Origin of the sequence: Frankia sp. KB5, from assembly GCF_002099325.1 — a bacterium.
GTDB lineage: Bacteria > Actinomycetota > Actinomycetes > Frankiales > Frankiaceae > Frankia > Frankia casuarinae.
Map to the genome: position 1 here is coordinate 1 of NZ_MRUJ01000003.1, position 48427 is coordinate 48427.

General features: G+C 72.4%; 39 protein-coding genes. 20 read left to right on the plus strand and 19 right to left on the minus strand.

All coding sequences use genetic code 11. The annotated features are described in order from the left end of the window. Positions 1-154: 154 nt before the first annotated feature. Both pgeF and ftsZ read right to left on the minus strand, forming a co-directional pair. Complete coding sequence (gene pgeF, locus KBI5_RS00600) at positions 155-838, minus strand: peptidoglycan editing factor PgeF (protein ID WP_085014026.1); 684 nt, start codon at positions 836-838, stop codon at positions 155-157. Between the two features lie 23 nt (positions 839-861). Continuing rightward, on the minus strand, positions 862-2352 hold the full coding sequence (gene ftsZ, locus KBI5_RS00605; protein ID WP_085014027.1) for a cell division protein FtsZ: 1491 nt from the start codon (positions 2350-2352) through the stop codon (positions 862-864). Between the two features lie 435 nt (positions 2353-2787). On the opposite strand from ftsZ, the gene murC reads away from it, so the two are divergent. Together murC and KBI5_RS00615 are read left to right on the plus strand one after the other, a co-directional pair. Next, complete coding sequence (murC, locus tag KBI5_RS00610) at positions 2788-4296, plus strand: UDP-N-acetylmuramate--L-alanine ligase (protein ID WP_011435859.1); 1509 nt, start codon at positions 2788-2790, stop codon at positions 4294-4296. Positions 4297-4629: 333 nt separating this feature from the next. Then, on the plus strand, positions 4630-5079 hold the full coding sequence (locus tag KBI5_RS00615) for a nitroreductase family deazaflavin-dependent oxidoreductase (RefSeq protein ID WP_011435858.1): 450 nt from the start codon (positions 4630-4632) through the stop codon (positions 5077-5079). Positions 5080-5136: 57 nt separating this feature from the next. On the opposite strand, the gene murG is transcribed toward KBI5_RS00615, so the two are convergent. The 10 genes from murG to mraZ form a co-directional block, all read right to left on the minus strand. Further along, positions 5137-6267, minus strand: coding sequence for an undecaprenyldiphospho-muramoylpentapeptide beta-N-acetylglucosaminyltransferase (murG, locus tag KBI5_RS00620; RefSeq protein ID WP_085014028.1), 1131 nt, complete (start codon positions 6265-6267; stop codon positions 5137-5139). A 3-nt stretch (positions 6268-6270) separates the two neighbouring features. Continuing rightward, positions 6271-7863 (minus strand): putative lipid II flippase FtsW, encoded by a 1593-nt coding sequence (gene ftsW, locus KBI5_RS00625; protein WP_011435856.1) that lies wholly within the window; start codon positions 7861-7863, stop codon positions 6271-6273. Positions 7864-7865: 2 nt separating this feature from the next. Beyond that, positions 7866-9281, minus strand: a complete 1416-nt coding sequence (gene murD / locus KBI5_RS00630) for a UDP-N-acetylmuramoyl-L-alanine--D-glutamate ligase (protein WP_085014040.1) — start codon at positions 9279-9281, stop codon at positions 7866-7868. Positions 9282-9285: 4 nt separating this feature from the next. Further along, on the minus strand, positions 9286-10353 hold the full coding sequence (mraY, locus tag KBI5_RS00635) for a phospho-N-acetylmuramoyl-pentapeptide-transferase (RefSeq protein WP_085014029.1): 1068 nt from the start codon (positions 10351-10353) through the stop codon (positions 9286-9288). A 49-nt stretch (positions 10354-10402) separates the two neighbouring features. Continuing rightward, positions 10403-11806, minus strand: a complete 1404-nt coding sequence (gene murF, locus KBI5_RS00640) for a UDP-N-acetylmuramoyl-tripeptide--D-alanyl-D-alanine ligase (RefSeq protein WP_011435853.1) — start codon at positions 11804-11806, stop codon at positions 10403-10405. Continuing rightward, positions 11803-13437: a UDP-N-acetylmuramoyl-L-alanyl-D-glutamate--2,6-diaminopimelate ligase gene (locus KBI5_RS00645; RefSeq protein ID WP_011435852.1), complete on the minus strand. Its 1635-nt coding sequence runs from the start codon at positions 13435-13437 to the stop codon at positions 11803-11805. The genes murF and KBI5_RS00645 overlap by 4 nt, the downstream gene beginning before the upstream one ends. A 73-nt stretch (positions 13438-13510) precedes the next feature. Then, complete coding sequence (locus KBI5_RS00650) at positions 13511-15523, minus strand: penicillin-binding protein 2 (protein ID WP_085014030.1); 2013 nt, start codon at positions 15521-15523, stop codon at positions 13511-13513. Next, complete coding sequence (locus KBI5_RS00655) at positions 15520-16185, minus strand: hypothetical protein (RefSeq protein WP_011435850.1); 666 nt, start codon at positions 16183-16185, stop codon at positions 15520-15522. Before KBI5_RS00655 ends, KBI5_RS00650 begins: the two co-directional genes overlap by 4 nt. Positions 16186-16286: 101 nt before the next feature. After that, a complete protein-coding gene (gene rsmH, locus KBI5_RS00660) occupies positions 16287-17273 on the minus strand; it encodes a 16S rRNA (cytosine(1402)-N(4))-methyltransferase RsmH (RefSeq protein ID WP_043590549.1) in 987 nt (328 codons plus the stop codon). Between the two features lie 223 nt (positions 17274-17496). Beyond that, complete coding sequence (gene mraZ, locus KBI5_RS00665) at positions 17497-17928, minus strand: division/cell wall cluster transcriptional repressor MraZ (protein ID WP_011435848.1); 432 nt, start codon at positions 17926-17928, stop codon at positions 17497-17499. A 460-nt stretch (positions 17929-18388) separates the two neighbouring features. Between mraZ and KBI5_RS00670 the strand changes: the two genes are divergently transcribed. Genes KBI5_RS00670 through KBI5_RS00680 form a run of 3 tightly spaced genes read left to right on the plus strand, consistent with a single transcriptional unit; the run spans position 18389 to position 23423 of the window. Then, positions 18389-19417 (plus strand): MoxR family ATPase, encoded by a 1029-nt coding sequence (locus KBI5_RS00670; RefSeq protein WP_011435847.1) that lies wholly within the window; start codon positions 18389-18391, stop codon positions 19415-19417. Between the two features lie 38 nt (positions 19418-19455). Beyond that, on the plus strand, positions 19456-20859 hold the full coding sequence (locus tag KBI5_RS28335) for a DUF58 domain-containing protein (RefSeq protein WP_085014041.1): 1404 nt from the start codon (positions 19456-19458) through the stop codon (positions 20857-20859). Further along, complete coding sequence (locus KBI5_RS00680) at positions 20856-23423, plus strand: DUF3488 and transglutaminase-like domain-containing protein (RefSeq protein WP_241882583.1); 2568 nt, start codon at positions 20856-20858, stop codon at positions 23421-23423. Before KBI5_RS28335 ends, KBI5_RS00680 begins: the two co-directional genes overlap by 4 nt. Here KBI5_RS00680 and KBI5_RS00685 read toward each other — a convergent pair. Together KBI5_RS00685 and KBI5_RS00690 are read right to left on the minus strand one after the other, a co-directional pair. After that, positions 23371-23781, minus strand: coding sequence for a DUF3040 domain-containing protein (locus KBI5_RS00685; protein WP_011435844.1), 411 nt, complete (start codon positions 23779-23781; stop codon positions 23371-23373). The two genes, KBI5_RS00680 and KBI5_RS00685, sit on opposite strands and share 53 nt — an antisense overlap. A gap of 167 nt (positions 23782-23948) precedes the next feature. Then, positions 23949-24761 carry a methyltransferase domain-containing protein gene (locus KBI5_RS00690; protein WP_011435843.1) on the minus strand — a complete coding sequence of 271 codons (813 nt, stop codon included), beginning with the start codon at positions 24759-24761 and terminating at the stop codon, positions 23949-23951. On the opposite strand from KBI5_RS00690, the gene KBI5_RS26050 reads away from it, so the two are divergent. Then, positions 24760-24999, plus strand: coding sequence for a hypothetical protein (locus KBI5_RS26050; RefSeq protein WP_035730597.1), 240 nt, complete (start codon positions 24760-24762; stop codon positions 24997-24999). The genes KBI5_RS00690 and KBI5_RS26050 overlap by 2 nt on opposite strands. Before the next feature lie 76 nt (positions 25000-25075). Here KBI5_RS26050 and KBI5_RS00700 read toward each other — a convergent pair whose 3' ends face one another. Together KBI5_RS00700 and KBI5_RS00705 are read right to left on the minus strand one after the other, a co-directional pair. Continuing rightward, entirely contained in the window at positions 25076-25576 is a 501-nt protein-coding gene (locus KBI5_RS00700) for an SAV_6107 family HEPN domain-containing protein (RefSeq protein ID WP_235608347.1), read from the minus strand. 215 nt (positions 25577-25791) lie between these two features. Continuing rightward, complete coding sequence (locus KBI5_RS00705) at positions 25792-26529, minus strand: hypothetical protein (RefSeq protein ID WP_085014031.1); 738 nt, start codon at positions 26527-26529, stop codon at positions 25792-25794. 336 nt (positions 26530-26865) lie between these two features. Here KBI5_RS00705 and KBI5_RS00710 point away from each other — a divergent pair, with 336 nt between their 5' ends. The 7 genes from KBI5_RS00710 to crtI (KBI5_RS00740) all read left to right on the plus strand — a co-directional run bounded on the left by KBI5_RS00710 (position 26866) and on the right by crtI (KBI5_RS00740) (position 38834). Continuing rightward, positions 26866-30825 carry a BTAD domain-containing putative transcriptional regulator gene (locus KBI5_RS00710; protein ID WP_085014032.1) on the plus strand — a complete coding sequence of 1320 codons (3960 nt, stop codon included), beginning with the start codon at positions 26866-26868 and terminating at the stop codon, positions 30823-30825. Next, the gene (locus tag KBI5_RS00715) at positions 30822-31565 is read left to right on the plus strand and encodes a spheroidene monooxygenase (protein WP_085014033.1); all 744 of its coding nucleotides are present in this window, start codon (positions 30822-30824) and stop codon (positions 31563-31565) included. Before KBI5_RS00710 ends, KBI5_RS00715 begins: the two co-directional genes overlap by 4 nt. 144 nt (positions 31566-31709) lie before the next feature. Next, positions 31710-34391, plus strand: a complete 2682-nt coding sequence (locus tag KBI5_RS00720; RefSeq protein ID WP_085014034.1) for an FAD-dependent oxidoreductase — start codon at positions 31710-31712, stop codon at positions 34389-34391. A 220-nt stretch (positions 34392-34611) separates the two neighbouring features. Then, the gene (locus KBI5_RS00725) at positions 34612-35190 is read left to right on the plus strand and encodes a GNAT family N-acetyltransferase (RefSeq protein WP_051623779.1); all 579 of its coding nucleotides are present in this window, start codon (positions 34612-34614) and stop codon (positions 35188-35190) included. Further along, positions 35187-36014, plus strand: a complete 828-nt coding sequence (gene cruF / locus KBI5_RS00730; RefSeq protein ID WP_011435836.1) for a bisanhydrobacterioruberin hydratase CruF — start codon at positions 35187-35189, stop codon at positions 36012-36014. The genes KBI5_RS00725 and cruF overlap by 4 nt, the downstream gene beginning before the upstream one ends. 107 nt (positions 36015-36121) lie before the next feature. Beyond that, entirely contained in the window at positions 36122-37198 is a 1077-nt protein-coding gene (locus KBI5_RS00735) for a glycosyltransferase family 2 protein (RefSeq protein WP_035730603.1), read from the plus strand. A 148-nt stretch (positions 37199-37346) separates the two neighbouring features. Further along, complete coding sequence (gene crtI / locus KBI5_RS00740; RefSeq protein ID WP_011435834.1) at positions 37347-38834, plus strand: phytoene desaturase family protein; 1488 nt, start codon at positions 37347-37349, stop codon at positions 38832-38834. Here crtI (KBI5_RS00740) and KBI5_RS00745 read toward each other — a convergent pair. Then, positions 38757-39515 (minus strand): CDP-alcohol phosphatidyltransferase family protein, encoded by a 759-nt coding sequence (locus tag KBI5_RS00745; RefSeq protein WP_023840954.1) that lies wholly within the window; start codon positions 39513-39515, stop codon positions 38757-38759. The two genes, crtI (KBI5_RS00740) and KBI5_RS00745, sit on opposite strands and share 78 nt — an antisense overlap. Before the next feature lie 289 nt (positions 39516-39804). Between KBI5_RS00745 and KBI5_RS00750 the strand changes: the two genes are divergently transcribed. After that, positions 39805-40053 carry a hypothetical protein gene (locus KBI5_RS00750; RefSeq protein ID WP_085014035.1) on the plus strand — a complete coding sequence of 83 codons (249 nt, stop codon included), beginning with the start codon at positions 39805-39807 and terminating at the stop codon, positions 40051-40053. Between the two features lie 104 nt (positions 40054-40157). Here KBI5_RS00750 and metF read toward each other — a convergent pair whose 3' ends face one another. Beyond that, positions 40158-41054, minus strand: a complete 897-nt coding sequence (metF, locus tag KBI5_RS00755) for a methylenetetrahydrofolate reductase [NAD(P)H] (RefSeq protein WP_085014036.1) — start codon at positions 41052-41054, stop codon at positions 40158-40160. A 244-nt stretch (positions 41055-41298) separates the two neighbouring features. After that, positions 41299-41991, minus strand: coding sequence for a hypothetical protein (locus KBI5_RS00760; RefSeq protein ID WP_241882584.1), 693 nt, complete (start codon positions 41989-41991; stop codon positions 41299-41301). 153 nt (positions 41992-42144) lie between these two features. Here KBI5_RS00760 and KBI5_RS00765 point away from each other — a divergent pair, with 153 nt between their 5' ends. The 6 genes from KBI5_RS00765 to KBI5_RS00790 form a co-directional block, all read left to right on the plus strand. After that, positions 42145-43233, plus strand: a complete 1089-nt coding sequence (locus KBI5_RS00765; protein ID WP_347272460.1) for a polyprenyl synthetase family protein — start codon at positions 42145-42147, stop codon at positions 43231-43233. Positions 43234-43300: 67 nt separating this feature from the next. Further along, entirely contained in the window at positions 43301-44812 is a 1512-nt protein-coding gene (gene crtI / locus KBI5_RS00770) for a phytoene desaturase family protein (RefSeq protein WP_011435829.1), read from the plus strand. A gap of 177 nt (positions 44813-44989) precedes the next feature. Then, positions 44990-46099 (plus strand): MoxR family ATPase, encoded by a 1110-nt coding sequence (locus KBI5_RS00775; RefSeq protein WP_011435828.1) that lies wholly within the window; start codon positions 44990-44992, stop codon positions 46097-46099. Beyond that, positions 46096-47148, plus strand: a complete 1053-nt coding sequence (locus tag KBI5_RS00780) for a DUF58 domain-containing protein (protein ID WP_085014038.1) — start codon at positions 46096-46098, stop codon at positions 47146-47148. The genes KBI5_RS00775 and KBI5_RS00780 overlap by 4 nt, the downstream gene beginning before the upstream one ends. Continuing rightward, entirely contained in the window at positions 47145-48104 is a 960-nt protein-coding gene (locus KBI5_RS00785) for a VWA domain-containing protein (protein ID WP_085014039.1), read from the plus strand. Before KBI5_RS00780 ends, KBI5_RS00785 begins: the two co-directional genes overlap by 4 nt. A 107-nt stretch (positions 48105-48211) precedes the next feature. Continuing rightward, the coding region (locus KBI5_RS00790) for a squalene/phytoene synthase family protein (protein WP_347272459.1) at positions 48212-48427 on the plus strand (216 nt) is incomplete at its 3' end.

Genomic DNA, 48427 nt, shown 5'->3' on the forward strand with positions numbered 1-48427 from the left:
GGCCGGTCCGGGGCAGGCCGGTCCGGGGCAGGCCGGTCCGGGGCAGGCCGGTCCGGGGCAGGCCGGTCCGGGGCAGGCCGGTCCGGGTCGAACGGTCCGTCGGACTCCCCCGAGCCGGATGCGCCATGCCTCGCGGGCATCTCGGGCCGGTGGATCATGGCGTCGGCCCGAGCCAGGCCAGACCGGCGAAGCGTCCCGTCCGACCCTMTCGACGGTAGGAGTAGAGCTCCGGATCCTCGGCGGTGCATCGAGCAGAAATTGTTATATCGGTCACACCGGCGGCGGCGAGTTGACGACGGATACCGGCACGCAGGTCGATCGCCGCGGTGCCGACGCGGGTGGTGGCCGCACTCCCCGGCACCTGGGTATCCACCTCGCAACGAAGATCCTCCGGCACCTCGTAACAGCCGGCACAGATACATGGACCGATGGTGACACGGAGCTCGTCCCGRGCGGCGCCGAGCCGCTCGAGGGCCCCAAGAGTGGCGTGTATCACGCCACTGGCCATCCCAACCCGGCCGGCGTGCGCCACTCCCACCACCGCGGGGGCCTCGAACAGCACCGGTGCGCAGTCGGCAACCATCACGGCGAGCACGAGGCCGGGGACATCGGTCACCAGCGCGTCCGCCTGTGGAGGCGGCCCGTGCCGACGCAACACGGCGACCTGCCTCCCATGCACCTGCCGCATGTACTGGACCGGCATCCGCAGCCGGTCGACGAGCCGGCGTCGGTTGACGGCGACGGCCTCGTCGGCATCCCCGACGTGGTCGCCCAGATTGAGTCCCTCGAACGGCGGGTCGCTGACCCCGCCCGAGCGCGAGGTGACGAGAACCGGCATGCCGGAAGTCTGCCTGGCACCGGCTACTTGAGGAAGTCCGGCACGTCCAACTCGTCGTCGTCGGCCACCGGCCGCACCGGCCGGCGAGGCGGGTAGGTCGGCCGGGGAGCAGTGCGCGGCGGCTCCGGGCGGTGCTGACCATAGGCCTGATCGACCGGCGGCTCCACCGGTTCACGGTTCGGCGGGGCGAGGCGAGACTCGATCGTCGGGATCACGGTCGATTCGGCCGTGGCGGCCGCAGCGGGTTCGTTCGAGGCCGGCGCCCCCGGCAGCGGTTCCGGGTGGTAATGACCGACGTTCGACGGCGCGATCGGCGGCGGGGGTGCCTGCAGGTAGCTCGGTGTGGGCGGCGGGACCGGCGCGACGGGCGGGGGCGCGGCGGGGGTGGCGGGGGCGGCGGGCGGCGTCCGAGACGGGACTGTGGAGATCGTCGGCAGCGGCGGCAGGATCGTTGTCGCGGGCGAGGTGGCCGGGGCGGCCACCGTCGGCGGCCCGGCAGCCGACCCGCCGGCCGGCCCCGGCGGGCGCCGCTGCCCCGCCGCGTTGAGGGTGCGGGTCCGCCGGTCCTGGACGGTGTCGAAGCCGGCGGCGATGACCGTCACCCGCACCTCGTCCCCGAGTGCGTCGTCGATGACCGCACCGAAGATGATGTTCGCTTCCGGGTGGGCCGCGTCGGCGACCAGCTCGGCGGCCGCGTTGATCTCGAACAGGCCGAGGTCCGACCCACCCGAGATGTTGAGCAGCACCCCCTGAGCCCCGTCCATGCTCGCCTCGAGCAGGGGGGACGCGATGGCCTGTTCGGCGGCGACGGTGGCCCGGTCGTCGCCGCGGGCCCGTCCGATGCCCATCAGGGCGCTGCCGGCATGGGACATGACCGTCTTGACGTCGGCGAAGTCCAGGTTGATCAGGCCGGGCGTGGTGATCAGGTCAGTGATGCCCTGGACACCGGAGAGCAACACCTGGTCGGCGCTGCGGAAGGCGTCGAGAACGCTGATGTCCCGGTCCGTCATCGCCAGCAGACGGTCGTTCGGGATGACGATGAGGGTGTCGACCTCATTACGCAAAGTGTCGATACCGGTGTCGGCCTGAGTGGCCCGGCGCCGACCCTCGAAGGTGAACGGCCGGGTGACCACACCGATGGTGAGTGCTCCGAGGGAGCGGGCGACGTTCGCGACGACCGGCGCACCGCCGGTACCCGTGCCACCACCCTCACCCGCGGTGACGAAGACCATGTCGGCCCCCTTGAGGACCTCCTCGATCTCCTCCCGGTGATCCTCGGCAGCCTGGCGGCCGACCTCGGGGTCGGCTCCGGCGCCGAGGCCTCGGGTGAGCTCACGGCCGACATCGAGTTTCACGTCGGYGTCGCTCATGAGCAGGGCCTGGGCATCGGTGTTGATGGCGATGAACTCGACGCCCTTGAGACCGACTTCGATCATCCGGTTGACGGCGTTGACGCCACCACCACCGATCCCGACGACCTTGATGACCGCGAGATAGTTCTGTGGGGCAGCCATGCGGTGTCGGTCCTCCAGCGGCGTCGGTGGTCGGACGGGGGTTACCCCGCCCCTGCGCCGCCGCGGGAAGGCGGAGCCGCGCGGCGAGCGAGGAAAGCAGTCGAAGTCTCAACCTTCACCGTCAGCTAGACGGTTACAGTTATGTCAACTTCCGACTGTGGATCGGACAGTAGGCACGGCTTCGGCGGTGGTCAAGGACGCTGTCGGCGCGTCACGACTTTCCCCGCATGGTGGCTTCGCCACAATGCGGGGACCCCCGCCCCGGAAGGAGTCTGTGGTAACCGTGACTCGCCTCCGGCGACCTTCCCGGCGCAGCCGACGGGGGCTTCGTCTCAATGTACGGACCCCGATCAATGTACGGATCCCGACGCCTGGCCGTGCCACGGATCAAGAGACCTCACCACCACCGGGGCCGATGATGGTGTACTGCCTCCCGTGACCGGTCAGCGCACCCAGCACGTCCATTTCCTCGGCATCGGAGGCAGCGGCCTGTCTCCGCTGGCCCAGATCCATCTCGCGGGCGGCGGGACGGTGAGCGGCAGTGACTCCGAAGACTCGCCCCGGGTGGCGACCCTACGCGCACGGGGGGTACCGATCCGGATCGGGGCCACGCCCGGTCCGGCCGCCTTCGCCGCCGAGCTCGCCGGTGCGGATGTCGTGGTCGCGTCCAGTGCGCTGCCCGACGACCATCCGGAGATCGTCGCCGCCCGCGCGCTCGGTCTGCCCGTGCGCCGCCGTTCGGAATGGCTACCGGAGCTCACCGCCGGCTACCGGCTGGTCGCCGTCGCCGGTTCGCACGGCAAGTCGACCACCTCGGCGATGCTCACCCTGGTCCTGCGCGCCGCCGGGCTGGATCCCACGGCGGTCATCGGCGCGGAGGTGTCACAGCTGGGAGGGAACGCGCTGGCCGGCTCCGGCGACGTCTTCGTCCTGGAGTCCGACGAGTACGGCGGCGCCTTCGCGGGCCTCGACCCGAGCATCGCCGTCATCACCAACGTCGAGTGGGAGCACCCTGACGTCTTCCCCGACGAGGCATCGGTCCGGACGGCCTTCGCCGCGTTCGCCCGACGGGTCCGGCCGGGTGGACGACTGGTCGTCTGCGGAGATCATCCCGGGGTGGTCGCCGTCCTCACCGAGCTGGGTCGCCAGCGGCCCGGCAATGACGTCGCGGTGAATGACGTCGCGGTGATCGACTACGGCTTCGGTGCCGAACGCCACTGGCGCGCCGTCGACGTCGTCACCACCGCGGGGGACGACATGACCAGGGCGACCGTCCTGCGGGCCGGTCAGGAGATCGGCGCGCTGACCCTGACGGTACCCGGCCGGCACTCGGTGCTGAACGCGCTCGCGGTCCTCGCCACCGCCACCGAGCTGGGAGTCGCTCCCGCCCAGACCCTCACCACCCTGACGACCTTCACCGGCGCGGCCCGACGGTTCGAGTTCGTGGGCTTCTGGAACGGCCCCGCCGACAGCACCGGCGTCGGACCCGCCGGAGGTCCGGGCAGCCTGGAGGTGATCGACGACTACGCGCATCATCCGACGGAGGTCCGTCTGACGCTCGCCGCGGCCCGTTCACGGGCTCGGGGACGGCAGATCTGGACGGTACTCCAGCCACATACGTTCAGTCGGTTCGCCGCGCTACTGGACGACTTCGCGGCCGCGTTCAGCGACGCCGACCGGGTGTACGTCACCGACATCTATGCCGCCCGCGAGACCGACGACCTCGGTCTGCATGCCGTCGACCTGGTCAAGCGGGTGAGCGAGCCGGCGGCAACATACTACGTGTCCTGGCCCGAACTCGTCGAACGACTCGCCACGGACGTCCGCGTCACCCTGAGCGACGAGGCGTCGCGGGGGATCCTGCTGCTCACGCTCGGAGCGGGAACGATCACCACGGTCGGTCCCCGGCTGCTGGCCGCCCTGGGCTTCTCGGCGGCCGGTTGACCGTTGCATGTGAGCGTCCAATGGCGCTCTCATGCCGCCTTACCTCGCCGCGACGGGTACTCCCCCACGGCCGTCCGAACGGCGGTGAGGTACCGCGGTGGGGTACCGTCGAAAACAAGAAGGGCTTCAATTCTCTCGTACAAAGAAGTGCCATCCGATGCCCGTGAGACGGCGCCTCCTCCCCGGCGTGAAAGCGGCACCGCGCCGCGGACCCGTAACGCCGACGCGACGTCCCGGGCGATGATCCTGCCGGCTGTTGCCCGGCGTCGATGGTTGACTGCCGCAACACGCCCCCGCCGGCATGGCCGGCGGCGACAGGTGAGGATCGAGACGATGGCCGACACGCAGGACCCGCGCAGACCTGGCTTCGACGTCAGGGCGGTCAATCAGACCGTGATCGCCGAGTACCGGGCGACTGGCGGCGTGTTGGAGAAGACGCTGCCCGGTTCCAGGCTGGTGCTCGTGACGACGACCGGGCGGCGCAGCGGGAAGGAGCACACCACCCCGCTGGGGTACGTCATGGACGGCGGTCCCGGCCGCATCGTCGTCTTCGCGTCCAACATGGCCGCCCCACGGCATCCGGACTGGTACCAGAACCTGACGGCCGAGCCGAAGGTCGTGGTGGAGCTCGGCACCGACCGGTTCGAGGCCGAGGCGTTGACCGCCACCGGGGACGAGCGGCAGCGGCTCTACGAGGCACTGGTCGAGACGATGCCGGGGATCCGCGGCCACCAGGAGCAGGTGGAACGGGAGATCCCGGTGGTCGTGCTGGTCACGCTGTGATAACCGGCCAGCGTTGGACACCCCCTGGCTGTCCAGCGGCCGGGGACGGCGGAGCGGTCAGGGAGCCGCGTGCCGCGGGCGGGATCGCCGCCGGGTGGCGGCGGCGTCCCGGATCATGGCGACGATCGCGGCGGCGGCCTGGGGATGGCCGCTGCCGGCGCAGGCGGCCGACATCTTCGCCAGCCGTTCGGCGGAGATGAGCACCGGCAGCGCGTTCTCGAGCAGCCAGGACGCGCTGAGCTCGGCGTCGTCGACGAGGAGACCACCGCCGGCCTCCACCGTCGGCAGCGCGTTGCGGCGCTGCTCACCGTTGCCGTGCGGCAGGGGGACGTACACCGCCGGGAGCCCCGCCGCGGCGAGTTCCGCGCATGTCATCGCGCCCGACCGGCACAGGGTCATGTCGGCCGCGGCGTAGGCCGAGGGGATGTGGTCGAGGTACGGCCGCAGCTCGTATGGCGTGGGCAGGTCGAGGGGCAGCGCCGCGGCGACCTCGTCGAAGTTCTTCGGTCCGGTCGCGTGCAGCACCTGGATCCCGGCGGCGGCAAGGGGATGCGCCGCCGCCGTCATCACCTGGTTGAGCGAGCGGGCGCCCTGCGAACCGCCGAAGACGAGCAGGGTCGGYCGGTGCGGGTCGAGCCCGTAGCGCGCCCGGGCGGCCCGCATCGCGGCCGGGGAACGGTCGAGGGTGAGGATCTCCCCCCGCAGCGGGATCCCGGTGAGCGTCGCGCCGCGCAGGGGCGTGCTCGGGTAGGACGTGGCGACGAACGGGGTGAGCCGGGCGCCGAGCCGGTTGGCCAGTCCCGGCAGCGGGTTCGCCTCGTGCACCACGATCGGGATGCCGCGGCGCCGGGCGGCGAGGTACGCGGGCGCGGACACGTATCCACCGAACCCCACGACCACGTCCGCCCGAACCAGGTCGAGGGTCTCCCCCGCCTGACAGATCGCGTCGAGGAACCGGGCGGGCAGCTTGAACACGGCCGGGGTGGGGCGGCGCGGCATCGGGACCTTCGGCACCGTCGCCAACTCATGGCCCCGGGCGGGCACCAGGCGCGCCTCCAGACCGGTCGCGGTGCCGARCAGGGTCAGCCGTACCCGGGAGTCGGTCGCCCGCAGCGCGTCCGCGACGGCGAGTGCGGGTTCCACGTGGCCGGCTGTCCCGCCGCCGGCGAGCACTACGCTTCGCAACATCGGTCAAGACGATGACACATCACGCCGTCTCCCGGGCAGCCCGGCCCCGGTCACCCGGGCCCGCACACGGGATGATATGCGCCCCGACGAACGCCCCGACCCAGACTCCGGCACCGGACCCACCGGACCCGACCGCGCGTCGTCGACCGGTACGAGGCCGAGGTCCGGTCGGTGGCCCCGGCGGCCGGGCGGCCGCCTCTCCTCCCGCGGTATCACCCCGGTGGCATCGGCGCGCCGCTCCCGGCCGCGGCGCCAGCGCTGGCGGCGCCGGCCGGACGCGGCGAGACGCGCGGCGTGGCGTTCCTCGGCCCGTCGGGACAAGAATTCGGCCGCGGCCGGCTCGGACCGGGCGAAGGAGAGCAGCATGCCGAGGGCCGCGAGGGTCGGCAGCAACGCGGAGCCACCGAACGACACCAGCGGAAGGGTGACGCCGGTAATCGGCAACAGACCCACGACGGCACCTATGTTGACCACCGCCTGGACGAGGATCCAGGCGGTGACCCCCGCTGCGGCGAGCCGGACGAACAGCTCGTCACAACGGTGCGCAATCCGCAGGCCCGCGTATCCCAGCACGCCGAACAGGCCCACCACCACCAGGCTGCCGACCAGCCCGAGTTCCTCGCCGATGATCGCGAGGATGAAGTCGGTGTGCACCGCGGGCAGTAACTGCGGCCACTTCTCCCGGGATGCGCCAAGGCCCTCCCCCCACCAGCCGCCGGTCGACAGGGCATAGATGCCCTGCACGGCCTGGAAGCCGTCGCCGTGCGCGTCGGCGAACGGATCGGTGAACGACAGCAGGCGCCGGACGCGGTAGGGCTCGACCACGGCGAGGACCGACGCCGCCGCGACCATCGATCCCAGGATCCCGGTGTAGAGGCGCATCGGGGTACCGATCACCCACAGCACGGTCAACGGCACGACGGTCACGCAGATCGCCCCGCCGAGATCCGGTTCCAGCAGCAGCAGCAGGTCGATGAACAGGAACACCGGGACCAGCGGAACGAGCAGGTGTTTGGGGTCGGACAGCAGCCGCCGTTTGCGGACAAGCAGATCCGAACACCACAGCGCAAGGGCGATCTTCGCCAACTCGCTGGGCTGGATCGTGATCGGCCCGACGACGATCCACTGGCGGGCGCCACCACGCACGCTGCCGATACCCGGGATGAGCACCGCCATCAGCATCAGCACGGTCCCGAGCAACAACGGGTAGGCAAAGGCGCGGAAGACCCGCACAGGCAGCCGGGAGGCGACGGCGACCACCGGCAGACCGATCGCGACCCAGATCACCTGCCGGATGAACAGCGTGTAGGAGGAGCCGAAGTCGGCGTAGGAGCGCACGCTCGACGCCGACAGGACCATGACCAGTCCGAGCACCAGCAGCAGAGCGGCCGAGGACAGCAGCAGGTAGTAGGACGCCAACGGCCGGTCGAGCAGCGGCAGCCGTGCTTCGGCCCCGTCCGCCGCGCCGGTTCCCCCGCCGGCGGAGTCGGGCTCGGCCGCGGAGCCGGTTCGCACGGCTTTGGGCCCTCGCGCCGCCCGCGCGGGCCGCGCCGACGTCCCGGTGGAYGGCGGCGACGACGCTCCCGACCCCGCCACGGTTACCCCTCTCGTGCGCGGACCGCCGCCGCGAACAGATCTCCGCGCGCCGCGTAGTCCCGGAACATGTCCATCGAGGCCGCGGCCGGCGCCAAGAGCACAGTGTCACCGGTGGTCGCGAACGCCGCCGCAGCCTTCACCGCATCGTCCATGCCGTCAGCCCGTTCCACGGGGACATCGGGGGCGTGTCGGGCGAGAGCGGCGGCGATCTCATCGGCGCAGCGCCCGATGAGGACCGCGGCGCGCAGCACCCGGCGCGCGTCGCGGACGAGATCGTCGAAGGCGAGGCCCTTGTTGAGGCCGCCCGCGATCCACACCACCGAGGGGTAGCCGGCCAGCGACGCGGCGGCGGCGTGTGGGTTCGTCGCCTTGCTGTCATCCACCCAGCGGACCCCGTCGATGACGGCCACCTCGGCGTTGCGGTGGGCGCCGGGCCGGAAAGCGACGAGCGCCGCGCCGATCGCGGCCGGGCCAACGCCCTCGGCGCGGGCAAGCGCGGCGGCGGCCAGCGCATTGGAGATCATGTGCGGACTTGTCAGCACGAGGTCACGGACGGCGACCAGCCGCCCGCCACCGAAGGCGTCGTCGACGAGGTGGCCGTCGACGACGGTCAGGCCGGGCCGCGGCCGGGCCGCCGGGTCGAGACCGAACAGGACCCGCCGCCCCGGAGCGGCGGCGAGCAGGTCCGCGCTGGTTGCGTCGTCGGCGTTGCCGATCGCGGTCGTCCCGGGACGACGCCAGATCCCCGCCTTCGCTGCCGCATAGGCCGCCGCGCCCCCGTGCCAGTCGAGATGGTCGGGGGCGACGTTGAGCACGGCCGCGGCGAGGGGGGCCATGGTGTGGGTGTAATGGAGCTGGAAGCTGGACAGTTCCACCGCGAGGGTCTCGTAGGGCGGCTCGGCGGCAACCGCGTCCACGATCGGGGTCCCGATGTTCCCGGCGGTGGTGGATCGCCGGCCACCGGCGGCGAGCATCGCGCCGAGCATCTCGGTGGTCGTCGTCTTGCCGTTCGTTCCCGTGACGGCGAGCCACCGGCTCCCACCCCGCCACCGCCAGGCGAGCTCCACCTCCCCCCAGACCGGGATCCCGGCGCCGGCCGCCCCGGTGATCAGCGGGGCCGTCGGCGGGACGCCGGGCGAGGTGACGACGAGGGCGCTGTCCCCGGGGCCGGCCGGCAGGCCGCCGAGGTTCACCTCGGCCCCGAGCGCCCGCAGCGTCGCGGCCGCACCCTGGTGACGTGGGGAGTCGCCGGCGTCGACGACCCGGACCCGCGCACCGCGGGCAAGCAGCGCCCGGGCCGCGGCGAGCCCGGAGACCCCGATCCCGACGACCAGCACGGGCAGGCCCGCCCAGGAGATCGAGGTCGTGAGGTTGCCTGGGCCCTGACCGTCGCSCGGGCCCTGACCGTCGCCCGTCATGGCGTCAGCCACCTCCGTGGGAGAGGAACTCCGCGTAGAACAGGCCCAGGCCGAAGGCCACCGCGAGTCCCGAGACGATCCAGAATCTGATGATCACCGTCGTCTCGGGCCATTCGGCGAGCTCGAAATGGTGATGGATCGGCGCCATGTTGAACACGCGTTTCTTCGTCGCCTTGAAGAACGCGACCTGGATCATCACGGACAGGGTCTCGATGACGAACAGGCCGCCGAGGACGACGAGAAGCAGCTCGGTCCGGCTGACGATCGCGATACTGGCGAAGGCACCGCCCAGCGCGAGCGACCCGGTGTCCCCCATGAAGATCTTCGCCGGGCTGGCGTTCCACCACAGGAACCCGAAACAGGCCCCCATCGCCGCCGCCGCGACCAGCGCGACGTCGAGGGGATCACGCAYGAGGTAACAGCCCGCCTCGGCCGCGTGCGGCTCGCACAGGTTGCCGAACTGCCAGAAGGAGATGATGACGTACGCGCCGAACACCATTGCCGAGGTGCCGGCCGCGAGGCCGTCGAGGCCGTCGGTGAGGTTCACCGCGTTAGAGGTCGCGGCGATGATGATCCAGGCCAGCAAGGGAAAGGCGATGATGCCGACGGAGAGACTCGTGTCCCGCACGATCGAGATGTACGTCGAGCCGGGGAGCAGCCCGGCGTCGTTCTTGAACCGGACGGCCAGCAGGCCGAAGACGATCGCGACCGCGGCCTGCCCGGTGAACTTCATCCGGGCGGTGAGCCCGAGGCTGCGCTGCTTGCGGATCTTGATGTAGTCGTCCAGAAAGCCGACCAGGCCAAGCCCGGTCATCACCATCAGCACAAGCAGACCCGACGCGGTGAACCCGATGCCGGTCACCAGGTGGGCCAGGAAGTACCCGGCCAGGGCAGCGACAATGATGACAGTGCCCCCCATCGTGGGGGTGCCCCGCTTGGTCAGGTGGCTGGACGGCCCGTCCTCGCGGATCTCCTGGCCATATCCCTGCCGGCGGAAGAGCCGGATCACCCAGGGTGTGCCCAGCAACGACACGACCAACGCGACCATGGCCGCGATAAGAACGCCTCTCACKCGTGCGTCACCCGCGCGGGTCCGCGTGTGTGAAGCCAGCCGTCCGCCGTCATGTCCCCTCGATCCCGGCGCCGAGGACGCCGAATCTGGTCACCAACGCCTCGGCGACGCGCTCCAGACCGAAGGACCGGCTGGCCTTGACCAGTACCACGTCATCCGGTCCGGCCTGCGCGGCCACCAGGGCCACCGCCTCCTCGGCGTCGGTCACCTCCACCGACTCCCCGTCCCAGGAGCCTTCCAGCGAGGCGCCCAGGTGGATATGGCGGGCCGCCGGACCCACCGCGATCAGTCGATCGACCCCGAGGCGGACCGCGAACCGGCCGAGCACGTCGTGCTCGGCGGCGGCGGCGTCACCGAGTTCCCCCATCGGACCGAGCACCGCGAACGCCCGGCCCTTCCCCCGCATGTCCACCAACGCCTTCAGCGCCGCCCGCATCGACTCCGGGTTCGCGTTGTAGGCGTCGTTGACGACCACCACCCCGGCCGCGGTGGAGGTCACCTCCATCCGCCACCGGCTGCGCGGGCGGGCGGCGGACAGCGCCGCGGCGACCCGGTCCGGGGACAGCCCCAGCCGGATCGCGACGGCCGCCGCGGCCAACGCGTTCGGCACCTGGTGCGCGCCGACGAGCCCGAGGGTCACCCGATGGTGCTCGCCGTGCGCCAGCAGGTCGAACGAGGCGCGGCCCAGCCGGTCGACATCGACGGCACCGGCCCGCACGTCGGCCCGTCCACCCTCCCCGAAAGTGATCACTTCGGCCGTCGTCCGAACCGCCATCGCCGCGACCAGCGGGTCATCGGCGTTGAGCACGACGGCCTCGCTCGCGGCCTCGGCAAGCTCGCCCTTGGCCGCGGCGATCCCCAGCCGGCCGTCGGCGTACTCGCCCAGGTGGGCACTGCCGACGTTGAGGACCACCCCCACAGCCGGGCGGGCTACCGCGCAGAGGGTGGCGATGTGCCCCGGACCGCGGGCACCCATCTCCAGGACGACGAACGCCGTGTCCGGCTCGGTGCGCAGCAGCGTCAGCGGCAGTCCGATCTCGTTGTTGAAGGAGCCGGGCGCGGCCACCGTCGGGGCGAGCCCGCCCAGCACGTCGGCGAGCAGGTCCTTGGTCGTCGTCTTGCCCGCCGACCCGGTCACGGCGACCACGGTGGCGGCGGCCAGATCACGGACGTACGCGGCGAGCGCGGCGAGCGCCGAAGGCGGATCGGGAACGATGACGGCCGGCTCGCCCACCGACCGGGCGGCGAGCACGGCGGACGCGCCGGCGGCGACGGCGGCGGCGGCGAAGTCGTGCCCGTCGACCCGGCTGCCAGCCAGGGCGACGAACAAGGCGCCGTCGCGGACCTCGCGGGAGTCGACGACGACCGAACGCACCGTGACGCCCGGGTCGGGCACCGCGTCGAGCCGGCCGCCGGTCGCCGACGCGACCTCGGCCAGGGTCAGCGGGATCATCTCCTCTCCACCGAGGAGAGCGCGGCGCGCAGGGCGACCCGATCGTCGAAGGGGGTCACCACCCCCGCCTGTTCCTGGCCCGACTCATGACCCTTGCCGGCGACAACGACGGCGTCCTGAGGTCCGGCCTCGGCCACGGCGGCCGCGATGGCCGCGGCGCGGTCCGGTTCGACCAAGACCGTGGCCGAGGCCGACAGCGCCGTGACCCCGGCGAGCATCTGGGCGAGGATCTCCGCCGGATCCTCCGAGCGCGGATTGTCGTTCGTGAGGATCGCGACGTCGGCGAGTGTCGCCGCGGCGGCCCCCATCAGCGGGCGCTTGCCGCGGTCGCGGTCGCCACCGCAGCCGAGCACGACGATGACCCTGCCCTTCACCAGCGGGCGAACCGTCTCGAGCAGCGTCGTGACCGCGTCCGGGGTGTGCGCGAAGTCGACCAGGGCCAGGAACGGCTGGCCGGCGTCGACCCGCTCCATCCGGCCGGGCACCCCGGGCAGGGAGCCGATCCCCGCCGCCGCCGTGGCCGGGGGGACCCCGATGGCGACGAGCAGCGCCAGCGCGCCGAGCGTGTTGGCGACGTTAAAGGCGCCGGGCAGCGGCACGGACAGATCCACCCGCAGCCCGTCCGGACCCTCGGCGCGCAGCAGTGTGCCGGTCGGCCCGTAGGAGACGTCCCGGGCCGTCCAGTCGGCCGGCCCCTCGACGGCGAACGTGATCGCGCCGGGATGCCGTTCGGCGAGCCGGCGGCCCCACCGGTCCGCCACGCCGATCACCGCGACGGCGGTCCGGGCCGGGTCGAACAGGGACGCCTTCGCCGCGAAGTAGTCCTCCATGGAGGAGTGGAAGTCCAGATGGTCCTGGCTGAGGTTGGTGAACACGGCCCCGGCGAAGTGCAGGGCGTCGGCCCGGTGCAGGGCCAGCGCGTGGCTGGACACCTCCATCGTGGCGGCCCCCACGCCACGCTCGACCATCGTGGCGAGCAGGGCCTGCAGGTCGCTCGCCTCCGGGGTGGTGCGGGCGGAGGCCAGCCGTTCGTCGGCGATCCGGGTCTCGATCGTGCCGATCAGGCCCGTGGTGTGGCCGGCGGCGCGCAGCCCGGCGTCGAGCAGGAAGGCCGTGGTCGTCTTCCCGTTGGTGCCGGTGACGCCGAGCAGGCGCAGCGCCGCAGAGGGATCACCGTAGATCCTCGCCGCCACCGGGGCGAGGTCGCGCCGTGGATCGTCGCTGACAAGCACCGGGACTTCCCCGGGGGGGCCGGGCGGCATGGCCGCGATCCGGCGGGCGCCCTCGGCGTCGGTGAGCACGGCGACGGCGCCGCCGGCCACCGCGGCGGCCGCGAAGGCCGCACCGTGCGTGTGGGCACCGGGCAGTGCCGCGTGGAGGTCGCCCGGCCGGACCGCATGCGAGTCGTGGGTGACGCCATGCACGATCACGTCCGTGTCCGTGTCCGCATGTGTGTCCGCATGTGTGTCCGACGGCGAATGTCCCGCACCCGCGAACGCCGCCGGCTCCGGGACGGGCGCCACGGCCGCGAGCACCGCGCGCAGATCGGCGAGGCTGCACGCGGGCGGGGCAGCCGGTCGAGGTGCCGGAGAGGTCACGGTCACGACCTTAGTGGGGGCGGGCACGGCCATCCCCACGGGCGCCCGGGCACGGCGGTGGTCCAGCCGACCTTCCCCGCCCACCACGTCCCGGCGCGGATCGCGATCATCTGTCCAGGTCGAGCAGGAGCGGTGCGGGCCTGGTGATCGGCTGTGGCACGCCGAGGGTGGTCAACGCGAAGGACATGACACGTTGGAACACGGGCGCGGCGACCTGACCGCCGAAGTAACCCTTCTTCGGGTTGTCCAGGACGATCTCCACCACCACCCGCGGATCATCCGCCGGGGCGAACCCGATGAACGAGGGAACGTAGCCCTGGTAACCGCCGTGCAYCGGGTCGGGCCGTTTGGCGGTRCCCGTCTTGCCGGCCACCCGGTAACCGGGAACCTCGGCAAGCGGCGCCGTGCCCTCGTTCGTCGCCACCGCCTCGAGCATCCGGGTGAGCGTGGCCGCGGTCTGCGCGCTGACGACGCGCTGACCAGGCGGTTGGGGAGTCACCTTGACGACGCCGTCCGGACCGGTGATGGCGTCGACAAGCCGCGGGGTCACGCGAACACCGCCGTTCGCGATAGTCGCGTACACCGAGGCCATCTGGAGCGCCGTCGCCGACATGCCCTGCCCGTAGGAAATGGTGGCGGCCTGGCTGCCCGACCAGTCCCGGGCTGCCGGCAGCAGGCCGGCGCCCTCGCCGGGGAAGTTCAGACCCGTGCGGGCACCGAGCCCGAACGAGCGCAGCGCCTGCTCCAGCCCGATCCGCCCGACCCGCTCGGAGATCTCCACGGTGCCGATGTTGCTGGAGCGGGCCAGGACGCCGGCGGCGGTGAGATGTTCGACGCCGTGCGGCTCGGAGTCCTCGATGCGTACCCCACCCCGGGTGATGAACGGCGGGATGGTCATCGGGGTCTCGGAGGTGATCAGACCGCGGTCCAGCGCCGCGGCCATCGTGATCACTTTGTTGACGCTGCCGGGCTCGTAGGCGTCCCGCGTGGACCGATTGCCCAGCGCCGGGGTGTCCCGGGCGGTGATGTTGTTCGGGTCGAACTGCGGCGCGTCGGCCATCGCGAGGATGTCCCCGGTGCGGGGGTCCATCACGACGGCCGTGCCGCCGTCGGCCTCGGAGGTACGGACCGCGTCGGCGATCGCGTTCTGGGCGTTCCACTGGATGTCCCGCTCGAGGGTCAGGCGCAGCGAAGAACCCGGGATCGGGTCCTTCTCGCGGCTCTGGCCCGAGGGGATCTCGATGCCCGCCGGGTTCGCCTCCAGTCGGCGAAGGCCGTCGGTACCGCGCAGCACCTCGTCATACGCCAGCTCCAGCCCGCCGCCGCCCTCGAGGATGTCACCATCGCCGTGCCGCATGAACCCGATGACGTTCGCGGCCAGTTCCCGGGACGGGTAGGTGCGTCCGCGTTCCTCGGTGATGCCGATACCGCGCAGCCCCAGGGCGCTGACCTTCTCCGCCACGTCCGGAGTGAGCCCGCGGGCGAGGTAGACGAACTTGATGTGCTCGGCCGGGTCGGTGGTAAGCCGTCTGCGCAACGCCTCGGTGCTGTCGTCGAGGACCGGCGCGAGCTTCGCGGCCGTCCCCGCGATGTCCCTGACGTTCGTCGGGTTCGCGTAGACGGCCCGCAGCTCGACATACTGCGCGAGCGTGTGGCCCGCCCGGTCGGTGATGGCGCCACGCGCCGCGGGCAGCACGATGGTCCGCAGCCGCTGGGCCTCGGCCTGGGCCGCGTAGGTGGAGGCGGAGAAACCCTGCAGCTGGGTCAGGCGCAGCCCGAGGACACTGAGGACCGCGCACATGAGCACGATGGACACCCGCAGCCGCCGACGCGGGCTGCCCAGCCGGTAGGCGCGACGAGCCGGGGGGTGCCGCGGCCGGCTGACCCGACCGGGACGCCAGGGCACCGAGCCTGGCCGGCCCACATACCGGCCGCCCGGATACCGGCCGTCGTGCTCCTCGTCGCCGTACTCGTCCGCACCGGGCCCGTCGCCGACCGCCCGACCCGGGTCGTCGACATCCCTCCGCAACCGACCGCCATACACTGAAGGTGGCGGTGGAGGAACAAGGCGTAGCCGTCCGCGGCCGCGCTGAGGGGAGCCCGGGGGCGTCGAGCTCACTGCCCGGCTCCGGCCTTTCCCGCCGCCCCGATCGCGGCACCACCGGCCGCGGCAGCGTTCGCCCCGGTGGCGGGAAGGTGGGCGTGAGCGGTTCCGCCGGCACCACCCGCCGTCGCGCCGGCCGCTGGCTGACCGTTCTTCCCGGGACCGCCGGTCTTCCCGGGACCGCCGGCCGGGCTCGGGCCGGGCGATGCGGGCACGACGATGATGACGGATCCGCTGCCCGGTTCCCGGGCCAGGGTCCGGGAACCAACGGGCAGCGGAGCGCCCGGCGGAAGGTATTCCGGTATCCCGCCGGGGATCATGCCGTAGCGGGAGGCCTGCGCGGCCAGCGACGCCGGATCGGAGAGCTGGTCGGCATGCACCGACAGCGCCTGTTCCTCGTCGGCCAGGGCGGACGCCCGATTGCGCAGAGTGTTGGCCTGGAACGAGTTCTCCATCAACGCCAGGTTCAGCAGCAGCAGGCAGAGCAGACCAGCGCCCAGCAGGACCAGCAGCAACACGACGAAGGGACCCTTGCGGCCCCCGTCCGGCGCAGGCCGGACCACCGCGAGCCGCGCCCGGCTCGACGCCCGGCGCGGCTGCGGGCCGATGGCCGGAGCGGTCGCGGCGGCCGAGCGGGCCGCGGGCCGCCCCGTCGAGGGGGTCGGGGCGCTTGTCATCCGCCCAGGGCCCCCTTGCCCGGAGCCGGTCCGGGCGGAGCCGGTCCGGGCGGAGGCGGAACCGGAACGCCCGGCGCGGGCGAGCGGCTGCGCGGGAGCGGTCACGATGCACCTCCGGTCGGTTTCCGGGTGTGGTCCGGGTTCGGCGCGGTACGTTCGACGGCACGCAGGCGGACGGAGGCCGCCCGCGGGTTCTCGGCCTTCTCGGTCTCGCTCGCCGGTTCCGCACCTCGGGTCAACCAGCGCAACCTGGGGCCCGCGCCCTCGGGCACCACCGGCAGGTCCGGCGGGACCGAGGCCTCCGCGTAGCCGCGCAGTTGCCGCTTGACCAGCCGGTCCTCAAGCGAGTGGTACGACAGGACGACGAGCCGGCCGGACACGGCCAGCGCGTCGAAGGCCGCGGGCAACGCCCGGGCGAGCACGTCGAGTTCGGCGTTGACCTCGATACGTAACGCCTGGAAAGTGCGTTTTGCCGGATTGCCGCCGGTCCGCCGGGCCGGCGCCGGGATGGCGTCGCGTACCAGGTCGGCGAGCCGCGCCGAGGTGGCGAACGGGGTGACGGCCCTGGCCTGGACGATCGCACCGGCGATGCGGCGGGCGAAGCGCTCCTCGCCGTATTCCCGCAGGATGCGGGTCAGCGCGTCGGCATCGTAGGTGTTGAGGACGTCGGCGGCCGTCCTGCCCCGTGTCTGGTCCATCCGCATGTCCAGCGGCGCGTCCCGGGAGTAGGCGAACCCACGGTCGTCCGTGTCCAGCTGCAACGACGACACGCCGAGGTCGAACAGGATGCCCTGCACCACCGGATGACCGAGCCGGTCCAGGATCTCGGCCACCTCGTCGTAGACGGCGTGGACGAGCTCCACCCGGCCGGGGGCGAGCCCGTGCAGCCGCTCACCGCTGCGCTCCAGGGCGTCGGGGTCGCGGTCGAGCCCCACCAGCCGTACGTGCGGGAAGGCCGTGAGCACAGCCGCGGCATGCCCACCGAGACCCACCGTCGCGTCCACCACGATCGCTCCGGATGCCCGCAGGGCGGGAGTCAACAAAGTCAGTACACGGTCGGTCAGCACAGGCGTATGTGTGGCGTTCAGTGCTGAGCCTCCCTCGACCGCTCGTGGACCTCGTCTTCAGATGTGCTGACGGGCATGGGGGCTTCGTCGGCGGAAGCCACCGGGCGGCGGGCCCGGGTCGGGTGACCGGGGCCGACCGCCCTCGCGTACGTCCCGGATGCCGGCCGCCGGGGAAGGGACAGCCGGAGGGGACGGTGCGCGTGGCGAGCCCGCGGAGCACCCGGATCCATGAACCCAAGGCAGCTCAGATCACTCCGGGCAGGACCTCCTCGGACAGCTCGGCGAAGCTCTCCTCCTGGCTTTCCAGGTAGGCCTGCCACCGCTGGGCATCCCAGATCTCAATCCGGGTGTTGGCCCCATTGACCACGCAGTCGCGCATCAAGCCCGCGTAGGACCGCAGCGGAGCCGGAACCGTGATCCGCCCCTGCCGGTCCGGCACGTCGTCCGCGGCCGAGGAGAAGAACACCCGACTGTAGTCACGCAACGCCTTTGCGGTAACCGGAACGGTACGGAGGGACTCGCTGATCCGAGTGAACTCCGCCATCGGAAAGACGTACAGGCAGCGTTCCTGCCCCTTGGTGATCACAAGCCCCCCCTCCAACTCGTCGCGGAATTTCGCGGGCAGCGTCAGTCGCCCTTTGTCGTCGAGCCGCGGCGCGTGGCTGCCGAGAAACACCGGCAACCTCCTCGCCACTGCGAGGAAGACAGCGACAGGTCACCCCGCGACGGCCACCCGTAAGCTGCTGTCCCCCACTGCGCGCCACTCTACCCCACTCCCCCCCACCCGACACCCCCTCAACACCCCGCACCACCCCACCGAACCCCCTCTATCGGGGGTCGCCCGCGATACCTAAGAAGAAGGTGGTATAAATCGCAAAAAATCAGTACAAATGACTCTGGTGGGCGAAGGAACATTTGGTCTCACTCGCCGTCCCGGCGAGGCCGGTCAGCTACGGACACCTACCCCTCAATCTCCTGTCGGGTTCCGCTTCGAGGCATGTTTCCTCGACCACCACGGCCTGCGCGCCCGCGGTGGATGTCACACTCGGGGGGGGACAGGTCCCACCGGGGCCGGGTCCGCGCATCCCGACGCGCGACGCATCCCGACACTCGACACCCGGAGGGGGGCCAACCTCGTGGTGACCGACCCTGGTCTTCTGCACTGGCGTGACCCGGTGACCGACATCGGCCATCTCGCCGACGTCACCAATCGAGTGCGGACCAGCGTCGAGACGGTCATCGACGGCAAGTCCGAGGCGATCACGACGGCCCTGGTCGTGCTGCTGTCCGAGGGTCATCTGCTGATCGAGGACGTCCCCGGGGTCGGCAAGACCATGCTCGCCAAGGCCCTCGCACGGTCCATCGATGCCCGGGTGCGCCGCATCCAGTTCACTCCGGACCTGCTCCCCGGCGACGTCACCGGAGTCAGCATCTACAACCAGGGCACCCGTGACTTCGAGTTCCGTCCCGGCCCGGTGTTCGCCAACATCGTCGTCGGCGACGAGATCAACCGCGCCGAGCCGAAGGCGCAGTCGGCGCTCCTCGAATGCATGGAAGAACACCAGGTCACGGTCGACGGCGTCACCTACCGGCTCGAGTCACCCTTCATGGTGATCGCGACCCAGAACCCGGTGGAGATGGAGGGCACCCGGGCGTTGCCGGAGGCCCAGCGCGACCGTTTCACCGCCCGGATCTCGATGGGCTACCCCTCCCCCGCGGCCGAGCTGGAGATGCTCGACAGCCACGGCAACGCCAACCCGCTGGCCGGCATCACCCCGGTCACCGACGCCGCCGAGATCGCCAAGCTGATCGCACTCGTCCGCACGGTGCACGTCTCGCCCGAGGTGCGCCACTACATCGTCGACCTGGTCGGCGGGACCCGCACGCATCCCGAGATCGCGCTCGGCGCGTCCCCCCGGGCGGCGCTGCATCTCATCCGTGCTGCCCGGGCCCGCGCGGCCCTGGACCAGCGCGGTTTCGTCCTCCCCGACGACGTTCAGGAGATGGCTGTCCCGGTCATGGCGCACCGCCTACTGCTGCACCCCGAGATCATGCTCTCCGGGGAGCCGACGATCGAGGTCGCCGCCCGCATCCTGACCGACGTCCTGCGCCGGATTCCGATCCTTCGCCCCGGTACGGCACGCCCGACCCGGCACGGCCGTTAGAGCTCCGTGTGCGGAACCTCCGGGTGCGGAACCTCCGGGTGCGTGACTTTGTCGCGGCGCTGCGTGGCCTGACGATCCGCGGCCGGTCGTTCGTCGCCGCCGGCATCGCCTGCGCGGCGTCCGCGGCCGTGCTCGGCGAGCAGGACCTGCTGCGGATCGGCCTGCTCGTCATGCTCCTCCCCGTGCTCGCGGCGGCCTTCGTCTGCCGGACCCGCTACCGGCTCGCCTGCACCCGCCGGCTCGAACCGAGCCGGGTGACCGCCGGGGACCGGGTCTCGGTCCAGATCAGGCTGGAGAACGTCAGCCGGTCGCCGTCGTCGGTGCTCCTGCTGGAGGACGCTGCCGCGGACGGGCTGGGCGGCGGGGCCCGGTTCGTACTCGACCGGATCGAGCCCGGTGGCAGCCGGGACCTGTCCTATGTCCTCCACGCGGGGATGCGCGGCCGCTACCAGATCGGACCGATGGCGATCCGCCTCGGTGACCCGTTCGGGCTGTGCGAACTGTCGCGCAGTTTCCGCAGCCTGGACGAACTGGTCGTGGCCCCCCCGATCGAGCGGCTGCCGCCGGCCCGCCCGACCGGTGCCGCGCGCGTCAGCACCGAGCTGCGCCGCGCGACCGGGCTCGTGGGTGAGGACGAGACGACGACCCGTCCGTACCGGTCCGGCGACGACCTGCGCAAGGTGCACTGGAAGACGACCGCCCGCCGCGGCGAGCTGATGGTCCGGCGCGAGGAGCACCCGCGGACGGGCGGGGCGACCATCCTGATCGACACTCGGGCCCGGGCGTGGCCTGACGGGGGCCCGTCAGCGTCGTTCGAGTGGGCGGTGAGCGCGGTCGGGGCGATCGGCGTCCACCTCGTCCGGGGCGGGTACCGGGTCCGGCTGCTGACCGATCAGGGGCTGGCGGCCATCGCCGCGGAGGGTACCGTCGGCGGGCTCCTTGACGAGCTTTCGACGCTGACGCCCGCCCCCACCGAGTCCCTGTACCCAGCGCTCGCGGCCGGCCGCGGGCGAGTCGATCGCGGCGGCATGTTCGTCGCCGTCCTCGGCCACACCGATGCGCCCACCGCCACCGCGCTGGCCGGGCTGCGGCCCCGCAGCGCCCCGGCGATCGCGGTGCTCGTCAACGTGGCCAGCTGGAGCACCGCCGCGGCGGCCCCGAAGATCGCCGCCGACCTCGAAACGACGCACGCGGTGCTCACCCGCGCCGGCTGGGCGGTCCTCGGCGCGGCGGCGGGCACCAGCCTCGCGGCGATGTGGCCGCGGGTCGCCGCCCGGGCCCGGGGCCCGGGCGGCGTCGGTGCCCCGGGTGCCGCCGGAGTCTCCGGACGTCCCGGGGCCGCGGGACTCACCAGGACCGTGGGACTCACCGGGGCGACGGGACTCACCGGGGCGACGGGACTCACCGGCGATCTCCACACCGGCGGACGGTCGGTGCCGTGAACGCCCGCCCGGTGCCCACAGTGATCGCCACCGTCGCCTGTCTGCTGTCCACCAGCGCGCTGACCCGTCTGTTCGAGGGTGTCCTCTGGTGGTTCGGGCCGGTGCTCGTTGCCACGACCGTGGCCGTCGGGACGGGGGTGGCGAGCCGCCTGCTCCGGCTGCCGGCGGCGGCCGAGATCCTGCTCAGTCTGGTCGGCCTCATCGGCACCGTCACCGTGCTGTCCGCGCGGTCGACGGCGTTGCTGGGCTTCCTGCCGACCGCCACCACGGTCGAGACGCTGCACACGCTCATCTCCGCCGGCGGCTCCGACATCTCACGGCTGGCCGCGCCGGTGCCCGCCCGGCCGGGCCTGGTGGTCCTCACGGTGATCGGCGTCTACCTCCTGGTGATGATCGTCGATCTGATCGTGGTGAAGTTCGACCACCCGACGCTCGGCGGCCTTCCGCTGCTGGCGCTGTATGCGGTGTCGGCGGCGATTCTGCCCGGGGGGGTCGGCGTGGTGCCCTTCCTGCTCGGCGCGGTGAGCTTCATCGCCCTGCTCCTGCTCGACGGGCGGTTGGCGTACGAGCGATGGGGCCGGACCGTCTCCGACCAGCGGAGGGCTGGCGTCGAGATGTTCGGCGGTCGCATCGCCGTGGGCGCGCTCGGGGTCGCCGTCACCGCGCTGGTCGCCGCGATCGTGGTGCCGCTTGGCCTGCCGTCCCTTGACGGCGAGGGACTGGTGTCGCGCAAGGGTGGATCCGGTGCCGGGGACGGTCCGAGTTCGGCCAGCGTCGTGCAGCCGATCGTCTCGGTGAGCCAGCAGCTGCACGCCAGCACGGAGGTGTCCCTGCTTCGGCTGCGCTCCGACGAGCCGAAGTATCTGCGACTGACGGCGCTGGAGAACTTCGACGGCCAACTGTTCACCCTGCGGGCGTTGAATGCCACCCGGGAAGACCGGGTCAGCGAGGGATTACCGAAACCACGGACGGGCGGCGCTACCCAGTCGGTGCGTGCGGAGGTGGCCGTCACCGGGCGGTTCAACGAGCTGTATCTGCCGGTTCCGGGCATCCCAATCCGGATCGAGGGGCTGACCGGCGACTGGCGGCTGGCGAGCCCGACAGGCACGATCTTCTCGACCCGGACCTCGACGGCGAACGCGCACTACCAGGTGGACGCGGTGGTGCCGAATCCCACAAGCGCGCAGCTTCAGGCCGCGACCGGGCCGATCCCGGACTCGCTCGGCGTCGCGACCGCGCTCCCTGACAATCTCGATCCCCAGCTGCGTCAGCTCACCAAGGCCGTGACCGCGGGTGCGCGCACCCCCTATGAAAAGGTGTACGCGATCCAGGAATACCTGCGGGGGCCGCAGTTCACCTACGACCTCCGGGGCGCCCCCACCACGCAGGAGGGCGCGCTCAGCCAGTTCCTGTTCGACACCCACCGCGGCTACTGCGAACAGTTCGCCTCGGCCATGACGGTCATGGTGCGGATACTGGGCCTACCCGCCCGGGTCGCGATCGGCTTCGTCCCCGGGGAGCGGCAGAGCGACGGCAGCTACGTCATCACCAACCGGCAGGCGCACGCCTGGCCCGAGGTCTGGTTCCCGTCGATCGGCTGGATCAGCTTCGAGCCGACCCGCCGCAGCGACGGAACCACCTCGGCGCCGTCCTACGCCCCCRCCGGGCCCGAGGAGCCCGACAACGACGCCGCCCTGCCGGAAGAGCAGGCTCAGGCCGAACCGCAGGCAGTGCCCGAGCCGGTGCCCGTGCCGGATACCTCCACGCCGGCTCCCGGCGACGATCCGACCGCGATGGGCGCTGCGCGGTCAGGTGACGACGCATCGACCTCCACCGAAATTCCCTCCTGGGTGGTCTGGCTGTGCGCTGCCCTGCCCGTCCTGGGCCTGCTAGCCGTTCCGGCGATCATCCGGATCCGGCGGAGGCGGGTCCGGCTGCGCCCGGCCGAAGACGATCCCCCAGATCCGTCTGGGGCGACGGTGGAACGGGTCCACGACGCCTGGGCGGAACTGCTGGACGTCGCCGCGGACCTGGGAATCATGATCCGGCCGAACGACTCGCCGCGGGCCGGAGTGGCCCGGCTGACCGCCTACCTGGACGCCGAGCCGACCACCGCACAGGCTCCGGGATCCGGCCCGGAACCGTCTGCGTGGCAGTCCGGGGGCAGCGAGCCCCCCACGACCTACCCGCAGGCCCGCGCGGCACTCGCCCGACTGGCCTCCGCGGAGGAGCGGGCCCGCTACGCGCCGCCGGAGATGGCCGCGCCGCCGTCCGTCGCAGACCTCAGCGAAGATGTCGTCCTGGCCACCACCACGCTGTTGGCGCTGGCACCGCGGGCCAGGCGGATGTTGGCGCGGATCGCCCCGGCATCGGTTCTCCGGCGCGCCGCGCCGGCCTCGGCGCGCGGACGGTCGAGGATGGGACGGGGAGGCGGTAAGGACGACGGACCCGCCACGCCCACCACGGTTCAGAACGAAGACAATCAGGACAATCAGGACTGGCTGGACGCGGTCAGGGACGGTCCTCCCAGCGCCGCCGCCACCGCTCCTCGACCCGTTCCATGAACGGAGCCCTAGCCCGCGGCTTCGGCTTCGATCCCCCCTGCACGCCGCCCGGCCGCCGGTGACCGGTGTCACGGCCGCTGATCCGGCGCAGGTCTGCCGCACCGCGCAGCGCGGCGAACAACATCATGAGGAAACCGAGGATGCCGAGGATCACCGTCAGCGGTACCCGGTTGAGTACCACACCGACGACCAGGACGGCCAGACCGAGGACGAAGACGACCGCGCTGCGGCGCACCCGGCGCAGCAGATAGGTACGGGGGTCCGTCGAACGCACGGTACTGGCAAACTTTGGATCGTCCTGTACGAGAGCGCGCTCGATCTGCTCCAGCAGGCGCTGCTCGTTCTCCGAGAGCGGCATCGACGCTCCTCCCACGACCTGTAGGCCCGGCGGACGGAACCTGATAACCAAGGATAGGCATGTGCGGGCGGGTGCGGTAGGCAACCTGTCATGCTGGTTGGAACCGAGCGATTCCCGTCACCTGGTCCGTGCCCGAACTGGGGTCTTTCATACCGGGAAATCCACGGTCACGGGAACCCGGCGGCGCCGGCTTCGCGAGCGGTACCAGCGGCACGACGGCGGGCAAGCACGTGCAGCTGTGCCGCGAGGTCACGGAACGGCTCCAGGGCGGCCGCGGCCAGTTCCAGGCGCAGCAGCCGCTGCGCGGTGAAGGGATCGGAGTCGACCCGCGCCCCGGGGACCAGGTCGGCGAACACGCGCACCCCGTGGACGTCGACGACGTCCGCGCCCGCCGCGTTCACCAGCGCGACGATCTCGGCGGTGGTGAACCCGGCGGGCGTCCGGGGCGCCCCGGCGCCCTGGCCGGTCAGCACGGCCTGCGCCTGCTCGAAGCGACCCGCCAGGGCGCGGGCGAGCACCGTGGCAGCCCGGCCCGCGACGACGAGGCTGAGAACGCCTCCCGGGCGCAGCACCCGCAGGGCCCCCGCCAGCGCGGCCTCGGGATCGTCAACGACGTCGAGGACGGAGTGGCACAGCAACAAATCGGCGGTCTCGGCTCCGACGATGCCGGTCAGGTCGGCCAGATCGCCCTGCTCGGCCGTGACCCGGTCGGCGACGCCCCGTTCGTCGGCGCGACGGCGCAACGCTGCCAGGGCGTCCGGCGACGGGTCCACGACGATCACCAGGTAGCCCTCGACCGCCAGGGGTACGGCGAAGCCACCACTCCCACCGCCCGCGTCAACGATGATCGGCGGGATGGCTGTGGCCGTCGGGGCCACCGACCAGGCCGGAACCCCCGCTGCCGATCCGGGCAGGACCGTCCGCAGGCCGTGCCAGATCGCGGCCTGCCGCAGATCCGCGCCGGTGACATGGCTGGTCATGCGCGTCGCGCCTCCTCACGCCGGCATCGTCGGCGCCGCCGTCAGCCCGCTCGCCCACGCCGGAGGACCAGGCGCGTCACCGACCCACGGTGAGGCCTATGGCGACCCCGACGACCAGCCCGCCAGCCGACAGCCCTACGACCCGCAGTACCCAGATGTTGCGACGCGCAACGGCGGACGGCACGGCCCGATGCGCGCCGCGGTGCCGATGCTCAGAACCGGTGAGGACCATCGATGATCTCCTGCTCCGCCAACCACTACCCCTCGGAAGGTAACCGATAGTGACCGATGCTCACCGTAAACGCAACCGCTCGTCACCCACCCGGGGCGCCGCCGGGCCGACCACGGTCAGCCTGCCCTCGGCCCGGCGACATGACCATCGTGACCTCCCCAGGCCCGACCGGACCGGTGCCGGCGATCATCGGTTGGGACGGGAGGCCCAGTACGCCCTCGACAACCCCGACGAACAGATCGACCTGACGGATCAGATCATCGGCCTCCCGCCTGGTCACTACCTTCAGCCCGGCCTCGGCCGCCGATCGCCGGGCGGCCCCCGCCGCGAAGAACTCCGCCCACTCCGCGAGCTCGGGGGCCACCCGGACAAGCAGGCACCAGGCACTCACGGGCCGACCGCGACGACCGGGACGGGGCCGGGCCCGGTCCGCCAGGACAGCGGCCGCCGCCCGCAGCGCCGCGAGGTGGGCGAGGGCGTAGCGCTCCCCGGCCGTCTGGGCGCACTCGGCCTCACCGAGACCGCGCCGGGCGGCGACCAACAGATCGTCGCGGGAGCGGCGAGGCAACCCCGCCGCCGGCACCAGGGTCCGTCCAACCGGCCCGGTGGATCCACCGTGCGGCCCGGTGGATCCACCGGGGCCGCCAAACGCACCCTTACCGCGGGCCGCTCCTCCCGCCGGGTCCGAGCCACTGTCCGAGCCACTGATCGGCCGACTGGTCACGGTGGTCACAACACCTCCCGAGTCTCGAACATAGGTTCGATCACGAAGTAGTGAACCCTCGCCAGCGCCGCCCGTCAAGCATCGAGGTATCGAACACGCGATCGAGSAGATCCGGCGACCTCGGACTCGACCACCCGAAGAAACCAGCCGAGGACGAGCAGGGCCACCACGTCGGGAACCCATCCCAGCCGCGGGTCCGCGACTTTCCCCCGACAGACATGTCCCGAATCCGCACCTGTCGTCCGGGCCACCCGGGTGACCCTCGGGTCGAGCGCATCCGGATCGGCCACGACAAGCGCCGTTCCGTCCAGCGCAAACCGGATGATGTTCACATCACGGTGACCCACGAGCCCGCTGGCGAACTCGCCGCGGGTCGGCCTGAGCCAACGCAGCGTGRCACCGTCCGACAGGCGCACCCAGCCCCCGTGGCGGCCTGGCTCGAAGGCGGCCAGGGGCACCCGTCCCATGGGTTCGACCAGACGGATCCCGAAACCGTCGAGGTCGGTCTCCAGCACGAACGGCCGGCCGGCCGCCATCAGCTCGACCCGGCCCCGCGACCACCAGTCGGCCAGCACCGCGCCCTCGTCGGTCTCGACGTGCACGTGCCGGACCGAGGCGTGCCGGGATACCGACTCGATCCGGAAGATCAGCTCGTGCGGCAGTCCGCCGGCCCGCCGCGGGAGAAGGTCCGCCCCGGCCGTCGTCCGCGGTGTCCGGGTCCGGGTCACCGCCGGGGTCACCGCCGGGGTCACCGCCGGGCCCGCCGCCGACGCGGGCCGCCTCGCCAGGCTCCTGGGCACCGTGATCGCCATGTTCCCAACCCCCTCCGCCTCGCCGGCCGTCTCCCGGCCGTCTGCCGCCTCGATTTCGTGGACTCAGTGCACCTCCAAGCGATCAACACCCACTGCACGCACAATCACCAGAACCATTGAGAATGTGTTGATCGGAACACCTGGATTCCGCGATCGRGTCACACGACACCCCACGGAGTCGGACCGCCACCCGCGTCGCACCGGACACCGGGCGCCGGAGCAGGCCTGACGCGGAAACGACAGGGGGCCGTTCCAGATCGGTAGTTGCCGCCATGTCCCCTCCCGGCGCACGCTGCGGTAATACAGACATCACCGGGGGTCGTACGAGAGGACCAGATGCCTGACCGCGACAGCCTGCAGTTCGCCATCCTCGGCCCGTTGGAGATCACTGCCGGGGGAGCACCCATCGTGCTCGGCGGCACCCAGCGCAAGGTGCTGATGGCCGCGTTGCTGCTGGAAGCCGGTCAGGTGGTGCCCGGTCACCGGCTGCTGGAGGTGATCTGGGGGGACCCACCGCCGGAGAAGGCGCTGGCCACATTGCGCACCCATGTCAGCGAGCTGCGGCGGCGGCTGGAGACCGGTTCCGAGGTGCTGTTGCGCAAGGGGACCGGGTACGTCCTTGACGTGCGCCCGGAGCAGATCGACTCCGAGCAGGCCCGTCGGCTGCTGGAACAGGGCCGGCGCGCGGTGGATGACGGTGACCCGGTGAGCGCGATCGCCCCGTTGCAGGAGGCCCAGGCCCTCTGGCGGGGACCGCCGCTGGTCGACCTGATCGACTACCCGTTCACCCGGGCCTACGTGGACGCCCTCGACGAACTCCAGCTCGACATCGCCAAGACCCGGATCGCCGCCGATCTCTCTCTGGGTCGTCATCGCGAGGTCATCGGGGATCTGCGCGTGCTGGTGACACGGCACCCCCACGACGACGGGCTGCGCCGAGAGCTGGTTCTCGCCTTCTACCGGGACGGTCGGATCGAGGACGCGGCCCGGGCCTGCCGGGAGGGCCTGGAGGCGCTGCACGACCTGGGGCTGGACTCCGCGATGTTGCAGCAGCTGCAGGAGGACGTGCTGCGCGGCGCGTCCAGCCTGGCCTGGACCCCGCCCCGCTCGCTCGACCGGCGGGTCTCCGTGGCGCCCACGAGCCAGGGGGGGTACCAGCTGCCCCCGGACATCCGCGAATACACCGGGCGCGACACGATCCAGGCCCAGGTGCACGCCATGCTGACCGATCCGGTCGGGCTGTCACGGGGAACCGTGGTGGCGGCGTTCGCGGGTAAGGCCGGCGCCGGCAAGACCGCCCTGGCCGTGCACATCGCGCATCGCGTCCGCACGGGGTTCACCGACACGCTGTACGTGGACCTGCGGGGCAACAGCACCCCGCTGGCCCCGGCCCGGGTGCTGTCCCGGTTCGTCCAGACGCTCGGGGTCAGCCGCTCCGCGGTACCGGCCGACCCCGACGATCTCGGYGAGATGTACCGGGAGCTRCTCGCGACCCGCAAGGTCCTGATCATCCTCGACAACGCGGGGGGCGAGGCACAGATCCGGCCGCTGCTGCCGACCAGCCCGGGCTGCGCGGTCATCATCACGAGTCGGTCGCGGCTGCACGGTCTGAGCGCCCCGTACTGGATGGTGGACGTCCTGCTGCCCAGTGACGCGGTGGAGCTGCTGGCCAAGATGGTCAGCACGCAGCGGGTCGACACCGAGCCCGAGGCCGCGCGTGACATCGTCGGCCTGTGCGGCTACCTACCGCTGGCGATCCAGATCGCCGGGCGCAAGCTGGCCGCCCATCCGCACTGGAAACTGGCCCGCCTGGCCGGGCGGCTCGCCAACGAACGCGACCGGCTGTCCTGGCTGGAGGCCGGCGACCTGGAGATCCGGGCCAGCTTCTCGCTGAGCTACGAGGGCCGGCCGCCGGACGAGCAGCGCGCCTTCCGGCTGCTGTCGCTGCCCGCGATGAGCGATTTCGCGCCATGGGCCGCGGCGGCGGTCCTCGACCTCGACCTCGACGAAGCCGAGGACGTCGTCGACCGGCTCGCCGACGCCCAGCTACTCGAACGACGTGGCGCCGACCGGACGGGAACCGAGCGCTACCGCTTTCACGACCTGCTCCGGGTGTTCGCCCGGGAGCGCGAGACCGGGGTCGGCACCCCGCTCGGCCACCCCGCGGCCCCGGGTCGGATCCCCGAGGCCGGCGGGGACAACCGTCACACCGGCAACGGGCACACCGGCAACGGGCACACCGGCAACGGGCACACCGGCAACGGGCACCACGACGCTGCCGGGGCCCCCTCCGCCGGGGCCCCCTCCACCGAGGCCCCCTCCACCGTGTCCGGAGAACACCGGGCGGCCTTGGGGCGGCTGCTGTACGCCTATCTGGCGATGCTGCGGGAGGCGGTCGACACCTTCAGCCCCGGCGGGGTGCGCACCCTCACCCCCGCCGCCGAGGACGCGGCGGCGCTCACGACGGGGGCCGTGTTTCGGTTTGAACAGGCAGGCGTCGCCGACCTGGTCGGTCGGCCGCTGGTCTGGTTCGGCGGGGAACGGGGAAACCTCCTGAGCCTGATCGACCAGGCCCACGCGGCCGGTCTCGACGAGCCGACCTGGCTGCTCGCCACCGAGGCCGCCGAGTTCTACGCCTTCGCGGCGCACTGGGGCGACTGGGAGCAGAGCCACGTCCTGGGGCTGGCCGCGGCCCGCCGGGGCGGGCACCGCCTCGCCGAGGCGACGCTGCTGACCAACCTCGCCGAGCGCGACATCACGCTGGCCTTCGAGGACGCCTTCTGGCGACTGGACGCGGACGGCACGGACCCCGACGGTCAACCGGCGGTCGAGGTCTACCGGGCTACGGTCGACCACCTGGCGCTGGCCACGGAACGCCTCACCCGCGCCCGGAAGATCTTCGTCGACTTCGGCGACGAGCTGGGTGAGGCCCGGACGCTGCGCGGGCTGGCCGACGCCTGCCGCGGTCGGGGGGAGTTCTCCGCGGCCCTGGTCCACTTCGAGGCCGGCCTGGAGATGATGCGCCGGGGCGGCGCCCGCAAGGCCGAGGCGGAGACCCTGGTGAACGTCGCCATGGTCCACGGCGACCGGGACGAGCTCACCGACGGCATCAACTGCCTGACGATGAGCCTGTCGATCGCCCGCGAACTCGGCAACCGCCCGCTGGAGGCGCTGGCCCTGCGCCGGTTGGGCGATCTCCACCGTTTCCAGTACCGGTTGGACCGGGCTCTGGCAAGCTACAACGAGAGCCTGCCGCTGCTCGCCGAGCTACCCGACACCCGCTGGGAGCCACGCGTGCTCATCCGCCGGGGTGACATCCTCGCCCAGATGGACGACCATCCGGCGGCGCGGCGATCCTGGCAGCAGGGCATCACGCTGCTACGTCAGCAGGGCTCCCCCGAGCTGCCGGCCGCCGAGGAACGGCTGAGCGCACCGGTCACGGCCGAGCCCACCCAGTTCACCAGCGGGCGGCTGCTCAGCACGTTCGACCCGGCGTACTTCATCGCCCGGATCGCATCGTCCCGGCGCAGCGTCCGGTTACTCAACACCTGGACGGATCTGGCGACCCCCGAGCACCGGACCGCCTTCGCCGACGCGGTGCTCGCGGCGGTCGACGCCGGAGCGATCATTCAGGTGCTCCTACTCGACCCGGACTCCCCGGCCGTGGCCGGACGAGCCGCCGACCTCCTGCACAGCGTCGACGTACCGGGCATGATCCGCTCGAACCTGCTGGTCCTCGAGGCACTGCGGGATCGGCTCGCTCCCGTCCTGCGCTCCCGGCTCGCGGTGCGTCTCTACACCGAACAGCCCCTGACGACGTATCACCGCTGGGACACCGGGGCGCTGGTCTCGACGTTCCCCGTCGGGTACTCCTCGGCCGCCGCGACCCAGCACGAGGCGGCCGTCTCCTCCACCCTGGTCCAGTTCGTCGAACAGCACTTCGAGCGGCTCTGGAGTCTGGAAGGGAGCACCGCCTTGGACGACTATCTGCGGGTGCCGCTGCGCGTCTCCCCGTCGGACGCGGGCCATCTCGAGGTACAGGCCGAGTTCGTGCGCCTCGACGGGGCGGTGTACGTCYCCTCCCCCGACCTCGTCGCGCTGCTGGGCCGCGGCGGTCCGGACGGCCTGCTCGCGGAGGTGGCGGGCGACGGTCGGCATGTACTGGCTGGAACCGGACGGTGYCGGATGGTACCCCTGCGCGACAACGACGGCGCCGGGGCCGTGGCCACGGCCTTCGCCGACAAGTACGGGGCCGCCCGGGACAGCTTGCTGCGCCTGTCATCGGTGCGGCGATGAGCACGCTTGTCACCGTCGACTTCTGGCGGGTGCCCCGGCGACGGATCGGTTACGCCCTGGCGCGGATGGCCGCCGACCGTACCGCCCTGCGGCACACACCGGGACTGACCTTCGCAAAACTGCTGGGCACCGGTTCGGCGAGCAGTTTCACCCTGCGCGACGCCGATCCGTGCCAGTGGGCGATGGTCGCCGTCTGGTCCTCCCCGTCGGCGGCCCGTTCCTTCGAACGATCCGCGCCGGTGCGGGCATGGTCGTCGCTGGCCGAAGAACGCTGGCGGATCGACCTTCACCCGCTGTCGTCACGTGGGCGGTGGTCACGGCAGGAGCCCTTCGGCGACCCGGCGGCGTCGAACGTTCCGCCTCCCGCGAGCGCCCCCGCGGCGGTCGCGGTGATCACCCGGGCCCGCATCGCCCTGCGGCACACCCTCGCCTTCCGCCAAGCGGTGCCGGCGGTGGCGGTCGACCTCGCCGAGGCCGAGGGTCTGATCTTCGCGRCTGGCATCGGGGAGGCGCCGATCGGCTTACAGGGAACGTTCAGCCTCTGGCAGGACGCGGCGTCGCTGCGCAGGTTCGCTTACGGCCGCCCCGCGCACAGCGAGGTCGTCCGGCGCACACCGATGGTCGGCTGGTACAGCGAGGAACTGTTCGCGCGGTTCGCGGTGCTCGGCTCGCGGGGGACGCTGGGCGGGCGGGATCCTCTCCTGCAGGTCAGCCCCGGGCCGACGTTGACGCCGCGTTGAAGATCCGGCCACGGCCCCCCGCCGTATCCGGGCGGGGACACGGCCTGCTTTGACACCCCGTTGAACGRCACCCGCCACCGTGGAGGGGCCGCCCGTACCTTCCCACGCCCCGCACCTTCCCACGAACCGGGTGAAGCAAGCCGCATGTCGATACCCCGCGAGCAGGCGCCCTGGACGCAGCCCCCCCGCCGTCGGGTTCTGATCGCGACACCGGTGAGCGAACGGGTCGCGCGGCTCGTCACTCGGCACGACGCCGCCCGGCTACGCCCGGAGCTGGCCACCCGGCCGACGGGCCTGGCCGACGCCCTGGTCGAACTGCGGCCGCACACCCTCGTCGTCGGGGTGAACGCGGTGGATGGACCGGCACTCGAACGGTGGGCCACCGCGGTCCGCACGGACCCGGCGGAGGCCGGCCGGGACCGACCCCTGCTGCTGGTCCGCCGGGGCACCTCCCTCGCTGCCGTCGACCTGGCCGCCGCGGCCCGCCACCGGATCGAGGTGCGCAACACCCCCGAGGTCAACGCCCGGCACGTCGCCCGGTTCATCGTCGACCGGCTGTTCGACCCGCTCGGCCACGCACCCGGCGCCGAGTCGGCCGGGGCCGCCACGCGCACCGATCGGCCGGGCGTGCTCGGCCTCGTCGGCGCCGGAAACATCAACAGCCGGGTCGCCCGGGAGGGCGTCGCACGCGGCTGGCACCTGGCCGTGCACGCTCCCTCACTCGCGGCGAGGCCGGCGACGGTCGCGCTCTGGGCGGCGAAGCACCGACTGCCGGTAGACCGGATCCACGTCGCCCGCACCGTCGAGGACGTCCTCGACGCCGCCGATCTGATCAGCATCGCCGCGCCCCTCGTGCACGACGGGCCCCGGATATCCGCGGGCATGATCGACATGCGGCACGTCAAGTCGTTCACCGGCCGCCGACTCGTGTCGGTCAGCGAACCGCACGTCTTCACCGACCGGGCGCTGGTCGACGCCTACGACCGCCGCGACCTGGAGGTCGTGATCGACAACGCCCCCCGGTTCCTCGGCCCGGTCCGCGAGCTGYTCGCGGGGCGGATCGCCGAGGACGGCGGGGAGCCGCGGCGCGGATTCACTCTCTGCTCCGTGGCGATGCACAGTCCCGCCTGCAGCAACGATCTCGATCAGGCGTTCCTCGCGGTGGTCGGACGGGCCGACCTGGACGACCTCACCGGGAACGACCTCACCGGGAACGACCTCACCGGGAACGGCCTCACCGGGAACGGCCCGAAGGACGATCGTCATGACCTGGCCGATCGCCGGGGCGATCGGCGGGGCGATCGGCGGGGCACCGGCCGCCGGGCCGTCGAGGACCCGGCCTCTGACGGTTCCGCCGTCGACAAGCACGACGTGGTGGTCGTCGGCGGCGGGATCGTCGGACTCACGATCGCGCTCGTGCTGCGGCTGCGGGGCCACCCCGTCCGGGTCCTCGACGCCGCGCCTGCCGACCGGGCAGACCCTGCCGCCCAGGGCACGACGTTCGCGGGGACGAACGGTCGGCACCTGTCGGCGACCGAGACCCTGCCGCAGGCGGACGCGAGCCGCGCGGGTGTCCTCGATCGCGATCCGACGCACGGCGGCTGGCGGCTACGGGACCCGGAGTCGCTGTCGGAGCCGGAGAGGGCCTGGGCCGGCGCCTTCGAGCAGTGCGCCGACCGTCCCGGGCTGCACGCGGTGGCCCGGGACCTGGTGATCGCCCTGAACCGGCTGGGGTTGCGCGGGTGGGAGCATCTTTTCGCGCTCGCCGACGGCGGGGACGGGCTCGCTGCCGGGTGCGGGTTGCGCTGGGACGCCCGCATCCCGCGGATCTATCTCGGTCCGGACGACCTCGCCGCGGGCGAGCGGCTGCAGCGGTCCGCGGGGGGGCGGGTCGTTCGGTTGTCCCGGGCGGACCTGGTTCGCGACTGGCCCGCGCTGGGCCGCTCGGTCCCGCTGCCCGACGGCGTCCGGGAGGTGACCGCAGCGGTCGAGGTGGACGGCTACGCGGTCAACATCCACGATCTGGCCACGGTACTCATCGACCGGCTGCGGGCCGCGGGCGTCGAGGTGCGCGCCGGCACCCGGGTGGAACGCATCGAGACCGACATCGAGACCGACATCGAGACCGACATCGACGGGAACCTCGACGGGAACCCCGACGGCAACGGGAACGAGGCCGGGCACGAAATCGGGAACGGAGCCGGCAGYGGGGTCCGGCTGCATCTCGCGGACGGCTCGACCCTGCGCACCGGCTGGGCCGTGGTGACCGTGGCCGGCCGCGACCTGCAGCGGCTGCTGGGCGCCGCCTGGCCCGGCGCCGGTGCCGTCGCGCATCTGCTCGGCCTCTCGCTGACCCTGCCGAACCCGGGTCTGCGACGGCCGGTGAAGGTCCACGCCGGAGATCCCCTAGGTGTGATCAATGTGACGCTGTCCGCCGATGGTGCCAGGATCCATGTCAGCGGCGGATTCGGGTATCTGGGCACCGCCGTGCGGGCGGCCGCGGACAGCGGCGTCGCCCGTCTGCGCGCGGTTTTCGAGCAGGCGGTCGCCGGCCTGTTCCCGACGCTGCGCCGGCCTGACGGCAGCGTGGAGATGCTCGACGTCCGCGTCTGCGAGCGCCCGGCGACCCCGGACGGCCTCCCCCTTGTCGAGGCCGTGGCAGACCACGGCGGCCGGGTGATCGTGGYGGCAGGGACGAACGCGGGTGGCACCGTGCAGGCCCCGGCGGTGGCCATGCTGGTGGCCGACCTCCTCGCCGGCACGCCGCGCTGCGCCACGCTCGCCATGGCCGGTGATCGGGCCGGTCTCCCACCCATCCGGAGTTAGCACCCTCCACATCAGTGGAATGACGTTACGTAGCAGTAATTCCCATCGCCGAGCGGTGCCGGCGGGCGGCGAGTTATCGTCGAGCGACGTGATGGTGCGCCCCAGCCTCCTGGCTCGCCGGACCCGACTCGTGGGGCCAGGTCGGCGATCCGGGCGCGGACAGGAGGCGACGCCGGTGACCGACGTGGACGTGAGGGTGGTCCGCTGGTCCCCGAGCCGGATGCGCACCCGGCTCGACGATGTCATCGCGGTCTACAAGGCCGCTTTCCTCGATCACCACGAGCCTGACCCGCAGCGGGCCGCCCGGGACCGGGCCGCCCATGCGCGCCGGCACTTCGAGCGGCGGGACCTTCGTGCCGTGGCGGCCGTCACACCCGACGACGAACTCATCGGGATCACCTACGCCCTGCCCGGCCGGGTCGGCCAGTGGTGGCACGACGTCGTCGCCGGCGCGCTCCCGCCGGACTCGGCCGCGTACTGGCTCGACGACTGTCTCGAGATCGTGGAGCTGCACGTCCTGCCCGCCTACCAGGGCCGGGCGATCGGGCGCACCATACTGCGGGAGCTGCTGCGCGGGGCCCCGCAACGCACGGCCGCGCTGTCCGCCCTCGAACCCCCGGGCAGTCCGGCGCGCCGGTTGTACGATCATGAGGGATTCGTTCCATTGTTGTCCGACTTCCAGTTCCCCGGGACCCTCACCCCCTACGCCGTGCTCGGCAAGGAGCTCCGCGGACGCTCCCCCGCCCGTCCCGACGGTGCCTCCGCCCAAGGAGCCGACCGGCACGCACCGGTACGATGACCGCCGACGCGCTCTTCACCGGATCGGCGCGGCCGGCGCGGCCCACCGCGGTGCCGTGGATCTTCGCGGCGGCCACCGTGGCGGTGCAGCTCCCCTGTCCGTTGGTCACCGGATCCGCCGGGGCGGCGCTCGCCATCGCCTCGATCGTGCTGTTCTTCGCCTCCTCGGTGAGCCACGCCCTGCTCACCCGTGGCCGAGCGTGGACCGCCGGGTTTCTCGCCGTGACCGTCGGCGGCGGGCTGCTCGTGGAGACCGTGGGCGTGCACACCGGCTGGCCCTTCGGCCGCTACGTCTACGGCTCCGCCCTGGGCACCCGCCTGTACGGCGTCCCGGTCGTGGTGCCGATGGCCTGGGCGATGGCGACCTACCCGGCGTATGTCCTGGCCCGTCGCCACCACCGCGGCCGGGCGCGCACCGTCGTGCTGGCCGCGCTCGTCCTCGCGGCCTGGGATCTTTTCATCGACCCGCAGATGGTCGCCGCGGGGTACTGGCGGTGGCTCGGCGGCGGCCCGACGCTCAACGGAATCCCACTCACCAACACCGCCGGCTGGGTGGCCGTCGCGATCGCCATGACCGCGGCGTTGACGGCGCTTCCGGACCAGGCCGGGAGCACGGCTCGCGACGAGCGCGCCCCGCTCGCCCTTCTCCTGTGGGCCTACGTCTCCTCGACGCTGGCGAACCTCACCTTCTTCGACCGTCCCGGTGTGGCCGCGGCCGGCGGGATCGCGATGGGGGCTGCGCTCGTCGCGGCGGCCCGGGCCGGACCCCGGGACCGTGCCCGGGCCGGGGACCGCCCGGTCCCGGCGGGCTCCCCACCACGATGACGGCGCCGTGGCGGACAGGGCACGGGACGAGGCACCGGACGGTACCGAGATCCCCGGCCCGGTGGCTTGCCGGGCGATGCTGGTCGGGTGCGGTACGGTCCGCCGCGGTGGCGTCCACCGCCATCGCCGTGCACACGGCGGTGAACGCGCGGCTGCTACGCGTCCCACCGCCGGCCCGGCCGGTACGCGAACGGGTGACGGTCGTGCTACCCGTCCGCGACGAGGCCAGGAGCCTGCCGCGGTGCCTGTCGGCCCTGCTCGGCTCACGGTGGGTGCCCGACCTCGAGATCCTCGTCTACGACGACGGTTCCACCGACGGCACCGGGGAGATCCTCGCGCGGTGGGCGGCGAGGGACAACCGGATCGTCGCGCTGCGCGGTGCGGAGCCGCCCGCCGGCTGGCTCGGCAAACCGCACGCCTGCGCCCGGGCCGCGGCGGCGGCCACGGGCACGGTCCTCGTCTTCGTCGACGCCGACGTCACRGTGGCCCCCGACGGCGTCGCGCGGACCGTTCTCCTCCTGCGGGACGCCGGCCTCGACCTCGTCTCGCCCTACCCGCGTCAGGAGGCGGCCGGTGTCGCCGAAAGGCTGATCCAACCCCTGCTCCAGTGGTCGTGGCTGGCGCTGCTGCCGCTGCGGCTGGCCGAACGCTCCGCCCGGCCGTCGCTTTCGGCGGCGGGCGGACAGCTGCTGGCCGTGGACGTGGCGGCCTACCGCCGGGCCGGCGGCCACGAGGGTGTCCGGGACCAGGTCATCGAGGATGTCGCCCTGCTGCGCAGGCTCAAGCGTGCCGGCGGGCGGGGAGTGGTCGTGGACGGCACCGATCTCGCGGTCAACCGGATGTACTCCGGATGGTCACAGCTGCGGGACGGCTACGCGAAGTCGCTGGCCGTCGCCGGTGGAAGCACGCTCGGCAGCGTCGGGCAGATCGGCATGCTGGCCTGGCTGTTCGTCGTGCCGGCGGTGGCGGCACTGGGTGGCTCGGGCCCGGGCGCGGTCGGGTACCTCGCCGGGGTCGCCGGCCGGGTGCTCGCCGCCCGCCGCACGGGCGGCCGGAGCTGGCCCGACGCCGCCGCTCATCCGGCTTCCGTGAGCCTGTTGGGCTACCTGACTGCGGTGTCGTGGTGGCGTCGTCGGCGGGGTACCGCCCGATGGAAGGGACGACCGGTTACCCGCTGCCCCTGACCACTGGTCCGCACCCCGCACCCCGCACCCCGCACCCCGCCAGGAGCTTCCCTTGCCCCTCCGGCGGCTTCCTTCTTCTTCCCGAGGCTTCGATGCCCGTTTCCTTCCTCGTGGATAACCGGGAAGGAGCAGCTCGTACAGTCGTCGCATGGCCCGTGTTGTGGTGATCGGCGCCGGTGTGGGCGGGCTGGCGGCCGCGGCCCGGCTCGCCGCCACCGGGCATGACGTGACGGTCTGCGAGCAGTCGTCGCGGACCGGAGGCAAGCTCGGCTGGTACGAGCGCGATGGGTTCGGCTTCGACACCGGTCCGTCCCTGCTGACCATGCCCGGCGTGTTCGAGGACCTGTTCACCGCGACCGGCGGGCCGTTGCGCGGCGAGGTGGAGCTGCGTCGGCTGGACCCGATCGCGTCCTACCGGTTCGCCGACGGCACGACGCTCGCCGCACATGCCGACGACGACGCGTTCGTGGCCGAACTGGACGATCGGATCGCCCCCGGGTCGGGCGAGGACTGGCGGCGGCTCGCCGACCGGGCCTGCCGGGTCTTCGACGCCGCCGAAGGACCGTTCCTGTCCAGTCCCGTGTCGGCGACCGGGCTGGTTCGGCTCGCCTGGTCCGCACCCGGTGACATCGCCGCGATCGCGCCCGGCCGGAGCCTGCGCCGGCTGGGCCTGCGCTACCTGCGTGATCCCCGGCTGCGGATGATCCTGGACCGCTATGCCACCTACTCCGGGTCCGATCCCCGGCACGCCCCCGCCGCTCTGGTGTCGGTGGTCCACGCGGAACGGCGCTTCGGGGGCTGGTACGTCGCGGGCGGCCTGCGCCGCCTCGGGGATGCGCTCACCCGCCGCGCCGAGGAACGCGGCGTCCGGATCCTGCTCGACGCGCCGGTGCTGGCGGTGACCCGGACCCCCGGCGGCCGGGTCGACGGGGTCCGTCTCGCCGACGGTATCCGGCTGCCCGCGGACGTCGTCGTCGCGAACGCCGACGCGGCGGCGCTCTACGGCCGGCTGGTGAACGATCGGGTCGGCCGCCGGCGGCTGCGGCGGACTGTACCGTCGATGTCCGGCTTCGTGCTGCTGCTGGCCCTGACGGGTCGCACGCCCGGGCTGGGGCATCACACGGTCACCTTCCCCGCCGACTACGATGCCGAGTTCGATGCCGTCTTCGCGGGCCGGCTGGCGGCCGATCCCACTATCTATCTTGCCGCGCCCGCCGACCCGGCCTGCGCGCCGCCGGGCTGCGAGGCGTGGTTCATCCTGGTGAACGCGCCCCCGCATCGCGGCGCGGGCGGCCACAACGGCGCAGGCACCCTGGACTGGGACCGTCCCGGGCTCACCGACGGCTACGCCCGGCGCATCCTCGACGTGCTCGCCGCCCGCGGGTTCGACGTCCGCTCCCGGTTGCGCTGGTACGAGACCATCACCCCGGCGGATCTGGAACGGCGCACCGGGACGGTGGGCGGATCCATCTACGGTGGATCCTCGAACGGCGTGCGGGCGGCCTTCCTGCGGCCTCCGAACGCATCCCGGGTACCCGGCCTGTTCCTCGTCGGTGGGTCAACCCATCCCGGCGGCGGGCTGCCGCTCGTCGTGCTCTCCGCCGGCATCGTCGCCGGTCTCATCGGCCCGGCCTGACCCGGCGGTCAGGGCCGCGTGGACCGTGGCCGTGAGCTGAAGGAGGCCGATGGCGCAGACCGCCAGCGTCGCGGTCGTCGCGATACTCGCGGCGAGGTTCGCGAGGCCGGGCACCAGACCCGCTCCGAACGAGCCAACCGCGGCGATGATGATCCGGGTCGGCCGCTCCCCGACGGTCACCACACCGATCTCGTCGAAGCCGGCGTTGCCGGCCCGGGCCCGGGTGTACTCCAGCAGTCCCAGCATGCTGCCTGCCGCGATCACGAGGCCGCCGGGTGCGCCGAGACACCACAGGGCCAGCAGGTAGGCCAGGTCACCGCAGCGGTCCACGACGGAGTCCAGGACATATCCCCAGGCGCTCGCGCGTCGGGTGAGAATCGCCACCGCTCCGTCGAGGTTGTCGGCCAGGCCACTGAGCACGATCACCAGAGCCCCCAGCAGTGGCCACCGGCCACCGGCCACGGCCGGGGGAATCGCGAGGGCGGTGAGCACGGCCCCCCCGGCGGTCACCGCCGACGGGCGCACCCGGCGGGCGGCGAGCGGCCTGGCCAGCCAGTAGACCACCGTCAACCAGGCACGAACGAGCCATAGCCCGCGCGCCAGGTCGTAGCCGCCGTGCAGGGCCGACCATTGGGCAAGGTAGGTGTCCCGACCGGGTAGCGGGGTGCTCACGTCGTCCATCGTGCCCGTCGTCCATCCCGTTCCGCCATCCCGTTCCGCCCGGTACGGCCAGCGCCCCGCCCGGTACGCCGCCATCCGTCCGGTACGCCGTCTCGCGCTGGGACATGCTGGGACATAGAGTCTCGTCGTCCCCTACCGCGAGCCGTAGCGGCACCCTGCGTCCGGCCGGCGACCAAAACCGAAGGCGTCGATCGGTCACCGGACCGGCCCGAGGTGGGGAGACGCGGTGTCGGAGGAACAGCGGTGTCACGAGAGAACAGCGGTGCCACCCAGACGTGGCGGGAGTGACGTGTCCGAACAGGTAGGCGGCGTAGTGGAGACCCTTGAGGACCTCGACCCGCGGGCGGTCTTCTCCGCCCATCGCGACCAGGTGATCCTTGCGGTACGGATCACCCCGATCTTCAACACCCTTGATCTCAGCCTGGTGACGGCGGTGGTGGACGCCRCCAACCAGGCCGGGTTCGCGCTGGTCCGGGAGCATTCGCTCCGCGACGAATGGCTGCTGTGCGTCTTCGATGCCTACGACGAGCACGACTGAGTGCCGGCCCGGCGGCATGAGCGCGGACGGGTCAGGCGAGCGGCCCACCCGTCATGCGCCACCGGGACACCCCGCGGATCGGCCACCCCGCGGACCGCGGCCGGCTATCGGACCGCCTGGTAGATCTCTCGGGTGGCGCTGGAGCGGTTGAGGGTGATGAAGTGCAGGCCCGGTGCACCGCCGTCCAGCAGGCGACGGGACAACTCGGTCGCCACCTCGACCCCGATCGCCCGCACGGCCRCCGGGTCGTCGGCGACGGCCTGCAACCGGGAGGCCAGCGCCGGCGGGAAGGCCGCGCCGGACAGCTGCGCCATCCGGACGATCTGCGCGACGTTCGTCACCGGCATGATCCCAGGAATGATCGGCTTGTCGCAGCCCAGCCGGCGGACCCGGTCGACGAGACGGAAATAGTCGTCAGCGCCGAAGAAGAACTGGGTGATGGCGTAGTCCGCGCCGGCGTCGAACTTGCCCACCAGGTAGCGCGCGTCGCTGTCGAAGTCGACCGATCGTGGGTGCTTGTCGGGGAAGGCTGCCACGCCGACGCAGAAGCCGCCGACCGACCTCACCAGGCGCACGAGTTCGTCCGCGTGCCGCAGGCCCGCGGGATGGGCGGTCCAGGTGCCCTGCGGATCCCCTGGCGGGTCGCCGCGCAGGGCCAGGACGTTGCGCACCCCGACGCCGGCGTAGTTGCCGATGACCCGGCGCAGCTCGGCGACGGAGTGGTTGACCGCGGTGAGATGGGCGATCGGCGTGAGGGTGGTGTCGGTGGCGATCCGCTCGGTCACCCGGATCGTGCCCTCGCGCGTCGACCCGCCCGCCCCGTACGTCACCGAGACGAACGAGGGATGCAGCGCCTCGATCTGGCGCAGGGCCGTCCACAACTGCCGCTCGCCGTCCGGCGTCTTCGGCGGAAAGAACTCGAAGGAAAAGGACGCACGACCGGTGGCGAGGTACTCGCCCATCGTCGTGGGTTGCGTGCTCAGACTCCGGACCGCCGCCATGGCACGAGGGTAGACCGAGCGTGGCCACGATCGAAGACGGACCCCCGATCGGAAACACGACCGATCAGGCCCCGACAGCGGGCAGCAACATTTCCCCGGCGTGATCCCATGAATCCCCAGCGTGATCACGCGAGAGTCATGATCCGTCGATTCCACCAACGTGGGTGAGCAACCCGGCTGAAACGGGCTCGTTGGGCGGGACCAGCTGGGACAACCCAGATGGACGGTAGATGGACAAGAGACGTCAGATAGACAAGGGTCCCAGCGGCGCGGCGAGACCGACCCGTACCCGCCCGGACACGCTGCGCGCCACCACCTGGCACGCCGCGTGCGCCGACGGGGTCAGCTCCACGTCGGCCGCCCCGGGATCGGCGGTCTCCACCTCCACCCCGTACTCGCCGTCGGGCAGCATGACGGTGACCATGCCTGTCTCGCTCTGCGCCCGCACGCCGTCCGGCGGTTCGCTGAAGTGCAGGTTGACGTCGCCGTCCCGGCTGCGCGCGGCGACCGGACCGCGCGTGAGCTCCCGCCCGGCGATGGTGCCATCGCGGGTGACCAGGGACAGTTCACCGCCTACCCCCCACAGCGTGATTTCGCCGGCGAGCACCTCGGCCCGCACCCGGACCCGTGGCGGCACGGTCAGCCTGACCCGCACGTCGCTGGCCCGGCCGTCGATCCGCAGCGTGCTCCCGGCCCTCGTGAGCACGGGTACGGACCGACCGGGACGACGCCGCACGGTCAGCGCGACGTGCACGTCCTCGCGGTCCCGCCCGGAGATCTCGACGCGGCCGGCGGCCACCAGAACCTCCACGGCGTCGATACCGTCGACAGTGTGAGTCAGCTCCGCGGGTGGCAGCCGCAACAGGGTCAATCCGCCCAGTGCGGYGGCGACCAGCAGAACGGCGACCACGACGACGGCGGTGTCGAACACGGGCACACCGCACGGTACCCCGGGCGCCGGCCAATCCCCGGCCACACCACGGTGCCGGACCACACCACGGTGCCGGACCACACCACGGTGGATGTGCGCCGGCGGGTCTCCGCCGTGTTGCGGCGCTTCGCCGGTTCGCGCGGAGCGCTCCTGCGCGGAATCGACGACGATCTGATCCCGTTCGTCCGTATCGCCACCGAATTTCTGCTGGCGGAGGGCAAGCGGTTGCGTCCCGCCTTCTGCTACTGGGGGTGGCGGGGCGCGGGCGGCCCGGACTGCGACGAGATTGTGACCGCCGCCGCCGCCATCGAGCTGCTGCACGCCTGCGCGCTGATCCACGACGACGTCATGGACGCCTCCGACACACGGCGCGGCAGGYCGGCCGCGCACCGGCGCTTCTCCCGGGTCCACCGGACCGCCGGCTGGCGGGGTGATCCCGCCGACTTCGGCCGCTCGGCCGCGATCCTGCTCGGCGATCTGTTCCTGGCCTGGGCCGACGAACTGCTCGCGGCCAGCAGGATGCCACCCGAGGCGTTGGTCCGGGCCTGGCCCACCTACGGGCGGATGCGCAGCGAGCTGATGGCGGGGCAGTACCTCGACCTCGTCGGCCAGGCCGAGGCCGGTCCGCACGGCGGCCTCGATCCCGGGCGGGCGGTCCGCATCGCCCGGTACAAGACCGCCGGTTACACGGTGGTCCGTCCCCTGCAGCTCGGCGGTCTGCTCGCGGGCGCGCCGCCGGACCTGTTGGCGGCCTATGCGGCGTTCGGCCTGCCGCTCGGCGAGGCGTTCCAACTCCGCGATGACCTCCTGGGCGTGTTCGGCGATCCGGCGGTGACGGGAAAACCCACCGGGGAGGATCTGCGTGACGGGCGGCCCACTGGCCTGCTGGCGCTCGCGCTGACCCGTGCGCAGCCGGCCGCGGCGGCCCGGCTGCGCACGCTGATCTCCCCGCCGGTCCGGCGCGCCGGGCACCCTGAGGATGCGGGACAGCCCGAGAATCCCGGGTATTCCGGGGGACCCGGATGTTCCCCGGGATTCGGGCCCACCGAGAACCCCGCGGCCCGCGCCGCCCGGGTCGCCGAGGCCCGCGACATCATCGCCGCAAGCGGAGCGGTGGCCGCCGCCGAGGAACGGATCGCCGCCCGGACCGCCACGGCGGTCGAGGCGGCCCGACGGGCGGATCTGGACGTCACAACCCTCGCCGCCCTGACGGAACTCGCCATGGCAGCGACTTCGCGATCACATTGAGCAACCGACCACATCGGGTAACCGCACCATCGACAGGGAAGTCCATCGACCAGGAAGCAGGTGGCAGGTGCGCACGGTGACCGGAGCGACGGATCACGTCGTCATCGTCGGGGCCGGTCTCGCCGGTCTGTCGGTCGCGCTGCGCCTGGTCGGAGCCGGCCGGCGGGTGACGGTGCTCGAGCGGGATGCGACCCCCGGCGGTCGGGCCGGCCTGCTCGCACTGGGCGACTATCGTTTCGACACCGGACCGACCGTCCTGACCATGCCCGAGCTGATTGCCGACGCCCTGGACTGTGTCGGGGAGGATCTCGACCGCTGGCTGTCACTGACCCGGCTCGACCCGATGTACCGGGGGTTCTTCGCCGACGGTTCGTCGCTGGACATCCGCGCCGACCCCGCCGACACCGCACAGGAGATCCGGGCGCTGTGCGGCCCGGCGGAGGCGGCCGGCTTCGAGCGGTTCGTCGGAATCGTCACTGCAATGTTCCGCACCCAGCTGCGCCACTTCATCGACGCGCAGGTCGACTCCCCGCTGTCGTTGCTGCGCCCGCAGCTCGCCCGGCTGGCCGCCCTCGGCGGCTTCCGCCGGCTCGACACCGTCGTCGGCCGCCATCTACGGGACCCGCGGACCCGGCGGATGTTCTCCTTCCAGGCGATGTACGCCGGGCTCGCCCCGCACGACGCACTGGCCCTCTATGCCGTCATCTCCTACATGGACTGCGTCGCCGGGGTCTACCACCCGGCCGGCGGCATGCACGCCGTCGCCGAGGCGCTGGCCGGCGCCGCGGCCAAACACGGTGCCACCCTGCGCTACGAGACCACGGTGACGCGGGTGGAGGTGCGGGGCGGCCGGGCGGTCGCGGTRCACACCGCGGCGGGGGAGCGCATCGGCGCCGACGTGGTGGTRCTCAACCCCGACCTGCCGATCGCCTACACCGAACTGCTGCCTCCCTCGACGGCGCCGGCCCGCCTGCGCCGCCTGCGGTACTCGCCCTCGTGCTTCCTCCTGCTGGCTGGGGCGCGCGTGGAGTACCCGCACACCGCGCATCACACCATCCACTTCGGCCGGGCCTGGCGGTCGACCTTCCGCGAGATCATCGATCGCGGCGAGCTGATGAGCGACCCGTCCTTCCTCGTCACCACCCCCTCACGCACCGAACCCGCGATGGCCTCGGCCGGCGGCCACACGTACTACGTGCTCTTCCCCACACCCAACCTCACCGCCCCGCTCGACTGGTCGGTGCTGCGCTCGCGCTACCGCGACGAGGTGGTCGCCACCTGCGAACGCCACGGCTACCGAGGCTTCGGCGACGCCATCGAGGTGGAGCAGGTCACCACGCCCGCCGACTGGCGGGCCCGCGGGATGGCGGCGGGCGCCCCGTTCGCGGCGGCCCACACCTTTCGCCAGACCGGTCCGTTCCGCCCCTCGAACCTGGCCCCGGGCCTCGCGAACGTCGTGTTCGCCGGCAGCGGCACCCGGCCCGGCGTCGGGGTCCCGATGGTCCTCATTTCCGGCCGGCTGGCCGCGGAGCGGATCCTCGGCGCTGACCGGGGTTACCGTTCCCGCGCCCTGTGCTGACCCGTGACGCACCCCGGCAGCCCGACAGCCCGACAGCCCGGTGCCCCGGTGCCCCGGTGCCCCGAACATTTCCCACCGCCGAGAAGTTGCTGAAGAGCGGCTTAGAAGAGGCTTCCGGCCAGGCCGTGCCGAGTCCTTTGGCACCCTGTTCCACGATGCGGCTGGGACAATGCTGCCATGGACGAAGGGCACAGCCCGGCCGGCCTCGCCGTACCGGACACCACGTCGGACGCGGCGCTGCTCGAACGCGCCCTGTTCGAGATCAAAAAAGTGATCGTCGGACAGGACCGGATGGTCGAACGTATGCTCGTCGCCCTGCTCGCCCGGGGCCACTGCCTGCTGGAGGGCGTGCCCGGGGTCGCGAAGACGCTGGCCGTGCAGACCCTCGCAACCGTCGTCGGCGGTTCGTTTGTCCGCATCCAGTTCACCAACGACCTCGTGCCCTCCGACATCGTCGGTGCCCGCATCTACCGGGCGAGTCAGGAGGCGTTCGACGTCGAGCTCGGCCCGGTCTTCGCGAACTTCGTGCTCGCCGACGAGATCAACCGGGCACCCGCGAAGGTGCAGTCGGCGCTGCTGGAGGTGATGTCGGAGAAGCAGGTCTCGCTCGGCGGGGTCACCCACCGGCTTCCCGAGCCGTTCCTGGTACTGGCCACCCAGAACCCGATCGAATCCGAGGGTGTCTACCCGCTACCGGAGGCGCAGCGGGACCGGTTCCTGATGAAGGTCAACGTCCCCTACCCGAACCCGGCGGAGGAGCTCGAGATCGTCCGGCGGATGGGCACCTCGCCACCGCTCCCCGAGCGGGTCCTGACCCCGCAGGCGCTGACCCGGCTGCAGACCCGAGCCGACGAGGTGTTCGTCCATCACGCCATCATCGAGTTCGCCGTCCGGCTGGTGCTCGCCACCCGGTCCCCCGGCGAGGCGGGTCTACCCGAACTCGAGGGCCACCTGGCCTACGGAGCCTCGCCGCGCGCCTCGCTCGGACTGGTCGCGGCGGCCCGCGCGCTCGGCCTGCTGCGCGGGCGCGACTACGTCGTACCCGACGACGTCGCCGCGGTCGCCCTGGACGTCCTGCCCCACCGCCTGGTGCTCTCGTACGAGGCGCTGGCCGAGGGGCTGACCGCGGACGCGATCGCCGCCCGGATCCTGGGCGTGGTCCCGCAGCCTCAGGTGGCGCCCCGCCAGCAGGGCCCCCACTACCCCACCGGTCCGCATGCCGGCGGGTGGGGGACGAACCCGCGTTCGGGCTTCCCGGAATACCTCGACCAGGGTGCGTCCGGATGACGGACCCCGCGGACCGGCTCCGGGCCGGCTCCGTGTCGGCGACCGATCCGGCGGTGGAGCGGACCCTGCGCCGGCTCGAACTGACCGTGCTCCGCCGTCTCGACGGCATGCTCCTCGGCGATCATCTCGGGCTGCTGCCCGGTCAGGGCAGCGAGAAGGYCGAGAGCCGCGAGTAYGCCGTCGGTGACGACGTGCGCCGGATAGACTGGGCCGTCACGGCCCGGACCACCGTCCCCCACGTCCACGATCTCATCGCCGACCGGGAGCTCGAGACCTGGGCGCTGGTGGACCTCACCGCCAGCACCGAGTTCGGCACCGGTACCTGGCAGAAGCGTGATCTGGCGATTGCCGCCACGGCCGCGGTCGGCTTCCTGACCGCCCGCACCGGCAACCGGATGGGCGCGATCGCGCTGACCCAGGCCGGTCCACGGGCGATCCCGGCCCGGCCCGGCCGGGACGGGCTGCGGGCGCTGCTGCACACGCTCATCACCGCGCCTCGCGGCGCGCACGACCGGCCCCGCCGCCGGCCCGATCCGGCGGCGGCCACCGACCTCGCCGCGGCGGTGGAGGGCCTGCTGCGCCCGCCGCGCCGCCGGGGGCTCGCGGTCGTCGTCTCCGACTTCCTGTCCACCGACCTGCGCTGGGAACGGCCGCTGCGGGTGCTCGCGGCGCGGCATCAGGTGCTCGCCATCGAGATCGTTGACCCGCTCGAGCTGACCCTGCCACCGGTCGGGCCGCTGCCCGTCGTCGACGCCGAGACGGGGGCGTTCGTCGAGGTCCCGACGTCGTCGCGGCGGTTGCGGGAACGTTACGCCGCGGCCGCCGTCGCCCACCGCAGCGCGGTCTCGCTGGCGTTGCGCCGGGTCGGCGCCGACCATCTGGTCCTGCGCACCGACTCGGACTGGCTGGTCGACATCGTCCGGTTCGCCTCGGCGAACCGGCGCGGCCGGGGAGCCGGCCGCCGCCCGCCCGTGGGTCGGACCGACCAGGGTGGCACGGCGGCGCCCGCCACCAGTCGGGCAGGCACCAGTCGGGCAGGCAGCCGGTGAGCTTCCTGGCCGGGCACTGGCTGTGGCTGTACCTGGGGGTCGGCGCGTTGCTGATCTCCTATGTCGTGGTCTCGGCGCGGCGGCGGGTGTATGCCGCCCGGCTGTCGTCGACGTCGCTGCTGTCCTCGGTGCTTCCCCGCCGACCGCAGTGGTGGCGCCGTCACGTCCCGGCGGCGCTGCTGCTGCTCGCCCTCGCCGGGTTGGTGTTCTCCCTGGCGCGACCGGCGCGGGCCGAGCGGGTTCCCCGGGAACGCGCGACGATCATCCTGGCGATCGACGTCTCCAACTCGATGGCGGCCACGGACATCGCCCCGACCCGGCTGGCGGCCGCCAAGCAGGGCGCCTCGGCATTCGTCGACCAGCTCCCTCCCCGTATCAACCTCGGGCTGGTCTCGTTCGCCGGCAGCGCGACGGTCCTGGTGCCCGCGTCCGCCGACCGCGAGTCGGTCCGCGCCGGCATCCGCGGCCTGCAGCTCGGTCCCGCGACCGCCGTCGGCGAAGGAATCTTCGCCTCGCTCCAGGCGATCACCACCGCCGGCAAACGGTTCTCCGACACGGGGCAGAGCGCGCCTCCGGCCRCCATCGTGCTGCTCTCCGACGGGGAGACCACCCGTGGGCGGCCGAACAACCAGGCGATCGAGGCGGCGCGGCAAGCCCGTATCCCGGTGGACACCATCGCCTACGGCACCGCCGACGGAACGCTCGACGTCGGCGGCCAGGAGGTGCCGGTGCCGGTCAACGAACAGGCGCTCCGTGACATCGCGGAGCAGACCGGCGGCTCGTACCATCGTGCCACCTCCGGCGACGAACTGCGTTCGGTCTACCGGGGGCTCGGTAGCTCGATCGGCTACCGGACCGAATACCGGGAGGTCACCACCTGGTTCCTCGGGCTGTCCCTGGGGCTGGGATTCGCCGCGGCGGCGACGTCCCTGGCGTTCACGTCCCGGCTTCCCTGAGGGGATCGACGCCGACGAGGGGGTCAACCGGACGCCCCGGGGCAGGTCGACCCCGATCGGGCGGGAGCCGTCGCTATCCGCCTCGCTGGGTGGCTACGCTGACTAACGTGGGGCAGCTCGACGCGGCCGGAATCATCGATCCTCGACTACGTTCCTCCTATGCGCGGGCCCGGGCGCTCAATGCCGCCCACGGCCGCACGTACTACCTGGCCACCCTGCTGCTGCCAGGGTGGAAGCGGCCCCACGTCCACGCGCTGTACGGCTTCGCCCGCTACGCGGACGAGATCGTCGACGATCTCGACTCCACGCTGACCGAGGCCGAG

Bases quoted from the DNA above. Each gene is read 5' to 3' on its own strand.
- KBI5_RS00725 (WP_051623779.1), top strand. From the start codon at position 34,612: ATGCGCACCCGGCTCGACGATGTCATCGCGGTCTACAAGGCCGCTTTC.
- KBI5_RS26050 (WP_035730597.1), top strand. From the start codon at position 24,760: ATGCGCGTCGCGCCTCCTCACGCCGGCATCGTCGGCGCCGCCGTCAGC.
- KBI5_RS00775 (WP_011435828.1), top strand. From the start codon at position 44,990: ATGGACGAAGGGCACAGCCCGGCCGGCCTCGCCGTACCGGACACCACG.
- KBI5_RS00690 (WP_011435843.1), bottom strand. From the start codon at position 24,761: ATGACCAGCCATGTCACCGGCGCGGATCTGCGGCAGGCCGCGATCTGG.
- KBI5_RS00645 (WP_011435852.1), bottom strand. From the start codon at position 13,437: ATGGCCGTGCCCGCCCCCACTAAGGTCGTGACCGTGACCTCTCCGGCA.
- crtI (WP_011435834.1), top strand. From the start codon at position 37,347: ATGGCCCGTGTTGTGGTGATCGGCGCCGGTGTGGGCGGGCTGGCGGCC.
- cruF (WP_011435836.1), top strand. From the start codon at position 35,187: ATGACCGCCGACGCGCTCTTCACCGGATCGGCGCGGCCGGCGCGGCCC.
- KBI5_RS00655 (WP_011435850.1), bottom strand. From the start codon at position 16,185: ATGACAAGCGCCCCGACCCCCTCGACGGGGCGGCCCGCGGCCCGCTCG.
- murF (WP_011435853.1), bottom strand. From the start codon at position 11,806: ATGATCCCGCTGACCCTGGCCGAGGTCGCGTCGGCGACCGGCGGCCGG.
- KBI5_RS00615 (WP_011435858.1), top strand. From the start codon at position 4,630: ATGGCCGACACGCAGGACCCGCGCAGACCTGGCTTCGACGTCAGGGCG.
- KBI5_RS00685 (WP_011435844.1), bottom strand. From the start codon at position 23,781: ATGCCGCTCTCGGAGAACGAGCAGCGCCTGCTGGAGCAGATCGAGCGC.
- KBI5_RS00745 (WP_023840954.1), bottom strand. From the start codon at position 39,515: ATGGACGACGTGAGCACCCCGCTACCCGGTCGGGACACCTACCTTGCC.